The sequence below is a fragment of the Streptomyces olivochromogenes genome (assembly GCF_001514115.1).
Classification (GTDB): domain Bacteria; phylum Actinomycetota; class Actinomycetes; order Streptomycetales; family Streptomycetaceae; genus Streptomyces; species Streptomyces olivochromogenes.
On sequence record NZ_KQ948463.1, the window covers coordinates 229,454 to 287,124 of the forward strand.

A 57,671-nucleotide genomic window follows, 5' to 3' on the forward strand; every position below is an offset into this window, starting at 1 on the left:
CTCGTTCGAAATCCCGTGCACCGCCACCGCGTCCGCCGGAATCTCCACGCCCGGATCGGCCAGCCACTCACGGCGCCCTATCGGCTCTCCGTCCTTGACCTCGATCACGGCACCCGTGACGATGCGCGCCTCGCGCGGATCGGTCCCGGTCGTCTCCAGGTCGAAGCCGATCAGCAGCTCCCGGTGCCAGCCCATGGGCGGCCCCCCTTCTTCGTGGTGCTTTCCCCCAGTGGTCTCCACGATCGCACGAGCCACTGACAGTCCGAGGACCGCGTTCCGCTTCCCGCGCCGAACAACACGTCACGGCCCCGGTCGGGGCGACACTTCAGGACACCGGACGCGAATCCGCCCAGGCCACCTCGAACTCCTCGCGATATGTCGGGAAGAGGCCCTCTTCGCCGATCTCGTCCGGTTTGACCACCCGGCCTCCACCGCGCAGCACCAGCACCGGCGCCTCCATGCCGCGGGCCCGGCGCAGATACGACTGCACGATCGCGATGCCGTCGGAGCCGTCCCCGTCGACGAGGTACGCCGTGAAACGCGGCGTCTCGTCGTACACCTGGATCTCGAACGCGCCGGGGTCGCGCAGCCGGGCCCGCACCCGCCGCATGTGCAGGATGTTCATCTCCACGGCCCGGCTCAACTCGCCGCGCTTGATGCCTAGTTCGCGCTCGCGCCGCTTGACCGCGCTGGACGCCGGGTTGAGGAAGAGCAGTCGCACCCGGCAGCCCGTCTCGGCGAGGCGCACGAGCCGCCGCCCGGAGAAGTTCTGCACGAGCAGGTTCAGGCCGATACCGATGGCGTCGAGTCGGCGGGCGCCGCCGAAGAGGTCCTCGGCGGGGAACTGGCGCAGCAGCCGGACCCGGTCGGAGTGCACGCCGACCACGTCCGCGTACCGGTCGCCGACCAGCTCCTCGACGGCGTCGACGGGCAGCCGGCGCGCGGAGGGCACGTCGCTGCCGGCGCCGAGGATCTCCAGGAGCTTGGCCGCGGCGCGCTCGGCCTGCCCCAGGACGGCCTCGGACAGGGCCCGGTTGCGGGAGACCACGTTCCGGGTGACTTCCAGTTCGTCCAGCGCGAGTTCGACGTCACGGCGCTCGTCGAAGTAGGGCTCGAAGCACGGCCAGTGCTGCACCATGAGCTCACGCAGCTGCGGCAGGGTGAGGAAGCTGAGCACGTTGTCGTCGGCCGGGTCGAGCAGGTAGCCCTTGCGGCGGCTGACTTCGCGTACGGCGACCGCGCGCTGCACCCACTCCTGCCCGGCGGGTCCGGCGGCGGCGACCACCCAGTCGTCGCCGTGGACGGGTTCGTAGATGGGACGCAGAACAGCGGCCACGACCGCGCGCAGCCGCTGTTCGACCAGGTTCAGCCAGATGTAGGCACGGCCGGCTCGCTGGGCGCGCGTACGCACCTCACGCCAGGCGTCGGCGCCCCAGTCCAGTTCCGGTCCAATGGATCCCATCTCCATCGGCCGCGCCAGGGACACCGCGCCGGGTGGGACATCTGTGGAGTTCCCCTCGTGACCCTCGTCACCAGGAGGCAACTCCAGCCCTCCCGAGCCCACCCGCGCACCGCCTTCCGCTCCCCCGAGCTCTTCCGTGGGTCAGCCCCACTCAACGATCAAGGAAGGGTACTCCGGGAGCGGCGGGCGGTGCAGCCCGATGGACAGGTCGTTTCTCAACTACCGTTTTCCACATGCCCGTTCTGGTTGGCGAGCTCCGGCGGAGTGAGCGGATTCATAGCGGTGACGTCACGCGGAGCGAGGGAAAAGCCCTGCCAGTGGACCGGCATGGGCTGCTGGTCCTCGTCGCGCGCTATGTGGTGGAAGCCCACGTTGACCCACACGATGGGGTGGGTGAGCGTCTGCCCGTTGACGTACTTGTCGACGGACTTGCCCGCTCCGGCGCCGCAGTTGAGCAGGTTGTTGGTGGCGAACTGCTCGCACTGCTTGTACTCGGTGAAGTACACGTCGTGCTTGGTGAAGGGGCGGCCGAGGTACTTGGTGGTGGCGCCCGGGACGATCTCGTAACTGCGGGCGTGGTTGTCCTTGTTCTTTCCGGTGTCGCTGACGACGCGCCACCAGCGCATGTTCTGGGCGTCGCCCGCGAGTTCCTTGGTGACCTTGGTGCGGGTGGTCTTGTTGGTCGGGCCCTCGTTGCCGTTGCGGGGCGGGCTGACGACGGAGTCGTACTGCTCGACCTTGTTCTTGGAGGAGCCGTCGAGCCCGAAGTCCAGCCGCCAGAAGACGTTGTGGCTGTGGCTGGTGGCGTAGGCCTTGGCACCCGTGCCGATGGGCCAGCCGCGGCCGTCACCCGCGTCGTAGTCGCCGGGCGAGAGGCTGCCGGTGGCACCGATGTTCATGTTGATGGTGCCGTCGTCCTGGAAGCGCCACTCGCTGATGTACTCGTACCAGCCGACCTTGTTGACGGTGTAGATCAGCAGGTCCTTGCCCTGGGTCTGGAAGACCTTGTTGCCCGTGTCGGCCTCCATGCGGTAGGCGTGGCCGCGCGAACGGGTGGTGGTGCACAGGCCGTTGACGTTCGGGTGCTGCGGGTCCCAGGCGTTGGGGATCTTCACGGTCTTGATGGTGCCGCCGGGACACTCGCCGGGCGCCATCTTCATCAGGCCCTGGCCGAAGCCGGCGCCCGTGAGGTCGTCGTACTCGGCCTTGCCGTCGTCGTAGGGGACGTGGATCTGGCCGAGCTTGGCACTGGTGAGGACCTTGATCGGCTGGGCCTCGCCCTTGGGCTGGTACGAGATGTTCTCCAGGACGAGCCCGGCCTCGCTCTCGTAGTGCCAGCACATGCGCCAGGTGGTGCCGGTGGAGAGCTTCTGCTCGATCTTGTACGCCGTGCTGCAGGCGGGGGCCGCCGCGGGCGCGGCCTTGGACTGGGCGACGGCCGGACCCGCGGCCGTCGTCGCGCCGACGGCGAGTGCGGCCACCGAGAGACCGACCGCCGTCCGGCTGCGGGCACGACTGATTCTGTTCACGCGCATGACGAAGAGACTCCTTGCGAAAGCATGCGAAAGAAGGAGGTGGGTTGGAAAAGTGAACGGAGGCGGCTCAGCCGCCGGGAGCGCGTCGGTCGCGGCTCAGCCGAGCTTGCCGACCTTGCGAGCGCTCAGATCGATCACCAGTTGACGGGCATCTATCCAGGACCCGTTCCTGACCTTCGGGAACAGCCTCACGCAGCGGTGCTCGCCGCACTTCGCGAGGAGGACGGGCTGGGCGCCCGAGGTCGCCCGGTAGACCATGCTGTTCAGCGTCAGCTGGTCGGGCGAGGTGAGTTCCTTGCCGGTGGCGTCCTTGTAGTCGGCCCGCAGGCCCGCGCCGAGCGGGTCGGCGATCAGCAGTTTCGCGGCCTCGACCATCTCGTCGCGGCTGATGGGCGGCTGGACACCGTGCTGGGTGTCCGTCCGCTCGACCTTCCCGCTGCCGAGGTCGACCGTTTTGGTGACGAGCGTGTCGTCCTTGTAGTCGTAGAACGTGACGTCCGCGCGGCGCGGCGCGTTCGGGTCGTCGAGTTCGCTCTCCTCCGGGTCGGCGAGGTCGACACCGATGCGCTGCGGGCCGCGTTGCCCCTCCACATTCTTGCCGGAGGTGAACAACTGCCGGTTCAGCGCGATCTGTTCGACCCGCTTGGTCTCGTCGTCGGTCAGCGGGTCACGGCCGGTGCCCTTGTCGCCCTCGGCCGGGGCCCGCTCGACGACACCGGGCTCGACGGCCGTCTGCCCCTGTCCCTGCCCTGCCTGCTGTGCGGCCTGGCTGCCGCCGCGAAGGCCGCCCGAGCTCTCATCGGCCCCCGCCGAGCCCGGAAGGGTGATCCCGACCATCACGGCCGTCCCGGCCACCGCGACGGCCGCACCCGCCACCACTTTTCCCAGATGGCGGTGCACTATCTTGCGCACATTTCCCCCTACTCCCTCTGTTTCTCCAGGAGTGATCTGAGCCCCACTGGTTCGGCATACGACGTATGCCTGGTCAGCGGGTAAGAGGGACATAAGTCATAGGAGGTTCCCTCAGTTTCGGGGAGACTCGACTCCGAGTTGCCCCCAGGGGCGCGGCACTACTGGAAGAGTCATATCCATGCAGGTCTGGCCTGGAGAGGCATATCCACTCGGTGCCACGTACGACGGCGCCGGTACCAATTTCGCGGTCTTCTCGGAGGCCGCCGACCGGATCGAGCTGTGTCTGCTGCAGGACGACGGCTCGGAGACGGCGGTGGAACTGCGCGAGAGCGACGCGTTCGTACGGCACGCCTATCTGCCGGGGGTCATGCCCGGGCAGCGGTACGGGTTCCGGGTGCACGGACGGTACGCGCCCGAGCGCGGACAGCGCGTCAACTCCGCGAAGCTGCTGCTGGATCCGTACGCGCGTGCGATCAGCGGCTCGGTCAAGTGGGGCGAGGAGGTGTACGGCTATCCGTTCGGGGCGCCCGACAAGCGCAACGACCTGGACTCGGCGCCGCACACCATGACCTCGGTCGTGGTCAACCCGTACTTCGACTGGGGCGACGACCGGCGCCCGCGCACCGAATACCACCACACGGTGATCTACGAGGCCCATGTGAAGGGCCTGACGATGCAGCATCCGGCGCTGCCCGAGGAACTGCGCGGCACCTATGCGGCGCTCGCCCACCCGGCGATCATCGAACACCTGACGGAGCTGGGTGTCACGGCGCTGGAGCTGATGCCCGTACACCAGTTCGTGAACGACCACCGGCTGGTGGAAATGGGCCTCAACAACTACTGGGGCTACAACACGATCGGCTTCTTCGCCCCGCACAACACCTACGCGTCCTGGGGCGACCGCGGCCAGCAGGTCCTGGAATTCAAGTCGGCGGTCCGGGCGCTGCACGAGGCCGGGATCGAGGTCATCCTGGACGTGGTCTACAACCACACCGCCGAAGGCAACCATCTGGGCCCGACGCTGTCCTTCAGGGGCCTCGACAACGCCTCGTACTACCGCCTCGCGGACGACCCCCGCTACTACATGGACACCACGGGGACCGGCAACTCGCTCCTCATGCGCTCCCCGCACGTGCTCCAGCTGATCATGGACTCGCTGCGCTACTGGGTCACCGAGATGCACGTCGACGGCTTCCGCTTCGACCTCGCGGCCACACTGGCCCGCCAGTTCCACGAGGTGGACCGGCTGTCGTCGTTCTTCGACCTGGTCCAGCAGGATCCGGTGGTCTCCCAGGTGAAGCTGATCGCCGAGCCCTGGGACGTCGGCGAGGGCGGCTACCAGGTGGGCAACTTCCCACCGCTGTGGACCGAGTGGAACGGCAAGTACCGCGACACCGTACGGGACCTGTGGCGCGGCGAGCCGCGCACGCTCGCGGAGTTCGCCTCCCGGCTGACCGGCTCCTCCGACCTCTACCAGGACGACGGCCGCCGCCCGCTCGCCTCCATCAACTTCGTCACCTGCCACGACGGGTTCACGCTCAACGACCTCGTCTCCTACAACAACAAGCACAACCAGGACAACGGCGAGGACAACCGCGACGGCGAGAGCCACAACCGGTCCTGGAACTGCGGCGCCGAGGGCGACACCGACGACACGGCCGTACTCGCGCTGCGGGCCCGTCAGAAGCGCAACTTCATCGCGACGCTGATGCTCTCCCAGGGCGTGCCGATGCTCAGCCACGGCGACGAGTTCGCGCGCACCCAGAACGGCAACAACAACGCCTACTGCCAGGACAGCGAGCTGGCCTGGGTGCCGTGGCCCGAGGACGACGGCGAGCTGCTGGACTTCACACGCTCGATGGTGTGGTTGCGCCGCGACCACCCGGTCTTCCGGCGGCGCCGGTTCTTCCACGGCCGACCCGTCCAGGGCACCCACGACGAGCTGTCCGACATCGCGTGGTTCACCCCGGCGGGCACCGAGATGACCCAGCGCGACTGGGGGTCCACGCAGGCGCAGGCACTGTCGGTCTTCCTCAACGGCAACGCGATCTCCGAGCCGGGCCCGCGCGGTGAGCACATCGCCGACGACTCCTTCCTGCTCATGTTCAACGCCTCGCCCAAGCCCCTGGAGTTCGTGGTTCCGGTCAACCACGGGCGACAGTGGCAGGTGGTCGTCGACACGGCCCTCCCGGACGGGGTGGCGGCGGGCACGGGCGCGAAGGTCCAGGCCGGCGACCGGCTGACCCTGCTCGACCGGAGCCTGACCGTGCTGCAACGGCCCGCGTAGCCGGTCATTCGGACGTACGTCGATGACACGAAAGAGGGCGAGGCGGGTACGTAGGTTTCCATGACACCTGAGCGTCCCGAACGGGAGATCCCGGCCCCGGTGGTACCCGCTGCGCCCACCGCCACCTACCGGCTGCAGCTGCAGCCGGAGTTCCCCTTCGGGGCCGCCGAGGCCGCGGTGCCGTACCTGGCCTCGCTCGGCGTCTCCCATCTGCACCTGTCCCCCGTACTGGAGTCGGTCCCCGGCTCGACGCACGGCTACGACGTGGTGGACCACACGCGTGTACGGGGGGAACTGGGCGGCGAGGACGGGCTGCGCTCCCTCGCCCGCACGGCACGGGAACACGGGCTCGGCCTGGTCGTGGACATCGTGCCGAACCACATGGCGATGGCACCCCGCCACAACCACGCCCTGTGGGAGGTGCTGCGCGAGGGCCCCGGGTCGCCGTACGCGCGCTGGTTCGACATCGACTGGGACGCCGGGGGCGGCCGACTGCTGCTGCCGGTGCTCGGGGGGCGGCTCGGCGCGGAAATCGACCACCTGAAGGTGGACGGCGACGTACTGCGCTACTACGACCACGTGTTTCCGCTGCGCGAGGGCACCACGGGAATGCCGCTGCCGGAGCTCCTCGACGCGCAGTGGTACCGCCCGGCCTGGTGGCGACTGGCCCGCACCGACCTCAACTACCGCCGCTTCTTCAGCATTTCGGAGCTCATCGGAGTGCGCGTCGAGGACCCGGAGGTGTTCACGGCGACCCACGCGAAGATCCTGGAGCTGCTGGACGAGGGTGTGCTCGAGGGACTGCGCATCGACCATCCGGACGGCCTGGCGGACCCGGACGCCTATCTGCGCCGCCTCCACGCGGCGACCGGCGGACGCTGGACCGTGGTCGAGAAGATCCTCGCGGACGGCGAGCCACTGCCCGCCGCCTGGCCCGTCGCGGGCACCACGGGCTACGACGCCCTGCGGCACGTCGACGGCCTCTTCACGGACCCGGCGGGCGCGGGGGAACTCCTCGGACAGTACCGGCGGTTCGCGGCCCCCCAGGCCGATCGGGGCGGCCACTGGGAGGCGACGGTGCGCCGGGCGGCGTACAAGGTGATCACCCACGAGCTGGCCACGGAGTCCGACCGCCTCACGCGCGTGGCGAGCCGGCTGTGCGCCGCCTCCCCCGACCCGGAACCGCGCGACCACGCCCCGTGGGCCCTGCGCACCGCGCTGCGGGAGCTCCTGGTGCGCGTCGAGGTGTACCGGCCGTATCCGTCCACGGACGCCTCCCTGGTCGTGACGGAGGAGGCCGCCGAGGAGGCCCGGGCGGTCTTCACCGTGCCGGAGGAGGCGCACGCCGTGGACGTCGTGCGGGACCTGCTGCTCGGGCGGCCCGGTGACGGGCCCGAGCACGCGGAGTTCCGGGCCCGGTTCGCGCAGACCTCGTCCGCGCTGCGGGCGAAGTCCGTGGAGGACACCGCGTTCTACCGCTATGTGCCCCTGCTGTCGGCCAACGAGGTGGGCGGCAACCCGGGCGCTCCGGCCGTGTCCCCGGAGGACTTCCACGCCTACTGCGCGCGCGTGCAGCGCGACTGGCCCGCCACCGGCACCGCCCTGTCCACCCACGACACCAAACGCAGCGCCGACGTCCGCGCCGCCCTCTCGGTGCTCACCCAGTGCCCCGAACGGTGGGCGGACGTGCTGGCCGAGGTGACCCGCGAGGGGACGACGGGCGTGCCCGACCCCCAGCTGGCGTGGGCCGCGTGGCAGACGGTGTTCGGGCTGGGTCCGGCCGACGCGGAACGCGTCCAGGGGGCACTGCTCAAGCACGTCCGGGAAGCAGGGCTGCACACCTCCTGGACCGAGCAGAACCCCGCGTACGAGGACTCGGTGGCGTCCTTCGTCGCGGCGGGCCCCTGCGGGCCGCCCGGGCGGCGCGTGGCGGACTTGCGGGCCTCGCTCGCCCCGCACGTCCGGGCGAACGTCCTGGGGGCCGCTCTGGTCCAGCTGACGATGCCCGGGGTGCCCGACGTCTACCAGGGCACCGAGGGCGAGTACCTGGCGCTGGTGGACCCGGACAACCGGGAGCCGTTCGCGCCCCTGGAGCAGGCTTCGGCGAAGGCCGCGCTCACCACGGCGGCGCTGCGGCTGCGCGCGCGGCGCCCCGAGGTCTTCGGCGACGCGGCGACGTATGTGCCGCTGGCGGCGCAGGGGCCGGGCGCCGCGCACTGCACGGCGTTCGTCCGCTCCGGGGAGGTGATTTCCGCCGTCACCCGGCTTTCGCTGCGCCTGGCGGAGGCGGGCGGCTGGCGCGACACCCGGCTCGCGCTCCCGGAGGGGCGGTGGACGGACGTACTCGCCCCGGAGCGGGAGTTCACGGGGCACACGCGTGTGGCGGAGCTTTTCGAGCCGTTGCCGGTGGTCCTTCTGGAGCGGGTCGGCCCAGACGGACCAGCAGGCTCCGGGGAGAGCGGCTGAGCAGGCCGTCCGCGACGGGATGGAAGCCCGGGGACCTGCGCAGCTCCGGGAGGGCGGCGAACAGGGCGTGCAGGCCGTGTTCCGCGGTGAGCCGGGCGAGCAGCGCGCCCGGGCAGAAGTGGCGTCCGGAGCCGTACGCGAGCTGCCCGGGGTCGGGCCGGAAGACGTCGTAGCGGTCCGGGTCGGCGAACCGGGCCGGGTCGCGGCCCGCGGCGCCCAGCAGACACGCCACGGTGGCGCCCACGGGTACCGCGCCGACCGGCTCGACGGCCCGGCGCAGCACGATGTGCAGCGGGGGATCGCGGCGCAGCGACTCGGCCCAGGCCCCGGCCGTCAGCTCGGGGCGGGCGCGGACCAGCGCCAGCTGGCCGGGGTGGTCGAGGAGGTTGGCGAGGAACGACGCCAGCGCGTGCGCGGTCGCCTCGCCGCCCGCGCCGAGGAGCGTCCCGGCGATCCCCGCCACGGCCTCGTCGGACAGCGGGCGCCCGTCCGCTCGCGCCGTGCACAGCGCGGAGAGCAGATCGTCGCCCGGGTGGGCGCGCCGACGGGCGATGTACGGGAGCAGGAAGGCGTCGAGCTCGGGGTGGTGGCCGCCGAGGTGGTCGAGGCCCGTGCGGCACCAGGCGTGCACGCGCGCGGTGTCCTCGTACGGCAGCCCGAGCGCCGCGACGGCCGCCGCGGTGGGCAGCCAGTGGCAGAACTCGGCGACGAGGTCGGCCTCCTGGCGGTCGGCGAGGCGGCGGGCGAGGACGTACGCGGTCCGTTCGACGCCCGCGGTCAGCGCGGTCAGGGCGTGTCCGCGGAACGCCGGTGAGACCAGCGCCCGGTGCGCGCTGTGCGTGCCGCCCTCCAGGTGGGCCAGGGTGCGTCCGGGCGGCGCGGCGACGAGCCGGGGGTCGGCGAGGGCGGCGCGTACATCGGCGTACCGGCTGACCAGCCACGCGCCGAACGGCCGGTCGTACACCAGCGGGAACCTCTGACGCAGGGTGCGGTACAGGGGGTACGGGTCGCGTTCGATGCCGGGGGTGAGCAGGCTCGGGGGGTCGGGCAGCCGTCGTACGACGGGCGGTCGTGTCGAGGTCGCGAGCGGCGTGACCGGAGGGACGGGCGTGTCCGGAACGGTGGGCGCGATCGGAGCGCCTTCGACGGGAAGGCCATGAGGACACAACACCGCGGGCCTCCCACCTCGGGTCTGCGCGCCGGGGAGCGGCACGTGGTTGTTCCCAGCGGACCACCGCGGCCCCCGGACCGCAGTCCCCGTACGCCCGTACGGGTGATGCCGAGGCTCGCCCCTGGGACCGGCTCGCGACCGCGCACGCTCCCCGGGCTCGCCCCGGAGGGTCGGTGTGTTGCGTGGACGACGACGCGCCGGCCGCGCCGGGACTCCCGAGGTCGGCCCCGGCCCTCGGACCTGCACGAGCCGCGCCGCGTACGTCCCTTCTGGCGCTGCCCGCCCGTCCTGGCGGAGATCAATGCCACCAGGCACCGCGGGGCGCCGCCCCGCCTTCTCCTTGACAGTTCCCCCAGACCGTGGAGTACTGCGGAAAGCGACGCAGGGCGGACAAGTCGGGGGTGAGTCTCCTGCCGGAGTTGCGTTACCCCAGTGTGACCGAAATCGTCTCGTCCGCTCGGACGTTGGCGGCTCACCGTCCCGGGCTGTGCGCCCTCAGACAGATCGGCGTCTCGCGCGGGGGCAGGCCTCTCCATCTGCTGTCCGTCGGTCACGCCGAGCGCGCGGTCCTCGTCGTGGCGGGCGCCCACGCGAACGAGCCGACCGGCGGCTCGACGCTCCAGGCCCTGGCCGAACGTGTACTGCACGAGCGGGAGTTGCGGGCCGACACCTCCTGGCACTTCCTCCTCTGCGCGGACCCGGACGGCGCGAGCCTCCATGTGACACCCGCGCCGCGCACCCTGTTCGACTATCACCTCGGGTTCTTCCGTCCAGCCGGCCCCGAGCAGCCCGAGTGGTCGCCCTCCGTCCTGCCGCCCGACCGGCTGCCCCCGGAGACCCGCGCCCTCACCCGGGTCATCGACGAGCTGCGGCCCTACCTCCAGGTGACCCTGCACGGCACCGATCTCGGCGGCAGCTGGGTGCAGCTGACCAAGGACATCCCGGGCCTCGCCGAACCCTTCGCCAAGTCCGCGGCGGAACTGCACATCCCCGTGGAGACGGGCGCCTCCGACGCCGCCGGCTGGCCCGCTTCCGGACCCGGGGTACATGTGATGCCGGCGCCGGGCTCGGACGCGGCGTACCCGAGCATGCCCGACGACGCCCGGCACAGCACCTGGTACCACACCCACCGGTACGGCGGTCTGACCGCGGTCGTCGAAGTGCCGATGTGGGCCAGCGACCTCGTGGACGACCCGGCGCCGCATCCCGCTCCGGATGCGGCGATGCGACGCCTGGCACACCGGCTGCTGCGCGACGCGCTCCAGGTGCAGACGGTGCTCACGGAGGTCCTGCCGAGGCTCCCCGGCCCCGACGGGCCCCTCCTGCGTGCCGCGAAGTGGGCGCTGGAGCTGGTGCCGGGCCTCGCCCACGACTGGGTGCGGACGCCGCCTCCCGATCCGACGATGGCGTACGTCGGCAGTGTCGACGCGTTCGGGCGCCGGCTCCCTTTGCGGGCCGCCGCGATGCTGCTGCGGGTCCTCCAGGAGGCCGACGACCGGGCGGCGCCGCGCCTCGAGCGCCTGGTCGCCGCATGGAGCGACGCCTTCGCCGAACGCTTCCGGGCTCGCTGGGTTCCCCTGGAGCACCAGGTCGAGCACCAGTCCCGCACCGTGGTGGCGGCGGCGCGGCATGCGCGGGACGGCGCGGCTTGACCTCTGACAGATGACAGATCACGGATGACGGATCACATCTGACAGATCGCGTCTGACAGATCGCGTCTGACAGATCGCGTCTGACAGATCGCATCTGACGGATGACAGATTTCAGATGACGGATATCGGATGACAGATTTCGTCATCTGTCATCCCGACATCACCTCAGCCCGACAACGCAAACACCGCCCCCGTCTCAGCCCCCATCACACACGAGTTGGAGAACGTGTGCGAGTACGTCACCTGCCGCCCCTCCCACTCCCCGCGCGCGGAGGCGGTGACCGGTGCGTAGATCATCGAGCAGATGGTGTCGGGCCTGGGCGGGATCCGGGAGATGTCTCCCCCGGCGGTGGCGAGTTCGGCGCAGGCCTCGGCCGCGTGGGCGTGGCCCTGGGGCGGGTCGCAGAGCAGGAGCGTGCCGCGGATGCTGCTGGAGTGGACGTCGCCGGTGGTGAGGGTGAGGTAGAGCCAGTTGCCGGGGAACGTCTGGTGGGACGTCGCCTGGGCCGGGGTCGCGCCCAGGGTGAGCAGGGCGACGGTCGCGAGGAGAGCGTTGCGTGCCGCGTGGATGTTTCTCGTCATTCCCGGTGCATCGGCAGCGCGGCCTGCGAACCCCACTCCGTCTCACCCGAATGGGAGCGCACGGGCGCGTACCGCCCGGCGAGTTCGAACGCGGCGATCACCACGCGCGCCTGGTACTCGACCTGGCGGGCGACCGGGATCCAGCGCGCCCCGCAGCCCTCGCGGTAGTCGGCGCACCATGCGTCGATCAGCCGGTCGAGCTCCGGCAGCGCCCCGCTCGGGTCGCGCCCGGAGCCGGTCACGAGCTGGTGCAGGAGCCCGGCCGTGCGCAGGGCGACCCGGCGTCCGGCGAGGCGCAGGGCGGTCAGGCGGGCCGTGTCGAGCGGCGGCAGGCGGCGCGCCCCGGCGTCGTGCATGTCGGGGTCCCAGGAGTCGGCGAGGCCGGGGCCGACGAGTAAATAGTCGTCGACGGGTGCGAGGAGGCAGGCAGCGTCCGGGGAGGTGTCGAGGCTGGGGCGGATCCGCCCGAGGATGCCCTCCAGGAGCCGTGTGTCGTGGCGCAGCGTGTGGCTGACGGAGCGCAGTACGGCGTCGGCGTCGGCGGGCCGGGTGGCGTCCTCCACGGCCGCCACGCCCCACATGGGGGCCTCGACGACGGCGGTGACGGTGCCGTAGCGGTGCGGATGGAACCAGGTGGACTCGACGGCGGCCTCGGTGATGGCGGCGGCCAGGTCGCCGGGGTGCGGCGGGGGGATGCGGTAGACGGCGGGGCCGAGCCTCGGCCAGTACAGGGTGTCGTAGGGCGCGAGTTCGCGCGGGATGCCGAGGCGGGCCGCGGTGTGGGCGACGCGCTGGGCGAGTCCGGGCAGTTCGCGGGTCAGTTCGACGAAGGCGCCGCCGACGTCGACGCCGTGCAGGGAGCACTGGAAGACCGGCCGCAGTTCGTCCTGGAGGTCGAGGAGGGCGCGGGTCTCCGGGAGGGTGGCGCCTGCCGCGCCCTCGGGCAGCCACTCGGGCTGTTCGAGGAAGCCGGGGCGAAAGAAGTTCCGGAAGTAGTTGCCGAGGGTGTACGGGCCGGACAGCCAGGCCTCGTTGCGGCGGGCGCCGTCGGGGTCGAGACAGAGAAGCAGGTTCCAGGTGGCGTCGGCGCCCTCGCGGAGCCGGGGGTCGGCGAGCGCCCGTTCGGCCAGGCGCAGGGCCGTGGCACCGCCCACGGGTTCGTTGGCGTGGGGTCCGGCGACGACGAGGGCCTGGCGGCTGCCGTGTCCGACGGACAGCAGCCACAGCGGGGTACCCGCCCGTGACGTGCCCACGCGGCGCAGTCGGGCGTCGCGCGGCCGGCGGGCGACGAGCGCGGCCGCACGGGCGCCCAGCTCGTCCACGGTCGGGTAGCGGAGGAGTGGCGGCAGGGCGCACCTCCACAAATGTGGTGCCGTCGATTCACCTGATGTACATGGTGTACGCACAGTCAGTCACGGCTGTGGAGGTACGTCAACACCGTCGAACGTAAGGGAATTTAAGGAAACCGCTGAGTGAAACCGAGGCCAAGGCTCATGCGGGTGCGGGAAGGCTCATGCGGGTGCGGGTCGGTCGCTCAGGAGGACGAGAGGCGGAAGGACATGCGTCCGAAGCTGATCTGGTCGCCCTCTTTGACGACGGCGGCACTGATCACCCGCCGTCCGTTGACGGTCGTCCCGTTGGTCGAGCCGAGGTCGCGCAGCACCCACAGGCCGCCCTGGCGGCTCAGTTCGGCGTGGACGCGGGAGACCGTCTCATGGTTGAGCCGCAGTCCGCTCGCGGGGTCGCGGCCGATCCGCAGGGGGTAGTTGTTGCCCGGGTGGGGCAGCAGCAGCTTGGGGAGCCGCTCGGCCTGCCAGGCCCTGCGCAGCCGTACGGTGAAGCCGGAGACCGCCTCGACGGTGCCGAACACCAGTTTCGACCAGCGTCCCTCGGTGGGCAGGTCGGCGATGAGCACGGCGAGTTCGTCGGAGCGGCGGGCGGCGAGCGCCAGTTCCATCCGGCGGACGAACGTGTCGTGCGAGAGGCGCCCGAGGGCGACGCCGTCACTGAGCGCCTTCAGCGCCCGGTCGCGCTCCGCGTCGGACAGCCGCGCGGGGTACGTGTGGAACTCGAAAGACGACGTCACGGAGGTGATTGTCGGTCAGTAGGAGCGGGGTGTCCAGAAGACCCGGAAACGGCCACTGCCGCCGACAGGTGGGTTCCACGCGTCCATCACGTGGCAAACACGCGGCAAAAGGGTGGAATCGAAAGCGAATTGATCTCGTGTGAAGCACCATGGACGTGCTACGTCACGACATGCTGCGTCACTGACGTCGCGCTCTGTCACGAAGAGCGGGCAACGGACAACAGGCAACGAGCAACGGACAACGGAGAGCGGACAAGGGGGAACCGTCTGTGCGGTTCGAGGTGTGGGCACCGGAGGCCGACCGGATGACGCTCCACTGCGCGGGCGCCACGCGCGCGCTGGAGCGCGATCCGGAGCGCGCCGGATGGTGGGCGGGCGACGCGGACGCGCAGGACGGCACGCGGTACGGGTTCGCGGTGGACGACGGCCCCGTGCTGCCCGATCCTCGTTCGCGGCGGCAGCCGGACGGCCCGGACGGCCTGAGCGCGGTGGTCGACCAGGCCCGGTACGCGTGGCGCACGGAGTGGGCGGGGCGCCCGCTGCCGGGCGCGGTCCTCTACGAGCTGCACGTGGGGACGTACACCCCCGAAGGAACGCTCGACGCGGCCGCCGGACGGCTCGAGCACCTCGCGGAACTGGGTGTCACCCATGTCGAGTTGATGCCGCTGTGTCCGTTCCCCGGGCGGCACGGCTGGGGGTACGAGGGGGTCTCCCTGTGGGCCGTGCACGAGCCGTACGGGGGCCCGGAGGCGCTGAAGCGTTTTGTCGACCGGGCGCACGAACTCGGCCTCGGTGTGGTCCTCGACGTCGTGCACAACCACCTCGGCCCGTCCGGCAACCACCTCCCCGCGTTCGGGCCGTACTTCACGGACACCCATCAGACGCCCTGGGGCTCCGCGGTGAACCTGGACGCGCCGGGTTCGGACGAGGTGCGCGCGTATCTCGTCGACAGTGCCCTGGCCTGGCTGCGGGACTTCCGGCTGGACGGGCTGCGCCTGGACGCGGTCCACGCGTTGCGGGACACGCGCGCGGTGCACTTCCTGGAGGAGCTGTCGACGGCCGTGGACGCCCTCGCCGACGACCTGGGCCGGCCGCTGTTCCTGATCGCGGAGTCGGATCTGAACGACCCGCGGCTCGTCACCGCGCGCGCGGAGGGCGGTCTTGGACTGCACGCGCAGTGGAACGACGACTTCCACCACGCGCTGCACACCGCGCTGACCGGTGAGGGGCAGGCCTACTACGCGGACTTCGCGCGGTCCCCGTTCTCGGCGCTCGCGAAGACGCTGACGTCCGGCTTCTTCCACGACGATACGTACTCGAGCTTCCGCGGCCGCCGTCACGGCCGTCCCCTGGAGCGTACGCGCGTGTCGGCGCACCGGCTGCTCGGCTACTCCCAGACCCACGACCAGATCGGCAACCGTGCGCAGGGGGACCGGCTGTCGGCGTCCCTCTCCCCCGGGCTGCTGGCCTGCGCGGCCGCGCTGACGCTCACCGGGCCCTTCACCCCGATGCTGTTCATGGGCGAGGAGTGGGCGGCGGGCACCCCGTGGCAGTTCTTCACCGACCACACCGATCCCGAGCTCGCTCAGGCCGTACGGCGGGGCAGGCGGCGGGAGTTCGCGGCCCACGGCTGGGCCGAGGAGGACGTCCCCGACCCGCAGGACCCGGCGACCCGCGACCGCTCCTGCCTGGACTGGTCGGAACCTGAAAAGGCACTCCACGCGCGTGTGCTGGCCTGGTACCGCGACCTGATCGCCCTGCGCGGACGTCAGCCCGACCTCGCGGACCCCGATCTCGCCGCCGTCAAGGTCGTCTACGACGACCAGGCCCGCTGGCTGGCCCTGCGGCGCGGGGACGTGCGGGTGGCGGTGAACCTCGGCAAGGAGGCCGCCGAGATCCCGCTGGGGCTGCGCCACGCGCGCGTGCTGGCCGCGTGGGAACCGGTCGAGGCACCGGACGCGGACGGGTTGTTGAGCGTGCCGGGCGAGTCGTGCGTGGTGCTGACGCAGGCGTGAGCGCCTGCCGGCTTCGCGCGGCCGGGCTCAGCCGTCGCCCGGCAGTTCCGTGAGCCGTTCGAGGAGGATCGGCTCCCAGGCGCGACCCAGTTGGGTCCGCAGCAGCGGGAGCGGTCCTTCGCCGCGGCCCCGCAGGCGCTCGGCGAGGCGGATCACCGTGTCGCAGCGGGACAGCCACAGGCCGCGCAGACAGGGGCGGGCCCCGTAGTCGGCGAGGGTGGCGGCGCGTACGGCGGCCGGGGCGCCGACGGCGATCGCGAGCCCGGCGATGTCCTCGGCGGGGTCCCCGAGGACCGCGTCGGCCCAGCCGAGGACGCCGCGCACCCGCCCGTCGGCGCTCACCACCAGGTGTTCGCCCTTGAGGTCGTGGTGGACGAGGACGGCGGCCGCGGTCTGCGCGGCCAGCTGGCCGGCGGCGGGCTGGGTGAGCTGGGCGAGGCGTCCGGGGTCGAACTCGTCGGCGGCGGCGAGCCCCTCGGCGGCCCGCTCCGCGGCCGTCCGCAGCTCCTCCAGGGAGCGGGGCGCGGCCCGTGGCACCCCGAGCGCCTCGGCCTGCCGTACGGGCACCTCGCGCAGCCCCGTGAGCAGTCCCGCGAGGTCCGCCTCCCCGACCGCGGAGACGTCCTGTGCCTCGCCGGAGCGACCGGGAAGCCGGGTGTCCAGGGTGTAGGTCAGGCCGCCCGGCCAGTCGCCGTGCGCGACGCTGGTCGGCACCGCGACCCCGACGAGCGGGCGGACGAGTTCGCGCAGCCGCAGCTCGCGGCGCCGGCGCACGGCGGTCTCGCGGTCCGGGGCGAGCCGCAGCACATGACGGGTGCCGACCCACCAGGTGGAGTGCTCACCGCCCTCGGTGACGGGCCGGACGTCGGGGCCCGCGGCCGCCGCCCCACTGTCGGCGAGCAGCGAACGGACCAGTCGGCGGACGGTGTCCGCGGTCGGTGTCGGTGCCTGGGTCATGGTCGCGCCGTTGCCGTCGGGGGCCTTGGACTGCCGGGAGGCCCTGGGGAGTACTCCTGGTGGCCGGTCAGTCGACGATCGCCATCTCGCGGGACGTGGTGTTGAGGCGCCATCCGCCCTCCTCGGTCACCGTCACGATGTCCTCGATGCGCACCCCGAAGCGGCCGGGCAGATAGATGCCGGGCTCCACGGAGAAGCACATCCCGGGCACGAGGGGCAGTTCCTCGCCCTCGATCATGTACGGCGGCTCGTGGGTGGTGACGCCGATGCCGTGCCCGGTGCGGTGGATGAAGTACTCGCCGTATCCCGCCTCGGTGATGACGGCGCGGGCCGCCCGGTCGACGTCCTGGCAGGCGGCCCCCGGCCGGACCGCCGCGACGCCCGCCTCCTGGGCGGCGCGCACGACGTCGTGCACCCGGCGCTCCTCGAGGTCCGGCTCGCCGACGTGGACCGTGCGGGAGGTGTCGGAGCCGTAGCCGTGCTTGAGACCGCCGAAGTCGAGGACGACCATGTCGCCGCGCTCGATGACGCGCTCGCCCGCCTCGTGGTGCGGGTTGGCGCCGTTCGGGCCCGAGGCGACGATGGTGAAGTCGACCTGGGAGTGCCCGAAATGCCGCAGCAGCTCGGCGAGGTCGGCGGCGACGTCGGCCTCCCCGCGCCCCGCGAAGGGCACCTTACGGATCTCCTCGTACGCGGCGTCCGCGGCCGCCCCGGCCTCCGCCAACCGCGCCACCTCCGCCGCGTCCTTGACCGCCCGCAGCATCGGCAGGGCTTCGGTGAGGGCGACGTACCGCGTGTCCGGCAGTCGCCGCTGGAGGCCTAGCAGATGCAGGGCCCAGGAGTTGTCGCTGACGCCGAAGCGGCCCTCGCTCCCGACCAGGGACGCGGCCGCCGCGTACGGGTCCTTGCCGTCGGTCCAGTCGCGCAGGGTCAGCATGGGGGCCGCCGCTGCCGCGTCCGGGGCCTCCAGGGTCGGCACGACCAGCACGGGGTCCTGCCCGGCCCTGAGCACCAGCAGGGTGAGGCGTTCGGTCTCCACGGGCCGGTAGCCGGTCAGCCACACCAGATCGGGTCCGGGAGCGATCAGGACGCCGTCGAGTCCCGCGTCCGCGGCCGCCTCGGCCGCGCGCCGCATACGGGCCCCGTAGTCACCAGCGGTGAAGGGCGCGGGATCACCGGCGGTGAAGGGCGCGGGCGTGCCGGTCATCCATGCCTCCGTCTGTCCGGAGTTTCCCCAGGGGCTACGGGCAGCATCCTGCCCGTTCGCCGATGCGGACGCGAGCCGGTTGCGGCCATGGCGTCGGTCCCGGGAGCTCAACTAACGGTTGAGCATTGCCAGTCCATTAGCACTAATGGTTGTATGCGGATATTCCATTAGCTTCCAGAGGGGGCCCAGGCCATGCTCGTACTGGCACACATCAGCGATCTGCATCTCGACGGCAGCCGGCGCGCTTCGGAGCGGGCCGAGCGGGTGCGGGACCGGCTGTGGGAACTGCCGGGGCGGGTCGACGCCCTGCTGGTGACCGGCGACATCGCGGACCACGGCACGGAGGCGGAGTACGAGGAGGCGGCGCGTCTGCTCGGGCTGCGCGACGGGGAGCCCCCCTTCCCCGTACTCACCTGCCCGGGCAACCACGACAGCCGCGCGCCCTACCGCAAGGCCCTGCTCGGGCAGCCCGTGTCCGAGGGGCCGGTCAACAGCGTCCACCTCTTCGACGACGCCGCCGTCCTGATGTGCGACTCCAGCATCCCGGGCCAGGACGAAGGAGAGCTGGACGAGGAGACGTACGCCTGGATCGAGACGACGCTCGACGAACTGGACGGCGCCGTTCCGGCGTTGCTCGCCTTCCACCATCCGCCGGTGGCGCTGCACCATCCGCTCCCGGACGCCTACCAGCTGCGCCGGCCTGCTTCCCTGGCCGCGCTGTTGGAGCGCAGGCCCGAGGTCGCCGGGCTGATCACCGGGCACGCGCACACGCCCGCCGCGACCGCCTTCGCCGGGCGGCCGCTCGTCGTCGGTCCCGGGGTGACCTGGACGCTGCGGCTGCCCTGGGAGGGCGAGGGGGCCGCCGACCGGGACGCGCCCCCTGGGTTCGCCTTTCATGTACTGGCCGACGACGGGCGGCTGACCAGCCACTTCAGGACCGTCTGACCGACTCGCCGGCGTCAGGTCACGATGCCCGGGACCGCGGACAGTTGCTGGTGGTTGCCGTTCGCGTGGCGCACGTCGAGCGTGACCGTCGTCCCGGGGTCCGCGGCCGAGACCGCCCGCGCGAGGTCGGCGGCCGAGCCGAGCCGTGTCCCGGCGAAGGCGATCAGGGTGTCACCGCGCACCAGACCCGCGGTGTAGCCGGGGCCGGGGATGTGCACACCGACGACGAGCGCGCCCCCGCCGTCGGGGCCGTCGACGGCCTCGACGCCGAGCGTGGCCTTCCCGGGCGCGGGCTCCGGTGCCGTCGCAGGTGCCGGACTCCCGCCGCCGGACGTCGACTTGATGCCACCGGCCTGCGGCGCGCCGGAGGTCTGCCCGGGCCGGGACGCCCGGCCGGACGGTCCCTGCGCCGCACCCGCCTGCTTCTGGAAGTCCGCCAGCCTGCTCATACCGATCACCGTGGCGCCGACGGTCCCGATCCCGACGCCCGACAGGACCAGTACGGTCGAGACGAGGAGACCGAAGAGCAGGGACATCAGCCGCCTGCCACGTCGTCGCGCGGCGTGCGGGCGCTTGCTGGTGCCGGTCGGACTCCCGTCACCGCCCGGATCCTGACCGGGCATCGGCTTGGGACGCAGTGCGGCCTGTTCCATGGATCGCCTCCGGCAGATGCTCTACGGACCCGCCCCCGGCTGTTGCTCTACCCTGCGCTCCGGCGCACGACGATTCACGAACGAGTGAGACTGTCAAGCACGTTCGAGAAGCTTGTCCACCAGGGCCGCGGCGGCTCCGCGCGGCGACCCGCTGTGCACCAGTTCCGTCCGGTGCACCAGGCGCGGCGCCACGAGCGGGACGGCCACCGCCCCGGGGACGCCGGTGGCCGCAGCCCGTGGCAGCAGCGTGAGGCCGTGCCCGGCGGCGGCCAGGGCGGCGAGGGTGCGCACGTCGGTGCCTTCGTAACGCAGGGCCGGGCAAAAGCCCCCGCTGCCGTTCGCCCGGCGGAGGTGGGCCAGGGGCAGTCCCGCGTCGGGGGCGTCCAGCCAGCGGGCGTCGACGAGATCGGCGAGGCGCAGCCCGTCGCGCCGGGCGAGCGGATGGGTCTCGGGCAGCAGTACGCAGACGGGTTCCTCGCCGACGCCGTACGTGGTCAGCGGGGCCACGTCGGGGTGCCGCAAGGGGTCGTTGGGCGCCGTCAGTCCGTCCACCAGGCCCAGCTCCGCACCGCCCCGCGCGACGGCGGCGGGGATCTCCTCGCGGGCCAGTACCCGCAGGGTCACCCCGGCGGCGGGCAGCGCCGCGAGCGTGCGGGAACCGAGCGCCGTCGGTGTCGCCGCGAGCGTCAGTCCGTGCTCGGGCGCACCCACCATCCGTACGACGTCCGCGCGGGCCGCGTCCAGGCGCAGCAGCAGCGGCGCGGCGTGTTCGAGGAGCCGTTCGCCCGCCGCCGTCGGTGCCACGGGGCGCCGGGTCAGCAGGGGCGCGCCGAGGTCCTGCTCCAGCGCGGCGATGTGCTGGGACACCGCGGACTGGGTGTAGCCGAGTTCCCGCGCGGCCTCCGAGAAGGAGGCGACGCGGGCCACGGTCACGTATGTGCGCAGGAGATGCGGATCCATGCGCTCCAGGATCCCGTACGGAACCTGTGCCTCATCAGCCCCCCATCAGTGTTGCTTATCGAAGGTGCAGTAATCATCGTTGGACGTGAACGAGCGGGCCCGCCGAGGATGAGGACATGACGAACATCGCGGCGCAGACCGCTCGCCTCGCCCTCGTGGGCGACCGCTCCCCGAACGTCCTCGCCCACACCCGCGTCCCCCTCCTCCTGGACGCCCTGGCCACCCGCGACCGCCTCGTCCTCGACGCCTACTGGGTGCCGTCCGAGGACGCCGAGGACCCGGCCGCGGTGCGCGGCTTCGACGCGGTGTGGGTGCTGCCCGGCAGCCCGTACCGCAGCGAGGCGGGGACCCTCACCGCGATCCGCACCGCACGCGAGGAGGGCATCCCGTTCCTGGGCACATGCGGCGGATTCCAGCACGCGCTGCTGGAGTTCGCGCGCGACGTCTGCGGACTCACCCGTGTCGCGCACGCCGAGCAGGACCCCGACGCCGATGACCTCCTCATCGAGCCGCTCGCCTGTTCCCTCCTGGGCCACGAGGCCGCCGTCACCATCGAACCGGGTTCGCTCGCCCAGTCCGTGATGGGCGCCGAGCGGACGGTCGAGCGCTATTTCTGCGCGTACGGCCCCACCCGCCACCTCGACACCCTGCGCGCCCACGGCCTGCGCTTCAGCGGCCACGACGAGGACGGGAACGTACGGATCGTCGAACTCCCGGGCCACCCCTTCTTCCTGGGCACCCTCTTCCAGCCGGAGCAGTACGGGGACGGCTCACGCCCGCACCCGATCGTGCGGGCGCTGGCACGAGCCGCCGTGGCACACGCGGCCGCCGGGGGACTCGACGAACTCCGGGAACCCGGCGCGGTCGGCGGGGCCGACGAGGTCGGCGAGGTCGGCGGACGGCGTCAGCCGGTGTGACGGAGCCGTTGTCAGTGCCGGCTGTTACGTTCGGCGGCATGAGCGATCACGCCCTGCGGCTGCTCCGGGAGCAGCCTCACCTGGCCGAACTGGCCGCGTTCCCCTTCAACTTCGACCTGGCCCGGGCCGACCACGGCGAGGCCGTCCGGCTCGCCTCGGGCGGTCCGCTGGAGGCGGTGGCGGGGGACGACACGGGCGGTACGTATTTCGTGTGCGGTGACGGCTCCGTGCTGTACGCGGACTCGGAGGGCTCCGCCGGAATCATCGGCGACAGCGTCGACGAGGCGCTGGAGGTGCTGGTCGGGCTGCCCGGCTGGCACGACTACCTGGGGCTCGCGCCGGACGACGGCGAGGAGAAGATCCGCGCGGCGGTCGCCGAGACGGAGGAGGAGATCCGGGAGTACCACGGGATCGACGACGAGCGGACCGAACTGCGGGCCGGTCTCGGCCTGCCCGAGCGCTCGCCCGTCGAGCTCATCGGCCTGCTGCACGCGGCCCTGCTGCGCACCGAGCCCGACTTCCTGCTCCTGAACGCGGAGGAGGGCGGCGCGCACGCCCTCCTCGACCGCCACCCCCGTCCCCCGCTGTGGGAGGCGGTCCTCGCGCGGGGCCGCACCGACCTCACGCTGCTGCGCGAGGGCTCGGCATGGGACGAGGTGGCCGGGGACCGGGCGCGCCGGGCGCTCGCGCTGCGCGCCGCCCAGTTCGACCGGCGCGAGGGCGATCTGCCGCTGCTGCGCCATCTGCTGAGGCACGAGGCCGAGGCGTCGATGACCGACGAACTGCGGCTCGCCGCCGTCCTGGTGGGCCTGCACGGCTGTGCGGAGGATCTGCCGCTGCTGTACGAGGTCCGTGAGACGGACTTCGACACCTGGTGCGGACTCGGCGGGATGCCCGAGCCGGGCGCTGATCCGGCCGAGCTGGGGAGGTGGGCGCGCGACCTGGACGACTCGCTCTTCGGTACCGACCCCGCCGACGAGCCGCTGTTCACCTGGACCGGCCTCGCCCACGAACAGGGTCTGGTCGAGCTCGCCCGCGCCGCGCTGATCCGGCGGTTGGACGACATCGACTTCCGGGCGTACTGCGACGCGCGGGACGGCAAGGCCATGGAGCGCCGCGATGCCTCCCAACTAAGCTCGCTCGTGCACGAGTTCGAGAAGTTGGGTGACACCTTTCAGGCGCTGCGCGCGCAGCGGCTGTACGTGCCCCTGCAGACCAGGGCATGGGACCGCGTCTCGGCCCTCCTCAGGCTCGCCCGGCTGGAGCGGGAGGAGGGCCGGTTCGGCGCGGCGATACGCACGTTGACCTCGCTGCGGGAGACCCTCGCCGAGCCGGCGAGCGGCGCCGACGACGGCGACGGCGACGGCGACGGCGACAAATCGCTGGGGCACTGGCAGCGCACCAACCTGGGCGCGTACATCGTCGAGGAGCACTACGCGCTCGCCCGGACCGCGGCCACCGACACTGCGCTCGCCGACGAGGTCCGGGCCCTCACCGTGGCCGCCGGGGAGCTCATGGGGAGACTCTCCGGGACGGCCAGGGCGAACGTGGAGCAGCACCTCGCCGAGACGACCGACACCCACACGGACATCCACACGGACACCGGTGCGGACGCCGATGCGGACCCCGGTGCCGGCGTCAGTGCGGAGCCGACGCCGCCTCAGCCTTCGGCAGGCTGAACTCCGCGGCGGCCCCCACCCCCTTCGGCAGGGTGAACGACGGGGTGGCGCCTGCCGTCGTCGAGGGAGTGAGGTCCGGCGGGGATTCCGTCTCCGCCATGTCCCGGGGACTGAGCACCGGCACCTGCACCGGCACCGGCACGGCCCCGGCCCCCGTCCCGGCGAACGGCACCGTCGGGGCCCGGTCCGGCAGGAAGCCGTGGGCGCGGCGGGCCAGGTCCTCGGCGCCGTAACGGTGGCAGTCCTGGTGCCACTTCAGGATTCCGGACAGCCAGTTCTCGAGTTGCACCACATAGCCGTCCATGATGCCGCGCACCTCCGGCGAGAGCTTGAAGTCCTCGTACAGAACGGGCAGTTCATGGGCGGCGACGTGCTGGAACTGCTGCATGCGCTGGGTCATCAGGTCGTGGATGATGCCGAGGCCGGTCGGGTAGTCGCAGCCGAAGAAGTTCTGCACGACGAGGATGGCGTTGTGGACCTCGCCCTCGTACTCGATCTCCTTCTGGTACGAGAAGACGTCGTTGATCAGCATCGCGTAGTCGATGGCGGCGTTCTCCAACGACCGGACGGGACCGCTGCGGTACACCTCGGGCGGGACCTTGGGACCGTGGCCCAGGCGGCAGAGGTTCAGGGTGAGGTCGGAGCCGAAGGTGGCGCGGCGCATCTCCAGGTAGTCGACGGGGTCGGGGATGCGGTGCTGGAGCTGGTTCGACAGCTCCCACACCCAGCTCTCCGTCATCTTGTCCACGTCACCGCGCAGCTTGCGCCGCTCGTCCGGCGTCATCGTCGCGGTCGTGCGCTCCCACAGGTCGAGGAGGCCGTGCTCCATGGCATTGGCCGGGACCGGGGTCGGCTCGCCGTCGATGGGCATGCAGGCCGAGAGGCGTTCGGTGGTCGCCTTGGCCGCCGCCAGGTCGCGGCGATGTCCGAAGACCAGCGGGTAGTAGTCGTCTCCGTACGTCCCCCAGGCCAGCCACTGCGAGGCGAGGTCGAGGGCCTCCTCGGTCGCGTCCGGGTGGATGCCCGCGGCGCACAGCGGAAGGTCGTACGCGTCGAGCTTGTCCTCGTCCCAGACGCCCTCCTGGAGCATGCCCTTCTCGTACATCCAGCCGGTGAGGCGGTCGCGGGCGCCGTCCAGGTGGGGGCTGAGGGTGAGCTCGAAGGGCATGTAGAAGTCGGGGAGCAGGGACGGGCCGACCTTCTGGTACGGGACGTGGGTGTACCTGCGCAGCCGCTGCGCCCCGGCCGCGGAGAGCAGGGCGCCGATGTCGACGGCCGAGGTGCCGAACCCGGCGCTGCCGAGCGTCCGACTGCCCTCCACCGCCCCCTCGTTCATATAGCGGCTGGAGCGCAGGTGCCACTCGTGGCCGCCCGACTGCCAGTCCTGGAGCCCCTGGGTGTACGCGGCGACGGCGGCGACCTGGTCCGGGGTGAGCCCCTTCTCCGCGGCGAGTGCGGGCACTTCGGTGAGGGCCGTGTGCTCGAACTGGTGCAGGCGTGAGGTGAGGATGTCGTTGACGGTCTCGGCGGCCTCCTGGGTGGTGCAGCCGAAGAAGGTCTCCAGGACGAGGATGCCGTTGCTGAGCTCGCCCTCCTCCTCGACCTCGCGCTGGTAGGAGAACAGGTCGTTGCGCAGATGGACCCCGTCGGAGAACGTCTCCATCAGCACGCGCAGCGGGCGCGCCCCCGCGACGGAGGCGGGGACCTCGGCCGTCGCGTACTCCACGAGTCCCGCCGACCAGGGGGCGCCGCCCACCTTGCGGCGCATCTCGATGTACTCGACGGGGTTGGCGATCCGTCCCTCGTTGATGTTGGAGAGCTCCCACATCGACTCGTTGAGCAGGTGCTCCGTGGACACCGCGAACCGCCCCCGCCAGTCCACCGACATCGCGGGCACCGTGCGCGCCCAGAGGTCGGCGAGCCCCGCCTCGACCGGATTCTCCGGCTCCGGTACGGGGGTCGAGAGGTCCAGCGGCATGAAGAGGGGCAGCCGGTCCAGGTAGGCCTTGCCGCCGTCGCGGTCCTGGGTGCGTTTGAAGGTCTCCAGGAAGTGGTCGTCGAAGAAGAAGACCCACACGTACCAGTCGGTGATGAGCGAGAGTGCCGGGCCGTCGCAGTCGGGGTGGGTGTACGCACAGAGCAGCCCGTAGTCGTGCGCGTCGAGGTCGGACTGCTCCCAGATGCCGGAGCCCTCCAACATGCCCATCCCACGGGCCCATTCGACCGTGTGGGCGCGTGCCTCGTCGAGGTGCGGGTTCAGCCGCGCGGGATACGGCATGTAGAAGTGCGGGAGTTCGAACGGCTGCGTCATGGCCGGGCCCTACCCAGGGCCCTCCGGGGGCATCCGCCGGGCGGGACATGATCACACCATCGCGTGAATTTACCCCTTTTCGAGGCAAGTGAACTGCACGGCTGGTGGCCGCTCGGCTCTCAGGCCCGCACCTGGATCAGGGCGTGTGTTCCGCTCGTGCGCCAGTGTCCGCCCTCGGCCGCATCGAGGGCGGCCTCCGTGCGGGCGTCCAGGCCCACGATCACATCGGACTTGAGGGTGCGCAGGGCGGCGACCGGGCCGGGGAAGTACGCGGTGGGCTCGGCGAAGGGGGTGGTGGCGGGGTAGCGCCGGTCGCCGACCAGGCGGCGGTAGTTCAGATCGCCCTTCACGATGGTCACGTCGGCCTCGGCGAACTCACGGCGCAGGTCGTCGGGCATGTCGGCGTACGGCAGCGGGGCACAGGAGAAGGGGTGGGCCCGGACGGTGAGGCGGCCGTCGGCCATGGCCGCCCACAGCCGGTGGCCGGACTCGGCCGCCGCCCCCTTCGCTCCGGTGAGGTGGCGCAGGGCGTCGACCACGTCGGCGGTCGTGGCGTCCGAGACGTAGTACGGGTACGGCTTCACGTGCAGGAGCGCCCGCCCGACGCGGCGGTGGTGGAGCAGGTGGTCGATCAGGAGGAGATCGGGGATGAGTTCCCGGCCGGAGTTGTCCGCGACCAGGCAGAGGGTGCCGCCCGCGAACAGGGACCGCAGCGACTCGCTGTCGTCGGCGACCAGTTGGGCGTCGACGTCCGATTCCCCGTCCGCGGCGGCGAGACGGAAGCCGAGGTCCGCGCGATTGCCCCACAGCGAGCCGTGCAGCAGCGCCTCCTCCCGCTCCTCGACCGGCCGCTCGGCCAGCGGGTCGAGCGCGGCGAGTTCCTCGTCCGCCTCCGGGGCGCCGAGTTCCGCGAGCTTGAAGGGGCGGAAGGGGTCGATGCCCTTCCAGGGACCGGGGGTGAAGTAGCCGACGGCTTCCAGGAGTTGGCGATAGAAGTAGCTCTCGGACCAGAGGAAGGGCACCTCGAACCAGGAGCGGCCGGCGTACTCCTGGCCGTCCCACCGCTCCCACTGCTCACGGTCCGCCGCCCGCTCGCCGAGCGGTTCGATGACGCCCTCGGTGGCGTTCTTCAGCAGGGCGTCGAGCGCGCGGTGCTGCTCGGGGCCGTAGGGGAAGGCGTCCCGGACCTTCCGGACGAGGGCCGGATGCCGCTTTGCCAGCACGCTCCAGGGGAACGAGCCCGGCTCGTCGCTGAGGATCACGGGCACGTCGGCGGGTTCAGACATGGGGCTCACGGTACCGGCCGAGCCGAAAGGGGCGGCCCACGCCGCGCGTGGGCCGCCCCTCCCCCCGTGGGCCGCGCTCAGAGGGTCAGTTTCCAGCTGTTGAGCTTGCCGGTGTCCGAGGCGGCCACGTCCTGGACGCGGAGTTTCCATGTGCCGTTCGCGGTCTCACCGGACGCGTCGACCGTGTAGGTGGTGTTGACGTTGTCCGCGGAGTCCGAGGTGCTGGAGGACTTCAGGCGGTACGTCGAGCCGTCCGGGGCGACCAGGTCGATCACCAGGTCACCGCGGTAGGTGTGGGTGATGTCGACACCGACCTGGAGGGCGGAGGGCGCGTTTCCGGTGCGGCCACTGACGGCGATCGAGGACTCGACGGCCGACCCGTTGTCCGGGATCGAGAGGGCGGTGGTGTTGGAGAAGGTCGTGCCCCCGGTCGAGCCGCCGCCGCTCGCCACGGCCTGCACGGTCTTCGTCGCGTCCGCGAGGCCCGCGCCGCAGCCGCCGGAGCAGGTGCCGGGCAGGGCACGGGCGTTGTTCTTGATGGCCGTCTCGATCTGGGCCGGGGTGAGCGAGGAGTTCGCCGACTTCATCAGGGCGACCAGGCCCACGATGTGCGGGGTGGCCATGCTCGTGCCCTGGTAGTACGCGTACGACTCCGAGGAGGGGGTCTTCGTACCGGAGTTCAGCGTGGAGTAGATGCCGTTGGCGGTGGCGGTGCTCATGTCGCCGCCGGGAGCCGAGATGTCGACGATCGAGCCGTAGTTGGAGTAGGAGGCCCGGGAGCCGCTGCGGCCGGTCGCGGCGACGGTGACGACGTTGTTGCAACTCGCCGGGGAGTAGTTCGCGGCGTTGTCGTTGTCGTTGCCCGCCGCGACGACGACCGTGGTGCCCCGGTTCACCGCGGCGGTGATGGCGCTCTGGGTGGCCGAGGTGCAGGCGCCGCTGCCGCCGAGGCTCATGTTGATGACCTTGGCGACGTTGGCATTGGCCGGGACGCCGGAGACGGAGCCGCCCGAGGCCCAGGTGATGGCGTCGATGATGTCGGAGTCGTAGCCGCCGCACTTGCCGAGGACGCGCAGCGGGGAGATCTTCGCGCCGTAGGCGATACCCGCGATGCCCTTGTTGTTGCCCGTGACCGCGGCGATGGTGCCCGCCACGTGCGTGCCGTGCCAGGAGGAGTCACTCGCCGGGATGCCGGAACCGCACTCGTTCGCCGCGTAGTAGTCGCCCGGGTCGGCCGGGTTGCTGTCGCGCCCGTCGCCGTCCACGGAGACCGCCGTGTCGGAGATGAAGTCGTAGCCGGCGACGATGTTCGCGGCGACGTCGGTGTGCGCCACGTAACCGGTGTCGATGACGGCGACCGTCACCCCGCTGCCGGTGGAGGTGGACCAGGCACCGGGGACGTTCATGCCCGCCTTGGCCTCGTACAGGTCCCACTGCTTGGTGTACTCGGTGTCGTTCGGGTCGGCCTGGGGCGTGTTCAGACGGTCCGGTACGGCGTACGCGACCTGCGGGTCGGCGCGGTACTGCGCGATGACGTCGGCGACGTCCTTCGTGCCGAGTCTGTCGCCGAGGCCGACGAGGGCCGCGCCGGTGCCGAGGCGGCGGGTGAAGTCGAGGTTCTCGCCCGCCTCCTTGCCCTTGGTCTCGGCGTCGGCGGAGGCGGCGGAGTTGGAGGTGGCCTCGGCGGCGCCGGACTTGTAGCCGACGATGAGGCGCTCGGCGGGAGCGGCGACGGCCTGCGCGACGGCCTGCGCCGCCGGGGTGACCACCGCCTGGTCGGTGGCGGTCGCGGTGGACGGCTGGGCGGCGGCGACCGTGGTGGTCATTCCGGCCAGCAGGGCCGCGGAGACCGCGGCGACGGATATCAGCTTCCGTCGGACTTCTCGTGAGGGGGCGGGACGCAAGGGCTTGCCTTTCGTGGCCGGCTCCGGGCGGCGCAGGGCACGGCGGAGCAGCGGTCGAATCACTTCGTCGTCGAAGCGGCGGGGGGTGCAGTCCAGAAGCGGCGCGGGGGCCGGCCGTACGTCGCGAGCGACCTGTCAGGGGTTGCCTGTGGGTCGGCTGTGCCCGAACGATAGGCAAAGCCCAGGTAATACGGATACAGGGGAAACCCTCGATCTGGCTGGTAACCGCCCCTCAAGGGCTCCCAGTTGGCCGGGAGTGCCCGGTTTCACGTGGCTCGCGCGTCTGAACGCACGGCCCTGTGCCCGCGTACTTCACGGTGCGGCCACGCCTGCGCGCGATGTCGTACGGCCGCACCCGCCGCCCCCACCCCGCGAGGAGACCCACCGGATGACCGCACACCGCACCGCCACCGCGGCCGCTGTCGCCGTGGCGGCCCCGCTGCTTCTCCTGACGTGGGCCGTCGGTCCTGCCCAGGCGCACGGCGCGCCGACGGATCCGGTCAGCCGGGTGGTGGCCTGTTCGCCGGAGGGCGGCAGCAACACCGGTACGGCGGCCTGCAAGGCGGCGATCGCGGCGAACGGCGCGCCCTTCACCGCCTGGGACAACCTCCGGGTCGCCGGTGTGGGCGGCAGGGACCGTCAGGTGATCCCGGACGGGCAGCTGTGCAGCGGGGGTCTGCCCGCCTACAAGGGACTGAACCTGGCCCGCGCCGACTGGCCCTCCACGCGGATGACACCGGGCGCGACCTTCACGCTCTCCTACAGTTCGACGATTCCGCACACGGGGACCTTCAAGCTGTATCTGTCCAAGCCCGGGTACGACCCGACCAAGCCCCTCAAGTGGTCCGATCTGCCGGCGAAACCGTTCGCCACCGCGACCGATCCGGCGCTGGTGAACGGCGCCTACCGGATCAAGGCCACGCTGCCCTCCGACCGGACCGGCCGGCAGATGCTGTACACGATCTGGCAGAACACGAGCACGAGCGACACGTACTACTCGTGCTCGGACGTGGTCTTCCCGGCCGCGAGCGGCGGCGGGGCCGCCGCGCCGACGACCTCGTCCCCCGCGCGTACGACACCCACGGCGAACCGGACGGCTCAGCCGAGCCAGGAGCCGACCGCGACCACGGCCACCCCCACCGACCGGTCACCGTCGCCCGCCCCGGAGACCACCGCGGCGACGACGGAGGTGACCGCGCCCGACCATCTCGCGCCGGCCGCGGACAGCTCGACCGGCGGCAGCAACACGCTCCCCCTCGTCGCCGGGGCGGGGGGAGCGGTCGCGTTCCTGCTCACCGCGGGTGTCGCCATCACGCTGCGACGCCGTCGGTGACCGGTCGTCCGGGTCGGGTCAGTTGACGGTGACCGCCGGGCTGCCCGACTGGGTGGTGTCGGAGACGGGCGCGTACTTCGCGGTGAAGTAGCCGCTGCTGAAGCACAGCGACGAGCCCGAGGACTTCGCGAACGCCTGGGTGGTGAAGGTGATGCTGTTGTCGGTGTTGCTCGCCGTGCCGGTCAGGCTGGGCGCCTGGTAGACGCAGTTGATGCTGCCCAGCAGGGTGCGCAGCACGACGGTGGTCTGGATGGTGGAGCCGGCGGCCGGGGTCACGGTGACCGTGCCGTCGGAGGCGACCGTGGTGGTGTACGGGAGGTTGTTGACCGTGACGCTGGTGACGCCGAGCACGCCGATGACGTTGCTGGTGCAACTGCCGAAGGTGTGGGCGCTGAGCGACTCGGTGGCCGTGCCGGGGGCCGTCGGGTTGTCGGTGACGGAGGCGGTGAAGGTCGACGCGGCACAGGAGACACCGCTCGTGCCGGTCGCGCTGGAGTAGAGCGTGGCGGCGGTGCCGCTCGCCAGTGAGGCGGTGAGGACGTCACCGGTGGCGACGGCGGCTCCGCCGGCGGTGAGCACGGGGGTGTCGTCCGCGGAGGCGGGGGCGATCGCGGAGACCGAGAGCGCGGCGGCGGTACCGAGGAGGGCGAGCAGGGATCGAGTGCGCATGGGGGTGCCTCTTTCTCAGACGGGGGTGCGGGTGGGTACGAGACCGTCGCGGACATGCCGTCACGGCGGACCGCTGCCGGTCCGTGACGCCTTCTCCTTACGTCACGGACCGGCAGCGGAAGCCGGGCGACCGGACACGGCTCAGGGGGGAAAGTGCCGTGCCGGTGCCGCGGGGGGAGGTGGTTTCGGCGTTGGAGCGCACCGCACGTTCAGACATGCCACGGCCGCCCCGCGAGGAGCGGGGGGTCCAGGAGGTGGCGTACGTGCCGCGCATCGGATCCGGCGCCACGGATCCGAGGGAAACCATGCAGAGTTCTAGACCTGATGAATGGTCAACGTCAAGGCGTAGTAGGCAAGTTGAGGGTCCACGCGCTCCGAGTGGGAGGCGTTCGGGGACCCGGCCACGAGGTCGTCGCGGGACCGCGTACGAGGTCAGCGTGGCCGGGTCTCCACAGGTGGCACACAATCAACATCCCTTTGCCACAAGTCTCTTGACCCACGAATGTAACCCCCGGTAACTTCCACGTCGGCTACTGCTGCGTAACGAGAAAGCCCTTGCGACCGCCGGGAGTTGTGAGGAGGCGTGCGCGACAGTCGCTGTCCGCGCCAGGACAACGTGCCCGTTGAAGCCCCACCTGCATGACTATGTCCAGGGAGCAGAACATGGCCTCGTCCTCGGACGCCACGGCGTCCACCGATTCGACCCCCGAGAACGAAAGCGGTTCCGGCAGACGTGGGCGGGTCCGCCTGCGCCGCGCCGCGGTGATGGCGGTGCCTGCCACCGCGGTCGCCGCGGGACTGATGATCCTCACCGCCCAGGGCGCGCTGGGGGTGCAGTTCGCCATCTCGGGCATGCCGTTCACCGTCACGGCCACCGAACTCAACGGCACCGGCTTCGAGCAGTTCGGCAACCTCGACAACATGGCCGACGGCAGCCCGAACGCCGGCGACACCGGCGGCCAGGTCCTCGTCATCACCTCCGCGATCAAGAACGCGACGCTCACCAAGCTGTGCCAGAGCGTCGACCTGGGCGGTACGAACCTCGTCATCACCGCGGGCGGCGGCACGGACAAGGTTCAGGCGACCAATCTGACGACCGACTCGACCGAGCTGTCGGGCGACGCGGCCTTCAACAACATCGAGATCGGCAACGACGCGAGCACGCTCGACAAGGCCGGGGTCCAGGGGAACAAGGGCGTCTTCAGCCAGCAGGCCGACACCGTCCACATCGGGAACCTGCGGCAGACCAACTACGCCACCACCGCGGCGGTGTTCAAGCTCCCCGGTCTCAAGCTCCGCTTCAGCGACTCGGGCTGCTGATGTCGGACGTCCGGGATCTGCGGTCCGGCTTCCGGCAGTGGCGTGCGGACCGCCCCTTCTGGGGCGGCCTGCTGCTCACCCTGGGCGGGGCGGAGATCCTCCTCACCGAGAAGGCGTCCCTGAAGGTCGTCATGCACATCGGGATGCAGGGCATGGCGGGCTATCTGCTGCCGACGGTCATGATCCTGTGCGGTCTGCTGATCCTCTTCAACCCGACGCAGCGGCTCTTCTACTCCCTGCTCGGCATCCTCCTCTCCCTCGGCACCTGGCTCACCTCCAACCTGGGCGGCTTCTTCATCGGCCTCCTCCTCGGAGCGACCGGCAGTTGCCTGGCCTTCGGCTGGCTTCCCCACCAGGAGCCGCGCAAGCGACGTCTGCTGCGCAGGCGCCGCCGGCAGCGGATGGCGACCGAGGCGTAGGGAAAGCGAAACGGAAGGGGCCCGCCCCGGCCGGGCTCAGGGCAATGGGCGGCCGGGGCGGGAGCCGTGACGGTACGGCTCCAGGAGGCGGACCGTCCTCCAACTTGCTTGTACGCGCAGGGAAGTTGCCCTCGCACGCAGCGGATACCGGACGGTCGCATCGGTGAACGGCACCCTCGCGTAACGTGACGCGCCGTACCGACGTCCGAGCGCCAGGGAGGCTTCCGATGGGAACCCCGAGTCCCTTGACGGGCAACCCGAGCCCCTTGGTGGTGGACGCGACGGGCCGTGACATCCACGCGGAGGCCGCTCGCATCCGCGCGCGCGGACCGGCGACCCGTGTCGCCCTGCCCGGTGGCGTCGAGGCCTGGGCGGTCAGCAGCCCCGAGCTGCTCAAACGGCTGCTCCTGGACCCGCGGGTGTCCAAGGACCCGCGCCGGCACTGGCCCGCCTGGATCAACGGGGAGATCTCCCCCGAGTGGCCGCTGTTCACCTGGGTCGCGGTGCAGAACATGTTCACCGCGTACGGCGGCGACCACAGGCGGCTGCGGACCCTCGTCTCCACGGCGTTCACGGCCCGCCGTACGGCCGCGCTGCAGCCCAGGATCGAGGAGATCACCTCCGGCCTCCTCGACCGCATCGCCGAGGCCGGTGAGCACGGCGAAGTCGTCGATCTGCGCGAGGAGTTCTGCTATCCGATCCCCATCCGGGTGATCAGCGAGCTCTTCGGACTGCCCGAGGACAAGCGGGCGGACCTCAGGGACCTGGTGGACAGCATCTTCCACACCTCCGCGCAGCCCGAGGAGGTGACGGGCAACTACGCCAGGCTGTACGCCGTACTGGGTGAACTGGTCGCCGAGAAGCGGAAGTCACCCGGCGACGACCTGACCTCCGGCCTCATCGCGTCCCGCGACGAGGGGGACGGCCGGCTGAGCGAGCAGGAGCTGCTCGACACGCTGGTCCTGATGGTCAGCGCCGGTCACGAGACCACGGTCAACCTCATCGACAACGCCGTGCACGCCCTGCTCACCCACCCCGAGCAGCTCGCACACCTCCGCGCCGGGCGCGCCACCTGGGACGACCTGATCGAGGAGACCCTGCGGGTCGAGGCGCCCGTCGCGAGCCTGCCGCTGCGCTACGCCGTGGAGGACCTCGACCTCGCCGAACTGGGCGGCTCGGACGGCACGGTGATCGGCCGGGGCGAGGCGATCCTCGCCGCGTACGCCGCCGCCGGACGCGATCCCGAGCGCTACGGCAAGGACGCCGACCTTTTCGACGTCACCCGGGCGGACAAGGAGCACCTCGCCTTCGGACACGGTGTACACCGCTGCCTCGGCGCCCCACTGGGCCGCCTGGAGGCCCGCATCGCCCTCCCCGCCCTCTTCGACCGCTTCCCCGACCTCCGGCTCGCCGCACCGGCATCGGATCTGGAGCCGGTGGACTCCTTCATCTCCAACGGCCACCGCACCCTGCCCGCCCGGATCCGCTAGACGCCGGCGCTCACTCGCCGCGCCACCAGGACAGGAGTCGGGTCCAGCCGCTTCGCGGGCGGTCGGGCTCCGGGGCGGGGGGCTCGGTCACGAGAGCCGGGAGGGGGCTCGCGTACGACTGGCGCTCGCCTTCGTGCCGTTGGACCGTCGCGGTGGGCGGGAAGCGTACGGGCAGCGCCGCCAGCGCACGGTGGAACGGGCCGGGCCGCCAGGACAACTCCCCCACCGGCAAACCCAGTTCGACATCGGGGAGGCGGTCGAGGAGCTTCTCCACCGCGGCCGTCGCGATCAGCCGGGCCGGGCTCTGCGCCGGGCAGTTGTGGGGTCCCGCGCTCCACGCCAAGTGGGCCCGGTTGCCTGCTCGCTGATCGGCCGTCAGGGCGGGATCGGTGTTGGCCGCGGCGAGACTGACGACCAGCGGATCGCCCGCGCGCAGCACCGCCCCCTCGTACACGACGTCGTGCAGCGGATAGTGCACGGCGTAGTTGGCGATCGGCGGATCGGTCCACAGCACCTCGTCGAGGGCGTCCTCCACCGGAAGGCTGCCGCCGGACAGATCGCCCGCGAACCGTTCGTCGGACAGCAGCAGCCGCAGGCTGTTCGCGATCAGGTTCTGCTGGGGCTCGGTGCCGGCGCCCATCAGCACCACGAGGGTGTGGATCATCTCCTCGTCGGTGAGGCCCGCGGGGTGCGCCATCAGCCAGGACGTCATGTCCTGACCGGGGTTGCCCCGCTTCAGCGCGACCAGGTCGAGCAGGGTGCTGGTCAGCAGTTCGTCGGCCTTCTCCGCGTCCACCCCGTCGAAGATCCCGGACATGCCCTCGACCAGCCGGACCCCGTACTCGGCCGGGCAGCCGAAGAGGTGGTTGAAGACCAGCAGCGGCAGGACCTGCGCGTACTCGCCGAGCAGATCCGCGGTGCCGAGCGGCGCGAAGCGGTCGATGAGGGTGTCGGCGCTGCGCTCCACATAGCCGCGCAGGGTGTTCGGATCGACGAGCGCGAGGCTGTCGGTGATCGCGCCGCGCAGCCTCTCGTGCTGCTCGCCGTCGGTGAACAGCGCGTTGGGCCGGTACATCATCATCGGCACGACCGGGCTGTCCGGCGGGACGGTCCCGTCGGCGAGGTCGCGCCAGCGGCGGGGGTCCTTGGAGAAGGTCTCCGGACTGCGCAGGACGTGCAGGGCGGCGTCGTAGGAGGTGACGAGGGTGGCTCTGACGCCGGGTGCGAGCTCGACGGGCGCGGTCGGTCCTGCCGTACGCAGCCGCCGGTAGACGGCGGCGGGGTCGGCCGCGAACCCGGGCCCGTACAGGGGCTCGTGCGCCGGGCAGCCGGGCGGTGGTGGTTCGGAGGTCACACGGGCTCCAGTTCGCCGCTGCGGGTCATCAGGTACTCGACGAGGGCGATCAGCGCCTCGGTGGACGAGACCCGGTCGCGGGCGTCGCAGCGCACGAGCGGGGTCGAGGGCAGCAGGTCGAGGGCCTCGCGCACCTCGTCCAGGTCGTGCGCCGCGGAGGCGTCGTCGAAGTCGTTGAGGGCGACGGCGTACGGCAGCCCCAGCTCCTCCAGTACGCCCATGACGTCGAAGGACTCGGACAGCCGCCGGGTGTCGGCCAGCACCAGCGCGCCGAGCGCCCCGCTGGTCATGTCCTTCCAGAGTTCGGTGAAGCGGTGCTGCCCTGGCGTGCCGAAGAGGTAGAGCACCAGGGCGTCGCTGAGGGTGAGGCGGCCGAAGTCGAGGGCGACGGTGGTGGTCGTCTTCTCCCTCGAACCGGCGAGGTCATCGACGCGTGCGCCCGCCTCGGTCATCACCTCCTCGGTACGCAGCGGCCGGATCTCGGAGAGCGCGCCGACGAACGTGGTCTTGCCGACCGCGAAGTGGCCCACGATCAGGAGTTTGACCGCGGTGCGCACACCCGGGCCGAGATGGACGTCGTCAGAGGCGGGCGCGGAGCCCATCCAGTACCTCCTGGAGGATGCGGGCGTCGGTGAGACGGGCGGCCGGTACCGGCGCCCGGGTGACGAGGTGACCGCTGTCCATCAGGTCGGCGATCAGTACTTTGGTGACGCTGACCGGGAGTTCCAGATGACCGGCCACCTCGGCGACCGACAGCGCTCCGGGCCGGCACAGCTCCATCAGCCGGCGCTTCTCCGGGTTCAGCCCCGTCAGCGGCAGGTCGTCGGCGGCGATCAGCAGGGTGACGAGGTCGAGGGTGTTGCGGGAGGGGTGGGCGCGGCCGTCCGTGACGACGTACGACCGCACCAGCCTCCCGCCCGGCCGGCGCCCGGGTGTCATGCCGGGCTGCCGGTGTCCTGCCGGGCCGGGCTGGTCAGCTCCTTGCCGAGCCGGTCGACCAACTTGTGCATGCGGTAGGTGACCGCCTCCATGTCCACGTTCTCGCCGGTGGACACCGCGAGGTGGGCGCCCTGCCCGGCGGCGACGAGGAAGACGTACCCGTGCGCGAACTCGATCAGGGTCTGCCGCCACGGCGCGGTCGCGCTTCCGCAGAACTCCGCGGTGCTGCGGCTGATCGACTGCACCCCGGACAGGCCCGCGGCCAGCCGCTCGGCGTCGTCGCGGCCGATGTCCGCGGAGTGGGCCCGGAGCATGCCGTCGGCGGACAGCAGGATGGCGTGCCGCGCCTCCGGCACCTTCAGGACCTCGTCGAGCATCCACCCCAGCTCGTTGGTCATGGGCGCGATCATCCCTGTGTGTTCCCTTCGGATTCGTGGGGGGCTTCGATGTCGTGGGGGGTTCCGGCCGCGGTGGGTGAGGAGGGCGCGGTGTCCCGCTCGGCCCGCGCGGAGCGGGTGCCGCGCGCGAACGCGCCCATGCGCCGGGCGTTCTCCTCCGCGGAGCGGCCCGCGCTCTCCTCGGCCGGTGCGGCCGGGGCGGCTGGTGCGCCCGTTGCCGCCGGGGGCTGTTCGGCGGCGGGCGGGGACACGGGTGCGCGGCGGCGCCGCTTGGGCAGTCCGCCGGCGGTCGTCGCCTGCGCGGGCCCGCTCGTCCGGGCCGTACGACGGGGCGTGCGCGCCGGTTCCCTCGGCGGCGGGGGTTCCTGGACCGGGTCGGCGTGGGTGAGCAGCGCGGCCGGTACGAAGACCACGGCGCGCACGCCGCCGTACGGGGAGCGGGTGTCCACGGAGACGTTGAACCCGTAGCGGGTGGCGAGGACGCCGATGACGGCGAAGCCGAACTGGGGCGGGTCGTCGAGGCGGGTGACGTCCACCGCGCGGCGGCCGGTCAGCAGCGCGGCGGCGTGCTCGGACCCGCGGCTGTCCATGCCGACGCCCGCGTCGTCGATGACCACGACGGCGCCGTTGTGCACCGCCTGGACGCTGACCTCGACCGTGGTGTTGGGCTGCGAGTGGCGCGCGGCGTTGTCCAGGAGTTCGGCGACGGCGAGGACGACCGGTTCGACGGCCCGGCTCTCGACGGCGATGTCGGCCTGTCCGTTGATGCGGATGCGCCGGTAGTCGCGGATACGGGAGGTCGCGCCGCGGACCACCTCGATGAGCGGTGAGGCGGCCCGCTGGCGTCCGGGCCAGGAACCGCACAGTACGGCGATGGCCTGCGCGCGACGGCCGAACTGGGCGTTGGTGTGGTCGATCTCGAGCAGGTCGCGCAGCACGTCGGGGTGGTCGTGGCGGTCCTGCATCTCCGAGATGGACACCTGCTGCTCGTTGGCGAGGGCCTGGATCGAGCGCATCGACGCTTTGAGGGCGGCCTTCGCGGACTGGTCGGCGCGGGTCTGTGCGTGCCGCACGGCGTCGGAGAACCGCTCCAGGAGGCCGTCGAGGCACTTCGCGAAGTCGGTGTCGGCCAGCCGCGCGTCGAGGAGGCCGACGGCGGGGAGGGCCGGTGCGGTAAGGGACGCCCCGGCCGCGGGGAGCGGCTGACCTGGCGAGGGAAGGGACTGACCTGACGCGGAGAGGGAGTGACCCGTCGTGGAGGCAGGCTGGTGCGGGGCGCTTTCGAGCGCGGGCAGACGGACCGCGACCAGGTGGCGCAGCTCCTCGTCCCGGGCCCGCAGCGCGTCCGCGAGCTCGGCGCTCCGGCCGCGCTGCCGTCCCGTGATCCCGCGCTGGCGCACCAGCAGCACGATGACGGCGAGCAGCCCGACGGCCAGGCACCAGAACGCCGCCTCCGGTATCCGTTCGGTCATGAAGTCCTCAATGGCATATGCAAGTTGACGGGTCGCACGACCGTAGCCGTCTGCCGGAACAAGCGCTTGCCGTCGCGCGCAAGGAAGTTGCCGTGGGGCGCACGGACTGTATGCATTAGGCTGACGTGGAGTAACTACCGCTCGCTGCACGGGAGTTGAGGGTGTCATTGCCCGCGGAAAGCTACATCGTGGAAACACGGACGACCGCGGAGGTGGATCCGCGCGAGCGGGCCGACTTCTGGAGCGAGCACATCGGGTCCCACCAGGCCAGAATGAACTACCGGTACGCGCGCACCGACGACTTCCATGGCGCGACGGTCCGCCAGCGCACCGAGCGCTACCAGCTCGTCAAGTTCTGGTCGGACGAGGTCGCGTACAGCAGGACCGCCCGCCAGGTCCGTCAGGACCCCGACGAGGACTACCGATTACTGCTGCCGCTCAGCGGGGAGATCGTGCTGCGGCAGGACGGCCAGGAGGCCCGGCTGACACCGGGCACCGGCACCCTCGTCAGCTTCGGGGCACCCTTCGAGTGCCTCCAGGACGCCTCGACGCACGCGTTCGTCCTCACCATCCCCGCGCGCGAGATGGACGGCCCGCTGAACCGCAGGTCGCCGCTGGCTACCGGGCTCGATCTGAGCAGGGGGCTCGGCCGGGTGGTGAGCTCCATGATCAGCGACCTGCACGCGGAGCGGGACCACCTCACCGACGCGCACTTCAACGCCGTCTCCGACCGCGTCGTCGAGCTGCTGTGCATGCTCACCCTCGGCGACGACCGCCCCGACGGGGCGGGCCAACTCACCGACGTGGAGACGATGGTCCGCCGCCACGTCCGTGAACACGCCGCCGACCCGGGTCTCACCGGTACGTCCATGGCGCACGCGCTCGGCTGGTCCCTGCGTCAGATCCAGCTGGCCCTGCAGCGCGCCGGCACCACTCCGCGCGACCTCATCCGCGAGGAGCGGCTGCGGCTGGTTCGTGAGCGCCTCCAGTGCGGCGACTGCGAGCACCTGACCATCACCGATCTGGCCTTCGCCTCGGGGTTCTCCTCGGCGAGTGCGCTGAGTACGGCGTTTCGGCAGCGGTACGGGGTGAGTCCTCGGGAGATGCGGTCCGGGGGGCGGCGGCCGTAACGCCGCGGCTCGGCCGGCACCCCGGATCCGCGCCCCTGAAAGCGGGACGCCCGCCCCGCCGGGGTCGCACACCGCCCCCCCCGATCGGACATCACCAGGGTCGCCGGGGTCGCCGACGGGCAGGCGGCCGCGGCGCCGGAGGACCCCCTGCGGCTGCCGAGCTCCCCTTCCCGGACCGGATTCCGGCCCGCTCCCGGGTTGATGTGACTGCCGGATCACACCATCCTTGTACATATGGTGAAAATCCCGGGCGATGCGGGGCGGGCAACCACGGCCGGTGACGCCATGGTGGTGGTCGACGCGCACGGAGTCGTGACCGGCTGGAGCGAGGGCGCGCAGCTGCTGACCGGGCACGCCGCGGCGGAGGTCACCGGCCGACCTGTGTCGGACCTGCTGGACGGGGACCCGCACGAGGCCTGGCGGGCGCTGCGGGCGAACGGCGGCCACGGTGTGGTGCCCGTACGGCGCCAGGACGGGCGGCGGACCGAGCTGGCCCTGCGGGCGTACCCGCTCCAGGGCCTGGAGGGGGCGCCTGCCGGATACGTGATCACCGCGGTGCCGGACGGGCGGGGCCGCGACCTGGGAGAGCTGGCGTTCAAGCAGGCGTCGGTGTCGATGTCGGTCTTCGACACCGAACAGCGCTATCTGCGGATGAACGACACCGCCTGCCGGATCATGGGCGTCCAGGAGGCCGAGGTTCTGTACCGCTACTTCCCGGACACCGTCGAGAACGCGGAGCACAGCCGCAGCTTCTTCAACCATCTGCGCCGGGTGGTCGAGACCGGCCGCCCCGTCCACTACGAGAGCTGGACCAGGGCCCCCTCCGGACTGCATATGCACGCCTGGAACATCGAGATGTGGCCGCTGCGGGCCCCCTCCGGACAGTTGCTCGGCGTCTCGCTGGCCGGCTACGACAGCACCGAGCAGTACCGGGCCCGGCAGCGGCTCGCCCTGCTGAGCAAGTCCGCCGCCGCCATCGGTACGACGCTGGACGTGATCCACACCGCCCGTGAGCTGGCCCAGCTGGCGGTGCCCGAGCTGGCCGACTTCGTGAGCGTGGACCTGCTGGACTCGGTGGTCGAGGGCGAGGAGCCCACCGGCGGTCCGGTGGAAGCCGATGTGGAGCTGCGCCGGGTCGCGCACCACTCCCGTACCGCCGGGGTGCAGGAAGCGGCGATCGACCTGGGCGCGGCCGACGTCTACCCGTCCTCCTCCCCACCGGTCCGCGCCCTGGTCACCGGGCACGCGGTGCTCACCAGGACCGGCGACCCGGACGTCGACGGATGGCTCAGCCGGCACGGCGCCCGGGCCGCCAGGCCGCACCAGCCGGACCGCCGGGACTTCTCACTGATGGCGGTACCGCTGGTGGCGCGCGGTACGACGCTGGGGGTGGCGGTCTTCGTGAGGCTGCTCACCGCCGAGAGTCCGGACCCCTTCGACCAGGACGACGTGTCGCTGGCCCAGGAGCTGGCCAGCCGCACGGCCGTGTGCGTGGACAACGCCCGCCGGTACGCCAAGGAGCGCACGACCGCCCTGGCCCTTCAGCGCAGTCTGCTGCCCCAGGCGATGGCGGGACAGGCGGCGGTCGAGTTCGCCTCCCGCTACCTTCCGGCGCTGTCGCGGGCGGGCGTCGGCGGCGACTGGTTCGATGTGATCCCGCTGTCCGGGACCCGGGTGGCGCTCGTCGTCGGCGATGTCGTCGGGCACGGCATCCACGCCTCCGTCACGATGGGCCGGCTCCGTACGGCGGTATGGACGCTGGCCGACGTCGACCTGCCCCCGGAGGAGCTGCTCACCCATCTCGACGACCTGGTCGGACATCTGGCGGCCGACGAGAGCCCGACGGGCGCGGAGATCGGCGCCACGTGTCTGTACGCGGTGTACGACCCGGTCTCCGGGCACTGCGCCGTCGCCACGGCCGGGCATCCGCCGCCCGCCGTGCTGTTCCCGGACGGCACCGTGAAGGTCGTCGAGGTGAGCGCGGGACCGATGCTCGGCGTGGGCGGGCTCCCCTTCGAGGCCACCGAGCTGCACCTGCCGGAAGGCACCGTCCTCGCTCTCTACACCGACGGTCTCTTCGAGGCCCGTCACCTCGACGCGGACGCGGGCACGGCGGTGCTGTGCAACGCGCTGACGGTCCCCGCCGGAAATCTGGACGAGGCCTGCGACAACGTGCTCCAGGTGCTGCTGCCGCAGCATCCCAAGGACGACGTGGCCCTGCTGCTGGCCCGCACCCGCACCCTGGACAGCGACGAGGTGGCGGTGTGGGACCTGCCCGCCGATCCGGCGGAGGTCGCCACCGCCCGGCAGTACGCGACCGAGCAGCTGGCCCGCTGGGGGCTCGACGAGGTCGCGTTCGTCACCGAACTCGTCGTCAGCGAACTGGTCACCAACGCCATCCGCTACGGCGGAGCGCCCATCCAGCTCCGGCTCATCCGCGACCGCACCCTCATCTGCGAGGTCTCCGACGCCAGCAGCACCTCGCCCCATCTGCGCCGGGCCCGCACCTTCGACGAAGGCGGCCGCGGGCTGCTCCTCGTCGCCCAGCTCACCGACCGCTGGGGCACTCGCACCACCGGCACCGGAAAGACGATCTGGGCCGAACAGGCACTGCCGTTCGAGTGATCGCGCCTCAAGGCCTGTCCGGCGCTACTGGAAGTCGCAGCCGGGGTTGGGCGCGTCCTGCGAGAACGGCGAGCCGTGGGGCAGGACGTACAGCACGTCCAGGACGACGGGGACCGAGCCCTCGTTGCGGCCGATGTGCACATGGGCGGGACCCGGGGGCTCGGTGATCGTACGGCCGGCCGGGTAGGTGCCGTCCTGCGCGCAGGTGGCGTCGAAGTGGCTCAGGGTGCCCTGCTTCACGAGGCCGTACAGGGGACCGTCGTGGTAGTGCCAGCCGGTGCTCTGGCCGGGCGGGATGGTGATCTCCCGGAGCGTGTAGTCCGTGTTCCCCACGGTGGTCCGGTAGAGCACCGTCGCGGTGACACCGGGGCCGGACGGAGTCGCGTACGCGGTCCCGGCGACCAGCGACATGGCCGACAGGCCGACGACCGCGGCGCCGGTCACTCCCGTACGCAAGCCGGCACGGACAGCGGAAACCCCACGCGTCATCTCGTTCTCCCCCGTGTGAACGCAGGCAGCCCACCAACGACGGGCCCGCGCACCATCATTGAACATCCGTGCCCTGTGCGGAAGGTGCGATACCACCCAACTCACCCATCACGCGTCCAACTAGTGACGATGCGGCGACGAGACCCCCGCGCCGGTCACCTCCGGCATATGCCCGCTCACTTGACGGCCGAGTGTGACACACGATTGGCTCCGGCCCAACGAAAGTACGACAGTCGGTGCACAACATCCCGACATCGCACCGATCTCACTCTCATCGACCCGCCGCTGGGCCGCACAGCGAGGTGCCGCACCCATGAACATGTCCCCCACACCTCACCACTTCCCCGGATCCCCGCACCGCGCCGCCCTCGTCGCCGCCGTCACCGCGGCCTGTCTGCTCGCCGCCGGCTGCTCCGGCTCCGGCGGCACGAACGACACCTCGGCGGGCAAGGCGGGCACCGGCCGGATCAAGATCGCCCTGATCACCCACGGCGCCCGCGGAGACGCGTTCTGGGAGCTGGTGCGCAAGGGCGCACAGGCGGCGGCCGCCAAGGACGGCATCGACCTGACGTACGCGAGCGACTCCGAGGCCGCCGCCCAGGCGAGCCTGGTGCGGGACGCGATCCGAGACCGGGTCGACGGCATCGCGCTGACGCTGGCCAAGCCGGAGGCGATGCAGAGCGCGGTCAGCGCGGCCAAGGCGGCGGGGATACCCGTGGTCGGTCTCAACTCCGGGATCGACGCCTGGAAGTCCGAGGGACTGCTGGAGTACTTCGGCCAGGACGAGAGCGTCGCGGGCCGGGCCACCGGCGACAAACTGGACGAGCTCAAGGCCAAGCACGCCCTGTGTGTCATCCACGAACAGGGCAACATCGCCCTGGAGGCCCGCTGCGCCGGGGTGAAGAAGACGTTCGGCGGCGAGACCGACATGCTCTATGTGAACGGCACCGACATGGACGCCGTGGGCGCCGCCGTCACGGCCAGACTGCGCCAGGACCCGAGCGTCGACGAAGTCGTCACGCTGGGCGCGCAGTTCGCGCTCGCCGCGGTGAAGTCGGTGAAGGCGGCGGGCAGCAAGGCCCAGGTCGCCAGCTTCGACCTCAACAGCGGTCTGGTGAAGTCCGTACAGAGCGGCGACGTGCAGTTCGCGGTGGATCAACAGCCCTATCTCCAGGGATATCTGGCCGTGGACTCGCTCTGGCTCTACCACTCCAACGGAAACTTCAGCGGCGGCGGAACCGCTCCCGTGCTCACCGGACCCGCGTTCGTCACGAAGGAGAACGTGTCCTCGGTCGCGAAGTTCGCGGCGAACGGAACCCGCTGAACCGCCGCCCCCTATACACGCGTCACCAAGGTTTTCCGTCCCTCACGGTGCGTACGGTCACTTGTACGGATAGCATCCTGCGCACCCCCTCATCGCTGATCGCTCTAGGACGACGATGTCTCCACGGACCGGTGCCCGGCGCCGTCTCGGCTCCATACGTCTCTCCCTGATCCTGCTGGCGCTGGTCCCCAGCGTCACGCTCGCCACCATGTGGGGTGTGACGACGACGCAGATCTTCTCGGAGGGGCTGCGACTGCGCGAACAGACGGGGCTGAGCCGGTCGACGGGTGCCATGGGCACCGAGGCGACACTCGCGCTGCAGCAGGAGCGCAGCCTGTCGGCCGCCTGGATGGCCTCGCCGCACGGTTCCCGGGCCGCCCTGGACCGGCAGCGCGGGCGCACGGACGTCGCGGTCGCGAAACTGGTCCGCCGGTCCGAGGACTTCAAGAACGCGCCCGCACGGATCGGCGACCGGATGTACTCGGTCATCGCCTCGGTGGGAAGCCTGGAGTACTACCGGGGGCAGGTGGACCACCCCACCGACATCACCGCCCAGCAGGCCCTGGACCAGTACACCTCGATCATCGGCGACCAGATCCACGCCTTCCAGGAACTGTCCCAGGTCGACGACGGCGACCTCACCTCGCAGGCGGGGCCGCTGATCACGGTGGGGAACGCGGCGGAGCTGGTCGCCCAGGAGGACGCCCAGCTCGCGCTGGCGTGGCCCTCGGGCAAGCTCGACCAGCAGTCGTGGCAGGAGTTCGCCCGGCGGGTCGACGTGCGCCGCTGGGTCTTCCAGAGCCAGGTCCTCAACTCGTTGCACGGCACCGTGAAGGACCAGGTCGAACGGGTCCTCCAGAGCCAGGACTGGAAGACCCTGGAGACCGTCGAGGACCAGATCATCGCGGCCCGGACGGTCCACGGCCGGGTGGCCACGACGGTCGACCTGCCCGACGCGCACGCCCGTTGGAACACCGCGCTCGGCAGGATCTCCGACCAGTACACGAACCTGATCCAGCAGCAGACCACGCAACTGCTCGACCGCAGCGCCGACAAGGCGCACAGCCTGCTGATCAAGGCGGCCGCGCTGAGCGCCGGCGGACTCGTCGCCCTGCTGGTGTGCGTGGTGATGTCCTGGCGCATCACCCGCTCCCTCTCCCGGCGGCTGCGCGGTCTCAGGATGGCCACGCTCAGCCTCGCCGAGGAACGGCTGCCCGACGTGGTCGCCCGGCTGAACCGGGGCGAGAAGGTCGACGTGGAGTCCGCCACCCCGCCCCTGGACTACGGCGAGGACGAACTCGGCCAGGTGGCCAAGGCGTTCAACACCGCCCAGCGCACGGCGGTCTACACCGCGGTGGAACTCGCCGACACCCGACGCGGCTTCCAGAAGGTGATCCTCGGCATCGCCCGGCAGAGCCAGAACCTGGTCAACCTTCAGCTCAGCAAGCTCGACGCGCTGGAACGCGAGCACCAGGACCCGGGGATCCTCAAGGGCCTGTACGAACTCGACTCCACCGCGAGCCAGCTCCGCCGCTACGAGGAGAACCTCGTCATCATCAGCGGCGAACAGCCCCGGCGCAGCTGGACCGAACCGGTCGCGCTGATCGACATCCTGCGCAGCGCCGTCGGTGAGGTCGCCCAGTACCAACGGGTGGACGTGCACACCGACGACGAGGTGTACCTGAGCCCGCCCGCGGTGGCCGACGTCATCCATCTGCTGGCCGAGCTCATCGACAACGCGACCGCCTACTCCCCCGCGCCCAGCCCGGTGGGGGTGCGGGCGGCGATGGTGGCCAAGGGGCTGGCCGTCGAGATCGAGGACCGGGGCCTGGGCCTGTCCGAGGAGGACTACGCCGCGTTCAACGCCCAGTTGGCGGTGGCCCCGCAGTTCGACGTGGTGGCACTCGCCGACGACCTGCGGCTCGGCATGTTCGTGATCGCGCGGCTCGCCACCCGGCACGGCATCGCCGTCACCCTGCGCTCCTCGCCGTACGGCGGGACCACCGCGATCGTGCTGATCCCGCACGAGATCGTGGTCCGCGAGGGCCCCGACTCCCCCGCCGAGGACGGGGAGGTCGCGGTACCGGCGGGGGTCGTGGCGGCGCAGGGCTCCGCCGACGACGCGGTCCCGGAGCGCCGGCCCCATGAACGTGCGGAGGAGACACCCCCCTCCGCCCGGACCCGTACGAGCGACTCCGCCGCGCCCCGCTCCGGCCCCGCTCAGGGCGCCACCCGCCGCGACGGGCTTGCTCCGCTGCCGCGCCGGGTGCCGCAGACCAGCCTGGCCACGGAGCTGCGGGAGGAGGCGGCGCCCGCCGAGGCCGACGACAAGGACGCCACCGACCTCGCCGACTTCTCCGCGGAACGCGCCGCCTCCTCCCTCGCGGGCTTCCAGCGCGGGACGCTCCGGGCCCGCGACGACGAGGAGATGTCGTACGACCACGGGGGCGAGGAACCGTCCTACGACCACGGGGAGGACCCGGCCCCGACCCAGCCCGCAGACCGCTCGTGGACTCCGCCCGCCGACCGCTCGTGAAGGACAGAGAAATGACACGCCCCAGCACCGCCACACACAGCCAGCTCGACCAGCTGCTCACCGGACTGGTGGAACGGGTCGCCGATGTGAACCACGCCGTCGTGCTCTCCGAGGACGGACTGGTCGTCAGCAAGTCCACGGCGTTCGTCCGCGACGACGCCGAACGGCTGGCGGCGACCGCGTCCGGCCTGATGAGCCTCAGCAAGGGCGTCAGCATGGACTTCCGCGGCGGTCCGGTGCGCCAGGCGCTGATCGAGATGCGCGACAGCTATCTGATCCTCACCGCCGCGGGCCCCGGCGCCCATCTCGCCGTGCTCACCAACCAGGGCGCGGACGTCGGCGTGGTGGCGTACCAGATGAACATGCTGGTGAAGAAGATCGGCGAGCACCTCAGGGCAGCACCTCGTGCGGGCGTCGCCGCCGCGGCCGACAACGGCGAGTGAGGTGAGCGAAGGCGACGCGGCCGGCCGGCTGGTCCGGCCGTTCACGCTGACCGGAGGCCGCACCCGGCCGAGCCGCGCCGACTTCACCCTCATCACGTCGGTGACCACGGTGGATCCGCCGCCCGAGGGCGCCACCCGGCCGCAGCCCGAGCACGCCCGGATCCTGCGGCTGTGCGCGAAGCCCATCGTGGTGGCGGAACTCGCCGCCGAACTCGACCTGCCGGTGAGCGTGGTCGTGATCCTGCTCTGCGATCTGCTGGAGGCGGGCCGGATCACCGTCCAGGCTCCGCGTCTCGTCTCCCGTACCCCGGACCTGGACCTGCTGCAGAAAGTGAGGGACGGCCTTGGCCGGCTCTGACCCCGCCGTGCGCGGGACTTCGGCACCCGACGCACCCCCCGCTCCCGACGCGGTCAAGATCCTGATCGCCGGAGGGTTCGGCGTCGGCAAGACGACCATGGTCGGGGCGGTCAGCGAGATCGTCCCGCTGCGCACCGAGGAACCCCTCACCTCCGCCGGTCTGAACGTCGACGACCTCGACGGCATCGAGGAGAAACGGGCCACCACCGTGGCCCTGGACTTCGGGCGGATCACCCTCAGCCCCGAACTGGTCCTGTACCTCTTCGGCACCCCGGGCCAGCAGCGGTTCTGGTTCATGTGGAACGACCTCGCGATCGGCGCCCTGGGCGCCGTGGTCCTCATCGACGTCCGCAGGCCGGAGTCCAGCTTCGCCGCCATCGACTTCTTCGAGCGGCGCGGCATCCCCTTCGTCGTCGGCGTCAACGGCTTCCACGGGCAGCACCCGTACACCCCCGAGGAGATCCGCGACGCCCTGGCCCTGCCGAAACGGACCCCCGTGCTGCTCTGCGACGCCCGTGAGCGCGGGTCGTGCCGGGACGTACTGATCACTCTGATCGACGAGTTGATCGCTTCGTCCAGCCACAACTGACCCATGGAGAGGGGCTGTTCACCGGTCCTCCTGTGACCCGCCGGGGCCCGGCTGTGCGGAAGCTGTGAGTTCCCTGATTCTCATCCTTCCCTCAGCGCGGGCTCAGCGACGGCCCAGATCCGGCCCGGATCGTCGGGGCCATGAACGAAACGAACGCGGGAGGCGTCCGGCAGCGGTCGGTCGAGATCGTGGTGCCGGTCCACAACGAGGCACACGTCCTCGGCGACAGCATCGGCCGCCTCCACGCCTACCTCGAAGCCTCTTTCCCGTTCCTGTTCCGGATCACCGTCGCGGACAACGCGAGCACGGACGCCACGTGGCAGGCGGCGACCGGGCTGACGGCCTATCTTCCGCACGTCCACGCCGTCCACCTGGAGGCCAAGGGCCGGGGCCGCGCGCTGAAGTACGTGTGGAGCCGGTCCGAGGCGGATGTCGTCGCGTACATGGACGTCGACCTGTCGACCGGACTCGACGGCTTCCTCCCGCTGGTCGCGCCCCTGCTGTCCGGTCACAGTGACCTGGCCATCGGCAGCCGGCTGCATCGCCAGGCGGCGGTGGTCCGCGGACCGAAGCGCGAGTTCATCTCCCGCTCCTACAACCTGCTCCTGAAGCTGGGGCTCGCGGCCCGCTTCTCGGACGCGCAGTGCGGCTTCAAGGCGGTACGCACCGAGGTCTTCCGGGCGCTCGCCCCGCACATCGAGGACAACACCTGGTTCTTCGACACCGAGTTGCTCGTACTGGCCGAGCGCAACCGGCTGCGTATCCACGAGGTGCCGGTGGACTGGGTCGACGACCCCGACAGCCGGGTCGACATCGTCGCCACCGCCGTCGACGACCTCTTGGGCATGGGCCGGATGCAACGCCGGATCCTGACCGGCCGCACCCGCGTCGCACTACCGCCCCGGGCCGGTACGGGGCACGTGACGGCCGCCACCCACGGGGCCGCCTCCGTGGAGCCCGGCCCCGGTGGGGGCGGAGCTCGCGCGGGCGCCGAGCGTACGTCGCCCCCCGCGGGAGCCGCCGCCCCGCCCGCCCGGGCGAGAGCGGCGTGAGTGGGCCGCGCGGCCGCGGCGTACGAGAGCTGCCGCGCCTGCCCGTCGCCGCGGTGGGCAGCGCCCTCGTCGGCCTCACGCTCCTGATCACCACGGTCGGCGCCGACCCCGGCGCCACCGCACCCGCTTCGCCCTGATGCGGCTCCGGGCCTTCCGCCCGCGTCGCACCCCTCTCCCCGCTTGGAGCCCGCGTCATGACGACTCTCGCCCCACCACCCACGTCCTCACCGAGCAGCGGGCACCGGGCGGCACCGCCCGCCGACGGCGGCTTCGTCGCCCGGGGCCGAAGGCTCTTCACCGGCCCCGCCGAGGACCCCCGCTGGACGCGCCCCGCGCTGTGGGCGATCCTGCTCGCGGCGACGGCCCTGTACGCCTGGAACATCACCTCCATCAGCGGCAACAGCTTCTACAACGCGGCCGTCTACAGCGGCACCAAGAGCTGGAAGGCGTTCTTCTTCGGCGCGCTGGACTCCGGCAGCTTCATCACGGTCGACAAACCGCCGTTCGCCCTGTGGGTGATGGGGCTGTCCGCCCGCGCCTTCGGCTTCGGCACCTGGCAGTTGGCGCTGCCGATGGTCGCGGTGGGCACCGGCTCCGTGGCCCTGCTCCACCGCATGGTCAAGCGCGACTTCGGCCCGGTGGCGGCGACCGTCGCCGCGCTGGCACTGGCGCTGACCCCGATCACGGTCGCCATCAACCGGGACACCAACCCGGACCCGATCCTGGTCTTCCTGATGCTGCTCGGCGCGGCGGGTCTCTTCAAGGCCGTCCGCACCGGCCGACTGATGCCGCTCGTCTGGTCCGCCGTCGCGATCGGCTTCGCGTTCAACACCAAGATGATGCAGGCGTACGTCGTCCTGCCGGCCTTCTTCCTGGTCCACCTGTGGGCCGCGCGCGGCTCCCTGGGCCGCCGGATCCGCCACCTCGCCGTCGCCACCGTGGCCCTGGTCGTCTCCAGCGCCTGGTGGATGGTGGTCGTCGACCTGATCCCCGCCTCCTCCCGCCCCTACATCGGCGGTTCGACCGACAACACGGTCTGGGACCTGGTCATCGGCTACAACGGCTTCGGCCGTATCTTCGGCGCCGGTTCCTCGGTCGGCTCGGCGGGCAACGGTGCGAGCTTCGGCGGCAGCGCGGGCGTCCACCGGCTGTTCAACGAGATCATGGGCGGCCAGATCTCCTGGCTCATCCCCTTCGCGACCATCGCCCTGATCGCGGGTCTGATCCTGCGCGGCCGGGCCCCGCGCACCGACGCCAGGCGTGCGGCGCTCATGCTCTGGGGCGGCTGGTTCGTCCTGCACTACCTGACGTTCGCCCTCGCGGAGGGCACCTTCCACCCGTACTACGTCACCGCCATGGCCCCCGGCATCGCGGCCCTGGCCGGTGCGGGCGGCGTGACCCTGTACCGGGCGTTCCGTGAGGGCTCGGCGGCGAAGTGGGGGTGGGTACTCCCGGCCGCCGTCGCGGCCAGTGCGGCCTGGGCGATCGTCCTGCTCCAGCGGGTCTCGGGCTCCGGCACGCTGTACACCGTCGCGGAGATCGTCGTCGGCGCCGCGGGCACGGTCGCGGTGCTCGGCCTGCTCGCCGGACGCTTCGCGCGACGCGACCGGCTCATCGGCTTCGCCGCGCTGGCCGCGGTCGTCGCCCTGCTGGCCGGCCCCGCCGCGTACTCGGTCTCGGCGGCCACCTCCGCCACGAACGGCACCAACCCCACGGCCGGCCCCAGCACCGGTGGCGGCATGGGTGGCATGGGCGGGGGTCCGGGCGGCGCGAGCGGTTCGGGTCGTACGAGTGGTACCGGCGGCCGGTCCATGGGCGAGCCCCCGTCGGGCGGCGGCTCCGCGCCTTCGGGCTCCGGCACCCGGCCGAGCGGTCAGATGGGCGGAGGCGGCACGCAGGTGTCGTCCGCGATGATCACGTACCTGAAGAAGCATCAGGACGGGGCCACCTGGCTGCTGGCCGTGGCCACCGACCAGACCGCGTCCTCGATCATCCTGGAGTCCGGGCAGCCCGTCATCTCCATGGGCGGCTGGTCCGGCAGTGACAACGCCATGACCCTCGCCAAGCTCAAGAGCCTGGTGAAGTCCGGCAAGCTGCACTACATCATCGTCAGCAGCGACGGCGGACAGGGCACGAACTCCGAGATCGCCACCTGGGTCAAGGCACACGGCACGGCCGTCAAGTCCTCGGCGTACAGCTCCGATTCGTCCTCGCCCACCTCTTCTTCCACATCCACCACGTCCGCCGCGTCGAGCACCGGCGGCCTGTACCGCCTGGACGCCTCCGACGCCGGCTGATCCAGCCACCCACCCCGGCAGGGGCGGACCACCGGACATCCCCCACCGGCGGCCCGCCCCTCCTTTCCGTTCCGTTCCGTTCTTCTCCGTCGCTCAGTCCCGGGCGAGGGTGGCCCGGGGTCTCGAAGAACCAGCGCTGCGTCTCCTTCCGACTCAGCCCCTCGGGCCGCGCCGCGAGGTAGGGCCGCGCGTAGACCGGGGTGCCCGGCCCTCCGCGACGGCCGACGCGACCGAGGCTGGCGGTGTGGTCGGGCGACGAACTGGCCGCGATCTCGAAGGACATGCGGGCGGCTCTGGTCCGGAGCGTCGAGGACGCCGTGGCGAACGGCGCCGTGCTCGTGGACGTCGACTGGCCCGCCCTCACTCCCCGCCTCGTCGAGGCGCACGTCACGGTGATGGCGTACGAGGCCGCGCGGACGCCGGCCGAGGAGAGCACCCACCCGGACCGGCTGAGCGCACCGCTGAACGAACTCCTGGCGCACGGCCGCTCCCTCACCATCGGGGACTACGAGCACGCGCGGTCCGTCGCGCGGCGGGAGCGCTCCGCGGTACTGGCGCTGCTCCGCGACGTGGACGCAAGACCTGTTCTCCCTCGGCCACGTCGTCGAACGGGCCGCGCGGGCGAACGGCTGACGGGCGGCGACCGCCGATGGGATCCGATGGGATCCGATCAGAACGGCTCAGTCCTCGGCGACCGCCGCGAAGGACACCTCCGCCGTGCCGACGGTGCCCCCGCGCCGCCCGGGTGCGCTCTCCCACGTCCAGTAGAGGTTGGTGTGCGCGATCACCTGCTCCGGCGGCGGCGCTCCGTACGCGCTGAGGTCCTCCGTCGTGTGTGCGTCACCGACCAGCATCACGTCGTACCCGCGTACGAAGGCCCCGTGCAGGGTGGCACGGATGCACATGTCGGTCTGGGCGCCCGTGACGACGAGCCGGCCCACCCCGCGCTCGGCGAGCAGCGCCTCGAGGTCGGTGTCCTCGAAGGAGTCGCCGTAGTTCTTGTGGACGAGGGGCTCGGCATCGCGGCGGACCAGTTCCGGCACGTACTGCCAGCTCTCGCTGTCGCGCTTGAGCTGGTCGTCCGAGTGCTGCACCCACACCACCGGCACATCCTCCGCGCGGGCCTTGCCGACCAGGGTGTCGATGTTGGCGACCACCTCGTCGCGCCGGTGGGCGCCCGCCACCACCCCGTTCTGGACGTCGATGACGAGCAGCGCGGTGTTCGGCCGATCGGGCAGAGTCGTCATGAGGGGCCTCCGTTGTCTCGTCCGTCTCGTCCATCTCGTCCGTCTCACTCGGCAGGTGCGTTCCGAGTGCGCCCCCTCTTTCTACCTTTCGACGGCGGGAGCGCCAACCGCCCTGCCCCACAGGACGACGAGCCCGGCCGTGTCGCCCAGCCGCTGGTGCCCCTTCCCCTCCCGGACACCGCGCCGTCACACCGGGCGGGAACGTTCCCACTGTCCCCCTCCGCTCAAGCCTCTTCTTGTGTCCGTCCGCCGCTACCGCGGGCGTGACGTGGAAGGACGATGTGCGCCGTGTCCCCGCTCCCGCTCGACGATCTCCCCGTAGCGCGCCCCGCCCCCGTCCGGTCCCCCGCCGCCGCACGCCTGACCCGTCTCACCCGTCTGACGCTGACCCTGCTGCCGCTCCTGGCGATCGGGACGTGGGCGGCGGTCGACTGGCGGGCGGTGAGCGAGGGCGCCGCCCGGCTGGCCGCCGCCGATCCCCGGTGGCTGCTGGCCGGGGTCTTCTTCACCTGCCTGGGCTGGGTGGCCGCCGCGTGCGTCCGGCAAGGCGCCCTGCCCGAACGGCTGCCGCCCGGGCCGCTGCTCGCCTCGCAGTTCGCCGCGGGCGCCGCCAACCACATCCTTCCGGCGAGCATCGGCGCCCATGCCGTCACCCTGCGCTTCCTCCAGCGCCGCGGCATACCCCTGGCCCGAGCCACCGCCTCGCTCGCCCTGTACTCGCTGGTCAAGCCGCTGGCGAAGACGGTGGTACTCGTCGTCTTCCTCGTGGCCTTCCCGGACGCGCTACGGCTCGGCGACCTCACCCCGGACACCTGGACGTTGTTCATGGCCGCCGGGGCCGCGTTGCTCGGTCTCGCCACCGCCGCCCTGTTCCTGACGGTCGTACGCCCGCTGCGCCGCCCGGCGCTCGGCTTCGTACGCACCGCCCTGACCGAGGCGCGGACCCTGCACACCCGGCCCAGCCGCGTCCTCGCCCTGTGGGGCGGGTCGGCCGTCACCCCGGTGCTCCAGGGGAGCGTGATCGCCTCGGTCGGGTTCTCGCTCGGACTGCCGCTGTCCTGGGCCCAGGTGGTCCTCGCGCTGCTGCTCGCCAGTACCGCCGTCGGCGCGGTGCCCGCCCCGGGCGGCATCGGCCCGGTCGACGCGGCCATGGTCTTCACCATGGCCGCGTACGGCGCCCCCGTGTCCCTGGCCACGGCAACCGTCATCGGCTACCGCGTCCTGACCGTCTGGATACCCCTGCTCCCGGGCGCCCTCGTCCTCTCGGCCCTCGTCCATCGCGAGGTGCTGTGAACCTCGGTCCACGCGACCAGGTGCGGCCGCGGTGGGCGGCCGGCACATGAGGAAGAGGCGCGGCGAACTCCTCATACAGCTCGAACGGTTGAGGCGCCCCCACCCACTCGGGCGGCGCCTCCACCCGCTGTCGGCAGGCCGCTCAGGCCCGGGCCGGCTCTCGGTCCTTCCCGGGCGAGGGATCCTGTTGAGCGGCAAGCTGCTTGCGCAGACGGTCGCCCTCGACGTCCACGTTCGGCAGCACGCGGTCGAGCCACTTCGGGAGCCACCACGCCCGGTTGCCGAGCAGGGCCAGTACCGCGGGGACGAGTGTCATGCGGACCACGAACGCGTCGAAGAAGACGGCGATGGCGAGACCGAAGCCGATCATCTTCACCATCTGCTCGCTGGAGCCGATGAAGCCGGAGAACACCGCGATCATGATGACGGCCGCGGCCGTGACCACCCTGGCCCCGTGCCGGAACCCGGTGACGATGGCGTCCGCCGGCTGCTCGCCGTGGACGTACGCCTCCCGCATTCGGGTCACGAGGAAGACCTCGTAGTCCATCGCGAGGCCGAACACCACACCCACCATGAAGATCGGCATCATCGACATGATCGGTCCGGTCTGTTCCACCCCGAAGAGCGAGCCGAGCCAGCCCCACTGGTAGACCGCGACGACCGCGCCGAGGGCGGCGACCACCGAGAGCAGGAAGCCGAACGCGGCCTTCAGCGGAACGAGGACCGAGCGGAAGACCACCATCAGGAGCAGGAAGGCGAGGCCCACCACCAGCGCCAGATACGGGATCAGCGCGTCGTTCAGCTTCTGCGAGACGTCGATGTTCATCGCCGTGGCGCCGGTTACCAAAACCTCGGCACCGGTGTCCGCCTTGATGGCCGCGCTCGCGTCGCGGATGGCGTGGACCAGCTCCTCGGTCTCGGCCGAACTCGGCTTGGACTTCGGGATGACGGTGATGGTCGCGGTGTCGCCCGACTTGTTGAAGGCGGCCTGGGTCACCACCGCGACGCCGTGCAGCGCGTGCATCTCCTTCTCGACCCGGGCGACGGCTCCCTTGGCGTTCTGGGACTTCCTGGCGTCCACGACCGTCACCAGCGGACCGTTGAAGCCGGGGCCGAAGGCGTCGGAGAGGGTGTCGTACGCCTTGCGCTGCGTGGTGTGGGGCGGCTGCCAGCCGCCGTCCGGCATGCCCATCTTCAGCGAGGCCACCGGCACCGCGGCCGCGCCGAGGACCACCACGCCCGCGAGCAGCATCCACACCGGGCGGCGCAGGACGAACTGCGCCCAGCGCGTGCCCCGGTTGGGCTTCTCCGCGGTCACCACATGGTTTTCGAGGGCCTTGCGGGCCTTGCGGCCGTGGACGCGCTTGCCCGCGTAGCCGAGCAGCGCGGGGATGAGGGTGAGCGCGATGAGGACCGCGATGGCGACCGTGCCGGCGGCCGCGATACCCATCTTGGTCAGCATCGGGATGTTGACGACGGAGAGACCGACCAGGGCGATGACCACCGTGAGTCCGGCGAAGACGACCGCGGAGCCGGCCGTGCCCACGGCCCGCCCGGCGGCTTCCTCGCGCCCGTGTCCTTCGGCCAGTTCGGCGCGGTAGCGGGAGACGATGAACAGCGCGTAGTCGATGCCGACCGCGAGGCCGATCATCATCGCGAGGGTCGACGTCGTGGTGCCCAGGTCGAGCGCGCTGGCGAGCGCCGTGATGGACGAGACGCCGATACCGACGCCGATGATCGCGGTCAGCAGCGGCAGCCCGGCCGCGAGCAGCGAACCGAAGGTGATGACGAGAACGATCGCGGCGACGAGGACACCGATGATCTCGGACGGACCGGTCTCGGGCGGGGCCTGGAGGGCGTCACCGCCGATCTCCACGACGAGTCCCTTGTGTCCCGGCTCGGCCTGGACGCCCTTCAGGGAGTCGCGGGTCGCGTCGGTCAACTCCATCGAGGTGACCTTGTATTTGACCGAGGAGTACGCGGTCGTGCCGTCCTTGCTCACCCCCTTGGCCGTGAACGGGTCGGTGGCCGAGGCCAGTTGGTCCGAGCTGGACTTGAGGCCCGCGATGGTCCTGGTGACCGCGGCCTTGTTGGCGGCGTCGGTGATCTTCTCGCCGTCCGGCGCCTTGAAGACGACCCGGGCGGTGGCGCCGTCGGCGCTGGAGCCCGGGAAGCGCTGGTCGAGGAGGTCGAACGCCTTCTGTGCCTCGGTCCCGGGGACCGAGAAGGAGCTGGAGGCGGCGGTGGGCGCGGACGCGGCACCGAACCCGGCGAGCGCGAGGAGCGCCACCCAGATCAGTGCGACGAAGTGCCGCCGTCGTAAGGCGAACTTGCCGAGTTTGTAGAGGAACGTGGCCACGAGTCGTACTCCCGGTCGGGTCGTTGGATCTGCGGGCAGGTGGGGGTGAAAGGGAGGTGCGCGGGAGCCGGGCTCCGAGAGCGCGAAGGCAGGCTCCGGGGGGGACCGTGCTCCCAGAGAGCGGGCAGGCTCCGAGGGAGAGGGGGTCATGATCCGAGCGCGGGGAGGACCGAGGCGTCGATGTACGCGGCGAGGAAGTCCGGGGTGGGGGGCCGGTCCTCGATCAGGCTCCGCGCCATGAAGGCGCCGACCAGCATGTGCGGCACATAGGCCAGCGCTGGATGGTCCGCACGCACCTCACCCCGGTCGACGGCGCGCCGCAGCATCGTTTCGACGGCACGCAGTTCCGGTTCGATCAGCAGGTCCTTGAAGGCGCGCCGTAGATCGGGATTGGCGCGTACCGCCATGGCGAGCCCCTGCATCAGTGCGGAGTCACGCTCCATGCCGCAGTCGTCCCCGCGCGACACCAGCTCATGAAGGTCGCCGCGCAAGGTCCCGGTGTCGATCTCTTCGAGGTCTCCCGGCTTCGCGTGCCGCAGGGCCTGGCACACGAGCTGCGCCTTGTTGCCGTACTGGCGGTAGAGGGTTGCCTTGCTGGACCGGGTGCGGGCGGCGACGGTGTCCATCGTCAGGGTGTCGTAGCCGACTTCGCGGAGCAGTTCCAGCACGGTCCCGCAGAACTCCGCCTCCCGCTCGGGCGTGCGGCGCCGGGTGCGGCGCGCTGCCGTCTCCATGACGAACCTCCCTTCGGTACGAAACCGTTTCGTACCGAAGGGACGGTACAGGAGCCTCGCCGAAAACGAAACCGTTTCGTACTCAGCTGCCCGCCCGGTGCCGTCACGGCGCTCTCGCACCCCGAGCCGGAGCCGCGCGCGGCGAAGTGACAGGCCGTCGATCGACAGGCCTTCGGAGGAAATCCTGCCGACCCATACCGACACCTGTCTCCTGCTCTTTGGTCGAGCCCAAAGGTGCTCTCCCGATGAGCGTTCCGGCTCCGTCGCCCGCACCGCAGTGTTCAGGGCAGGCCACAGCAGGTGGACACGGTCAAGCTCCGAAGGAGGGATTCGATGCTCGACAAGGGGGCGGTGGCGCGGCCTGCCGTCGACAGCAGGGAATTCAGGCAGGCCATGGGCCGCTTCCCCACGGGCGTCGCGGTGGTGGCGTCCGGGGCGGGCCGGAGCACCGAGGCTCTGACCGTCAACTCGGTGACGTCCGTGTCGCTCGCCCCGCTGCTGATGTCGGTCTGCCTGCGGCCCGAAGGGCGGGTGTCCCGGCGGATCGCCCAGCGGCGGGAGTTCACCCTGAGTTTCCTCGCCGCGGATCAGCGGCAGGTGTCGGCGCTCTTCGCCTCCCGCGACCGTCCGGTCGGCATACAGGCGCAGCGACAGCTCGGCGATCTCGTGGGGCCGCGCGGCTCGGTGCTGGTCCAGGGATCCCTGGCGTCGATGGAGTGCGTGGTGGAGACGTTCAGCGCGGGCGGGGACCACCTGATCGTCCTCGGCCGGGTCGAAGCACTGCACCTGGGAGACGCGGACCGGGAGCCGCTGG

General features: G+C 71.6%; 48 protein-coding genes (2 of these 48 running past the window's edge). 23 read left to right on the plus strand and 25 right to left on the minus strand.

Annotated elements, in window-relative coordinates; all coding sequences use genetic code 11:
* From AQJ27_RS31295 to AQJ27_RS31310, 4 genes are all read right to left on the minus strand, one after another.
* Positions 1-195, minus strand: the start of a protein-coding gene (locus AQJ27_RS31295) for a 3'-5' exonuclease (protein ID WP_067375840.1). It extends 528 nt beyond the left edge of the window; the window shows 195 of its 723 coding nt (coding positions 1-195); its start codon is at positions 193-195; the stop codon falls past the left edge of the window.
* Positions 196-325: 130 nt separating this feature from the next.
* Complete coding sequence (locus tag AQJ27_RS31300) at positions 326-1,564, minus strand: SAV2148 family HEPN domain-containing protein (protein WP_067375842.1); 1,239 nt, start codon at positions 1,562-1,564, stop codon at positions 326-328.
* A 113-nt stretch (positions 1,565-1,677) separates the two neighbouring features.
* Entirely contained in the window at positions 1,678-2,997 is a 1,320-nt protein-coding gene (locus tag AQJ27_RS31305) for a copper amine oxidase (RefSeq protein ID WP_067375844.1), read from the minus strand.
* A 96-nt stretch (positions 2,998-3,093) separates the two neighbouring features.
* Positions 3,094-3,909: a Tat pathway signal sequence domain protein gene (locus AQJ27_RS31310; protein ID WP_067375846.1), complete on the minus strand. Its 816-nt coding sequence runs from the start codon at positions 3,907-3,909 to the stop codon at positions 3,094-3,096.
* Between the two features lie 178 nt (positions 3,910-4,087).
* Between AQJ27_RS31310 and glgX the strand changes: the two genes are divergently transcribed.
* Positions 4,088-6,196, plus strand: a complete 2,109-nt coding sequence (gene glgX, locus AQJ27_RS31315; RefSeq protein WP_067375848.1) for a glycogen debranching protein GlgX — start codon at positions 4,088-4,090, stop codon at positions 6,194-6,196.
* A gap of 60 nt (positions 6,197-6,256) precedes the next feature.
* Positions 6,257-8,662, plus strand: coding sequence for a malto-oligosyltrehalose synthase (gene treY, locus AQJ27_RS31320; RefSeq protein WP_067375850.1), 2,406 nt, complete (start codon positions 6,257-6,259; stop codon positions 8,660-8,662).
* Here the strand turns inward: treY and AQJ27_RS31325 are convergent.
* Entirely contained in the window at positions 8,559-9,833 is a 1,275-nt protein-coding gene (locus tag AQJ27_RS31325) for a cytochrome P450 (RefSeq protein WP_235613801.1), read from the minus strand. The two genes, treY and AQJ27_RS31325, sit on opposite strands and share 104 nt — an antisense overlap.
* Positions 9,834-10,234: 401 nt before the next feature.
* On the opposite strand from AQJ27_RS31325, the gene AQJ27_RS31330 reads away from it, so the two are divergent.
* On the plus strand, positions 10,235-11,485 hold the full coding sequence (locus tag AQJ27_RS31330) for a M14 family zinc carboxypeptidase (RefSeq protein ID WP_067375851.1): 1,251 nt from the start codon (positions 10,235-10,237) through the stop codon (positions 11,483-11,485).
* 165 nt (positions 11,486-11,650) lie between these two features.
* Here AQJ27_RS31330 and AQJ27_RS31335 read toward each other — a convergent pair whose 3' ends face one another.
* The 3 genes from AQJ27_RS31335 to AQJ27_RS31345 form a co-directional block, all read right to left on the minus strand.
* Positions 11,651-12,067, minus strand: coding sequence for an SSI family serine proteinase inhibitor (locus AQJ27_RS31335; RefSeq protein WP_067375853.1), 417 nt, complete (start codon positions 12,065-12,067; stop codon positions 11,651-11,653).
* The gene (locus AQJ27_RS31340; protein WP_067375855.1) at positions 12,064-13,431 is read right to left on the minus strand and encodes a M14 family zinc carboxypeptidase; all 1,368 of its coding nucleotides are present in this window, start codon (positions 13,429-13,431) and stop codon (positions 12,064-12,066) included. The genes AQJ27_RS31335 and AQJ27_RS31340 overlap by 4 nt, the downstream gene beginning before the upstream one ends.
* A gap of 170 nt (positions 13,432-13,601) precedes the next feature.
* Positions 13,602-14,153 carry a DUF1707 and FHA domain-containing protein gene (locus tag AQJ27_RS31345; protein WP_067375856.1) on the minus strand — a complete coding sequence of 184 codons (552 nt, stop codon included), beginning with the start codon at positions 14,151-14,153 and terminating at the stop codon, positions 13,602-13,604.
* 269 nt (positions 14,154-14,422) lie between these two features.
* On the opposite strand from AQJ27_RS31345, the gene treZ reads away from it, so the two are divergent.
* Positions 14,423-16,168, plus strand: coding sequence for a malto-oligosyltrehalose trehalohydrolase (gene treZ, locus AQJ27_RS31350; RefSeq protein ID WP_067375858.1), 1,746 nt, complete (start codon positions 14,423-14,425; stop codon positions 16,166-16,168).
* Between the two features lie 27 nt (positions 16,169-16,195).
* On the opposite strand, the gene AQJ27_RS31355 is transcribed toward treZ, so the two are convergent.
* Together AQJ27_RS31355 and AQJ27_RS31360 are read right to left on the minus strand one after the other, a co-directional pair.
* Complete coding sequence (locus AQJ27_RS31355; RefSeq protein ID WP_067375860.1) at positions 16,196-17,125, minus strand: aminoglycoside phosphotransferase family protein; 930 nt, start codon at positions 17,123-17,125, stop codon at positions 16,196-16,198.
* 67 nt (positions 17,126-17,192) lie between these two features.
* A complete protein-coding gene (locus AQJ27_RS31360; RefSeq protein WP_067375862.1) occupies positions 17,193-18,332 on the minus strand; it encodes an aminopeptidase P family protein in 1,140 nt (379 codons plus the stop codon).
* A 192-nt stretch (positions 18,333-18,524) separates the two neighbouring features.
* Here AQJ27_RS31360 and AQJ27_RS31365 point away from each other — a divergent pair, with 192 nt between their 5' ends.
* Positions 18,525-19,277, plus strand: coding sequence for a phosphodiesterase (locus AQJ27_RS31365; RefSeq protein WP_067375864.1), 753 nt, complete (start codon positions 18,525-18,527; stop codon positions 19,275-19,277).
* A 14-nt stretch (positions 19,278-19,291) separates the two neighbouring features.
* On the opposite strand, the gene AQJ27_RS31370 is transcribed toward AQJ27_RS31365, so the two are convergent.
* Both AQJ27_RS31370 and AQJ27_RS31375 read right to left on the minus strand, forming a co-directional pair.
* Positions 19,292-19,930: a PDZ domain-containing protein gene (locus AQJ27_RS31370; protein WP_067375866.1), complete on the minus strand. Its 639-nt coding sequence runs from the start codon at positions 19,928-19,930 to the stop codon at positions 19,292-19,294.
* 93 nt (positions 19,931-20,023) lie between these two features.
* Positions 20,024-20,890 carry a LysR family transcriptional regulator gene (locus tag AQJ27_RS31375; RefSeq protein ID WP_067375868.1) on the minus strand — a complete coding sequence of 289 codons (867 nt, stop codon included), beginning with the start codon at positions 20,888-20,890 and terminating at the stop codon, positions 20,024-20,026.
* A 116-nt stretch (positions 20,891-21,006) separates the two neighbouring features.
* Here AQJ27_RS31375 and AQJ27_RS31380 point away from each other — a divergent pair, with 116 nt between their 5' ends.
* Both AQJ27_RS31380 and AQJ27_RS31385 read left to right on the plus strand, forming a co-directional pair.
* Positions 21,007-21,807: a CTP synthase C-terminal region-related (seleno)protein gene (locus AQJ27_RS31380; protein WP_079065384.1), complete on the plus strand. Its 801-nt coding sequence runs from the start codon at positions 21,007-21,009 to the stop codon at positions 21,805-21,807.
* A gap of 38 nt (positions 21,808-21,845) precedes the next feature.
* The gene (locus tag AQJ27_RS31385; RefSeq protein ID WP_067375870.1) at positions 21,846-23,486 is read left to right on the plus strand and encodes a hypothetical protein; all 1,641 of its coding nucleotides are present in this window, start codon (positions 21,846-21,848) and stop codon (positions 23,484-23,486) included.
* Here the strand turns inward: AQJ27_RS31385 and cyc2 are convergent.
* The 3 genes from cyc2 to AQJ27_RS31400 form a co-directional block, all read right to left on the minus strand.
* Positions 23,446-25,797 (minus strand): germacradienol/geosmin synthase Cyc2, encoded by a 2,352-nt coding sequence (gene cyc2, locus AQJ27_RS31390; RefSeq protein WP_079065385.1) that lies wholly within the window; start codon positions 25,795-25,797, stop codon positions 23,446-23,448. The two genes, AQJ27_RS31385 and cyc2, sit on opposite strands and share 41 nt — an antisense overlap.
* Before the next feature lie 119 nt (positions 25,798-25,916).
* A complete protein-coding gene (locus AQJ27_RS31395; protein WP_067375872.1) occupies positions 25,917-27,083 on the minus strand; it encodes a damage-control phosphatase ARMT1 family protein in 1,167 nt (388 codons plus the stop codon).
* Positions 27,084-27,160: 77 nt separating this feature from the next.
* Positions 27,161-28,909, minus strand: a complete 1,749-nt coding sequence (locus tag AQJ27_RS31400; RefSeq protein WP_425275237.1) for a S8 family peptidase — start codon at positions 28,907-28,909, stop codon at positions 27,161-27,163.
* 466 nt (positions 28,910-29,375) lie between these two features.
* On the opposite strand from AQJ27_RS31400, the gene AQJ27_RS31405 reads away from it, so the two are divergent.
* Positions 29,376-30,320, plus strand: coding sequence for a lytic polysaccharide monooxygenase auxiliary activity family 9 protein (locus AQJ27_RS31405; protein WP_067375875.1), 945 nt, complete (start codon positions 29,376-29,378; stop codon positions 30,318-30,320).
* Positions 30,321-30,338: 18 nt separating this feature from the next.
* Here AQJ27_RS31405 and AQJ27_RS31410 read toward each other — a convergent pair whose 3' ends face one another.
* Positions 30,339-30,989, minus strand: a complete 651-nt coding sequence (locus AQJ27_RS31410) for a Tat pathway signal sequence domain protein (protein ID WP_067375877.1) — start codon at positions 30,987-30,989, stop codon at positions 30,339-30,341.
* Between the two features lie 663 nt (positions 30,990-31,652).
* Here AQJ27_RS31410 and AQJ27_RS31420 point away from each other — a divergent pair.
* The 3 genes from AQJ27_RS31420 to AQJ27_RS31430 all read left to right on the plus strand — a co-directional run bounded on the left by AQJ27_RS31420 (position 31,653) and on the right by AQJ27_RS31430 (position 34,218).
* Positions 31,653-32,309: a DUF6230 family protein gene (locus AQJ27_RS31420; protein WP_054236784.1), complete on the plus strand. Its 657-nt coding sequence runs from the start codon at positions 31,653-31,655 to the stop codon at positions 32,307-32,309.
* A complete protein-coding gene (locus tag AQJ27_RS31425) occupies positions 32,309-32,728 on the plus strand; it encodes a DUF6114 domain-containing protein (RefSeq protein ID WP_067375882.1) in 420 nt (139 codons plus the stop codon). Before AQJ27_RS31420 ends, AQJ27_RS31425 begins: the two co-directional genes overlap by 1 nt.
* A 227-nt stretch (positions 32,729-32,955) precedes the next feature.
* The gene (locus AQJ27_RS31430) at positions 32,956-34,218 is read left to right on the plus strand and encodes a cytochrome P450 family protein (RefSeq protein ID WP_067375884.1); all 1,263 of its coding nucleotides are present in this window, start codon (positions 32,956-32,958) and stop codon (positions 34,216-34,218) included.
* Between the two features lie 10 nt (positions 34,219-34,228).
* Here the strand turns inward: AQJ27_RS31430 and AQJ27_RS31435 are convergent, their stop codons facing one another.
* The 5 genes from AQJ27_RS31435 to AQJ27_RS31455 are packed head-to-tail and all read right to left on the minus strand — an operon-like array spanning position 34,229 to position 38,381.
* Complete coding sequence (locus AQJ27_RS31435; protein ID WP_067376006.1) at positions 34,229-35,527, minus strand: cytochrome P450; 1,299 nt, start codon at positions 35,525-35,527, stop codon at positions 34,229-34,231.
* Between the two features lie 41 nt (positions 35,528-35,568).
* Positions 35,569-36,174, minus strand: coding sequence for a GTP-binding protein (locus AQJ27_RS31440; RefSeq protein ID WP_067375886.1), 606 nt, complete (start codon positions 36,172-36,174; stop codon positions 35,569-35,571).
* On the minus strand, positions 36,152-36,511 hold the full coding sequence (locus AQJ27_RS31445; protein WP_067375888.1) for a DUF742 domain-containing protein: 360 nt from the start codon (positions 36,509-36,511) through the stop codon (positions 36,152-36,154). The genes AQJ27_RS31440 and AQJ27_RS31445 overlap by 23 nt, the downstream gene beginning before the upstream one ends.
* Positions 36,508-36,921 (minus strand): roadblock/LC7 domain-containing protein, encoded by a 414-nt coding sequence (locus tag AQJ27_RS31450; RefSeq protein ID WP_067375890.1) that lies wholly within the window; start codon positions 36,919-36,921, stop codon positions 36,508-36,510. The genes AQJ27_RS31445 and AQJ27_RS31450 overlap by 4 nt, the downstream gene beginning before the upstream one ends.
* Entirely contained in the window at positions 36,918-38,381 is a 1,464-nt protein-coding gene (locus AQJ27_RS31455) for an ATP-binding protein (RefSeq protein ID WP_067375892.1), read from the minus strand. The genes AQJ27_RS31450 and AQJ27_RS31455 overlap by 4 nt, the downstream gene beginning before the upstream one ends.
* Before the next feature lie 188 nt (positions 38,382-38,569).
* Between AQJ27_RS31455 and AQJ27_RS31460 the strand changes: the two genes are divergently transcribed.
* The gene (locus tag AQJ27_RS31460) at positions 38,570-39,511 is read left to right on the plus strand and encodes an AraC family transcriptional regulator (RefSeq protein WP_067376007.1); all 942 of its coding nucleotides are present in this window, start codon (positions 38,570-38,572) and stop codon (positions 39,509-39,511) included.
* Positions 39,512-39,745: 234 nt separating this feature from the next.
* A complete protein-coding gene (locus tag AQJ27_RS31465; RefSeq protein ID WP_067375894.1) occupies positions 39,746-42,136 on the plus strand; it encodes a SpoIIE family protein phosphatase in 2,391 nt (796 codons plus the stop codon).
* 24 nt (positions 42,137-42,160) lie between these two features.
* Here the strand turns inward: AQJ27_RS31465 and AQJ27_RS31470 are convergent, their stop codons facing one another.
* A complete protein-coding gene (locus AQJ27_RS31470; protein WP_067375896.1) occupies positions 42,161-42,625 on the minus strand; it encodes a cupin domain-containing protein in 465 nt (154 codons plus the stop codon).
* Between the two features lie 313 nt (positions 42,626-42,938).
* Here AQJ27_RS31470 and AQJ27_RS31475 point away from each other — a divergent pair, with 313 nt between their 5' ends.
* The 8 genes from AQJ27_RS31475 to AQJ27_RS31505 all read left to right on the plus strand — a co-directional run bounded on the left by AQJ27_RS31475 (position 42,939) and on the right by AQJ27_RS31505 (position 51,224).
* Positions 42,939-43,949, plus strand: coding sequence for a substrate-binding domain-containing protein (locus AQJ27_RS31475; RefSeq protein ID WP_067375898.1), 1,011 nt, complete (start codon positions 42,939-42,941; stop codon positions 43,947-43,949).
* Between the two features lie 115 nt (positions 43,950-44,064).
* Entirely contained in the window at positions 44,065-46,485 is a 2,421-nt protein-coding gene (locus AQJ27_RS31480) for a sensor histidine kinase (RefSeq protein WP_067375900.1), read from the plus strand.
* Between the two features lie 11 nt (positions 46,486-46,496).
* A complete protein-coding gene (locus AQJ27_RS31485; RefSeq protein WP_054236774.1) occupies positions 46,497-46,928 on the plus strand; it encodes a roadblock/LC7 domain-containing protein in 432 nt (143 codons plus the stop codon).
* Between the two features lies 1 nt (position 46,929).
* Complete coding sequence (locus tag AQJ27_RS31490) at positions 46,930-47,286, plus strand: DUF742 domain-containing protein (protein WP_067375902.1); 357 nt, start codon at positions 46,930-46,932, stop codon at positions 47,284-47,286.
* Positions 47,273-47,875: a GTP-binding protein gene (locus AQJ27_RS31495; RefSeq protein ID WP_067375904.1), complete on the plus strand. Its 603-nt coding sequence runs from the start codon at positions 47,273-47,275 to the stop codon at positions 47,873-47,875. The genes AQJ27_RS31490 and AQJ27_RS31495 overlap by 14 nt, the downstream gene beginning before the upstream one ends.
* Before the next feature lie 140 nt (positions 47,876-48,015).
* Positions 48,016-48,927 carry a glycosyltransferase gene (locus AQJ27_RS31500; RefSeq protein WP_079065387.1) on the plus strand — a complete coding sequence of 304 codons (912 nt, stop codon included), beginning with the start codon at positions 48,016-48,018 and terminating at the stop codon, positions 48,925-48,927.
* Positions 48,924-49,064 carry a hypothetical protein gene (locus AQJ27_RS56545; protein ID WP_159064430.1) on the plus strand — a complete coding sequence of 47 codons (141 nt, stop codon included), beginning with the start codon at positions 48,924-48,926 and terminating at the stop codon, positions 49,062-49,064. Before AQJ27_RS31500 ends, AQJ27_RS56545 begins: the two co-directional genes overlap by 4 nt.
* 57 nt (positions 49,065-49,121) lie before the next feature.
* Positions 49,122-51,224 (plus strand): ArnT family glycosyltransferase, encoded by a 2,103-nt coding sequence (locus tag AQJ27_RS31505; protein WP_067375906.1) that lies wholly within the window; start codon positions 49,122-49,124, stop codon positions 51,222-51,224.
* Between the two features lie 680 nt (positions 51,225-51,904).
* On the opposite strand, the gene AQJ27_RS31510 is transcribed toward AQJ27_RS31505, so the two are convergent.
* Positions 51,905-52,471 (minus strand): cysteine hydrolase family protein, encoded by a 567-nt coding sequence (locus AQJ27_RS31510; RefSeq protein ID WP_067375909.1) that lies wholly within the window; start codon positions 52,469-52,471, stop codon positions 51,905-51,907.
* 288 nt (positions 52,472-52,759) lie between these two features.
* Between AQJ27_RS31510 and AQJ27_RS31515 the strand changes: the two genes are divergently transcribed.
* Complete coding sequence (locus tag AQJ27_RS31515; RefSeq protein WP_067376010.1) at positions 52,760-53,764, plus strand: lysylphosphatidylglycerol synthase transmembrane domain-containing protein; 1,005 nt, start codon at positions 52,760-52,762, stop codon at positions 53,762-53,764.
* Between the two features lie 142 nt (positions 53,765-53,906).
* On the opposite strand, the gene AQJ27_RS31520 is transcribed toward AQJ27_RS31515, so the two are convergent.
* Together AQJ27_RS31520 and AQJ27_RS31525 are read right to left on the minus strand one after the other, a co-directional pair.
* Complete coding sequence (locus AQJ27_RS31520; RefSeq protein WP_067375911.1) at positions 53,907-56,123, minus strand: MMPL family transporter; 2,217 nt, start codon at positions 56,121-56,123, stop codon at positions 53,907-53,909.
* 146 nt (positions 56,124-56,269) lie between these two features.
* Positions 56,270-56,857 carry a TetR/AcrR family transcriptional regulator gene (locus AQJ27_RS31525; RefSeq protein WP_067375913.1) on the minus strand — a complete coding sequence of 196 codons (588 nt, stop codon included), beginning with the start codon at positions 56,855-56,857 and terminating at the stop codon, positions 56,270-56,272.
* A gap of 333 nt (positions 56,858-57,190) precedes the next feature.
* Between AQJ27_RS31525 and AQJ27_RS31530 the strand changes: the two genes are divergently transcribed.
* Positions 57,191-57,671 carry the 5' portion of a flavin reductase family protein gene (locus AQJ27_RS31530; RefSeq protein WP_067375915.1) on the plus strand. Its footprint extends 56 nt past the window's final position, so 481 of the gene's 537 nt are visible here — the first part of the coding sequence; the start codon lies at positions 57,191-57,193; the stop codon falls past the right edge of the window.

Coding starts and splice junctions, on each gene's coding strand:
- AQJ27_RS31305 (WP_067375844.1), bottom strand. CDS start 2,997: ATGCGCGTGAACAGAATCAGTCGTGCCCGCAGCCGGACGGCGGTCGGT.
- glgX (WP_067375848.1), top strand. CDS start 4,088: ATGCAGGTCTGGCCTGGAGAGGCATATCCACTCGGTGCCACGTACGAC.
- treY (WP_067375850.1), top strand. CDS start 6,257: ATGACACCTGAGCGTCCCGAACGGGAGATCCCGGCCCCGGTGGTACCC.
- AQJ27_RS31335 (WP_067375853.1), bottom strand. CDS start 12,067: ATGACGAGAAACATCCACGCGGCACGCAACGCTCTCCTCGCGACCGTC.
- AQJ27_RS31355 (WP_067375860.1), bottom strand. CDS start 17,125: ATGACCCAGGCACCGACACCGACCGCGGACACCGTCCGCCGACTGGTC.
- AQJ27_RS31360 (WP_067375862.1), bottom strand. CDS start 18,332: ATGACCGGCACGCCCGCGCCCTTCACCGCCGGTGATCCCGCGCCCTTC.
- AQJ27_RS31365 (WP_067375864.1), top strand. CDS start 18,525: ATGCTCGTACTGGCACACATCAGCGATCTGCATCTCGACGGCAGCCGG.
- AQJ27_RS31370 (WP_067375866.1), bottom strand. CDS start 19,930: ATGGAACAGGCCGCACTGCGTCCCAAGCCGATGCCCGGTCAGGATCCG.
- AQJ27_RS31375 (WP_067375868.1), bottom strand. CDS start 20,890: ATGGATCCGCATCTCCTGCGCACATACGTGACCGTGGCCCGCGTCGCC.
- AQJ27_RS31380 (WP_079065384.1), top strand. CDS start 21,007: ATGACGAACATCGCGGCGCAGACCGCTCGCCTCGCCCTCGTGGGCGAC.
- AQJ27_RS31385 (WP_067375870.1), top strand. CDS start 21,846: ATGAGCGATCACGCCCTGCGGCTGCTCCGGGAGCAGCCTCACCTGGCC.
- cyc2 (WP_079065385.1), bottom strand. CDS start 25,797: ATGACGCAGCCGTTCGAACTCCCGCACTTCTACATGCCGTATCCCGCG.
- AQJ27_RS31395 (WP_067375872.1), bottom strand. CDS start 27,083: ATGTCTGAACCCGCCGACGTGCCCGTGATCCTCAGCGACGAGCCGGGC.
- AQJ27_RS31400 (WP_425275237.1), bottom strand. CDS start 28,909: ATGACCACCACGGTCGCCGCCGCCCAGCCGTCCACCGCGACCGCCACC.
- AQJ27_RS31405 (WP_067375875.1), top strand. CDS start 29,376: ATGACCGCACACCGCACCGCCACCGCGGCCGCTGTCGCCGTGGCGGCC.
- AQJ27_RS31410 (WP_067375877.1), bottom strand. CDS start 30,989: ATGCGCACTCGATCCCTGCTCGCCCTCCTCGGTACCGCCGCCGCGCTC.
- AQJ27_RS31420 (WP_054236784.1), top strand. CDS start 31,653: ATGGCCTCGTCCTCGGACGCCACGGCGTCCACCGATTCGACCCCCGAG.
- AQJ27_RS31425 (WP_067375882.1), top strand. CDS start 32,309: ATGTCGGACGTCCGGGATCTGCGGTCCGGCTTCCGGCAGTGGCGTGCG.
- AQJ27_RS31430 (WP_067375884.1), top strand. CDS start 32,956: ATGGGAACCCCGAGTCCCTTGACGGGCAACCCGAGCCCCTTGGTGGTG.
- AQJ27_RS31440 (WP_067375886.1), bottom strand. CDS start 36,174: ATGGGCTCCGCGCCCGCCTCTGACGACGTCCATCTCGGCCCGGGTGTG.
- AQJ27_RS31445 (WP_067375888.1), bottom strand. CDS start 36,511: ATGACACCCGGGCGCCGGCCGGGCGGGAGGCTGGTGCGGTCGTACGTC.
- AQJ27_RS31450 (WP_067375890.1), bottom strand. CDS start 36,921: ATGATCGCGCCCATGACCAACGAGCTGGGGTGGATGCTCGACGAGGTC.
- AQJ27_RS31455 (WP_067375892.1), bottom strand. CDS start 38,381: ATGACCGAACGGATACCGGAGGCGGCGTTCTGGTGCCTGGCCGTCGGG.
- AQJ27_RS31465 (WP_067375894.1), top strand. CDS start 39,746: ATGGTGAAAATCCCGGGCGATGCGGGGCGGGCAACCACGGCCGGTGAC.
- AQJ27_RS31470 (WP_067375896.1), bottom strand. CDS start 42,625: ATGACGCGTGGGGTTTCCGCTGTCCGTGCCGGCTTGCGTACGGGAGTG.
- AQJ27_RS31475 (WP_067375898.1), top strand. CDS start 42,939: ATGAACATGTCCCCCACACCTCACCACTTCCCCGGATCCCCGCACCGC.
- AQJ27_RS31480 (WP_067375900.1), top strand. CDS start 44,065: ATGTCTCCACGGACCGGTGCCCGGCGCCGTCTCGGCTCCATACGTCTC.
- AQJ27_RS31485 (WP_054236774.1), top strand. CDS start 46,497: ATGACACGCCCCAGCACCGCCACACACAGCCAGCTCGACCAGCTGCTC.
- AQJ27_RS31500 (WP_079065387.1), top strand. CDS start 48,016: ATGAACGAAACGAACGCGGGAGGCGTCCGGCAGCGGTCGGTCGAGATC.
- AQJ27_RS31505 (WP_067375906.1), top strand. CDS start 49,122: ATGACGACTCTCGCCCCACCACCCACGTCCTCACCGAGCAGCGGGCAC.
- AQJ27_RS31510 (WP_067375909.1), bottom strand. CDS start 52,471: ATGACGACTCTGCCCGATCGGCCGAACACCGCGCTGCTCGTCATCGAC.
- AQJ27_RS31525 (WP_067375913.1), bottom strand. CDS start 56,857: ATGGAGACGGCAGCGCGCCGCACCCGGCGCCGCACGCCCGAGCGGGAG.